The 56,713-nt window shown below is 62.1% G+C and carries 54 protein-coding genes and 2 tRNA genes (2 of these 56 cut by a window edge); 14 read left to right on the forward strand and 42 right to left on the reverse strand.

Annotated features, from left to right (window positions below; all coding sequences use genetic code 11):
- Positions 1-641, forward strand: the 3' portion of a protein-coding gene (locus ABRA89_RS09950) for a LutC/YkgG family protein (RefSeq protein ID WP_349941310.1). Its footprint begins 31 nt before the window's first position; only the last 641 of its 672 coding nucleotides appear in the window; its start codon lies beyond the left edge, outside the window; its stop codon occupies positions 639-641.
- Positions 642-682: 41 nt separating this feature from the next.
- Here ABRA89_RS09950 and ABRA89_RS09955 read toward each other — a convergent pair whose 3' ends face one another.
- From ABRA89_RS09955 to ABRA89_RS09975, 5 genes are all read right to left on the reverse strand, one after another.
- Positions 683-1,816, reverse strand: a complete 1,134-nt coding sequence (locus ABRA89_RS09955; RefSeq protein ID WP_349941311.1) for a carboxylate-amine ligase — start codon at positions 1,814-1,816, stop codon at positions 683-685.
- A gap of 157 nt (positions 1,817-1,973) precedes the next feature.
- Entirely contained in the window at positions 1,974-2,846 is an 873-nt protein-coding gene (locus ABRA89_RS09960) for a metal ABC transporter permease (protein ID WP_349941450.1), read from the reverse strand.
- Positions 2,847-2,851: 5 nt separating this feature from the next.
- Positions 2,852-3,736, reverse strand: coding sequence for a metal ABC transporter permease (locus tag ABRA89_RS09965; RefSeq protein WP_349941312.1), 885 nt, complete (start codon positions 3,734-3,736; stop codon positions 2,852-2,854).
- Positions 3,733-4,629 carry a manganese/iron ABC transporter ATP-binding protein gene (locus ABRA89_RS09970; protein ID WP_349941313.1) on the reverse strand — a complete coding sequence of 299 codons (897 nt, stop codon included), beginning with the start codon at positions 4,627-4,629 and terminating at the stop codon, positions 3,733-3,735. The genes ABRA89_RS09965 and ABRA89_RS09970 overlap by 4 nt, the downstream gene beginning before the upstream one ends.
- The gene (locus ABRA89_RS09975; RefSeq protein ID WP_349941314.1) at positions 4,614-5,516 is read right to left on the reverse strand and encodes a metal ABC transporter substrate-binding protein; all 903 of its coding nucleotides are present in this window, start codon (positions 5,514-5,516) and stop codon (positions 4,614-4,616) included. Before ABRA89_RS09975 ends, ABRA89_RS09970 begins: the two co-directional genes overlap by 16 nt.
- A gap of 215 nt (positions 5,517-5,731) precedes the next feature.
- Here ABRA89_RS09975 and ABRA89_RS09980 point away from each other — a divergent pair, with 215 nt between their 5' ends.
- Complete coding sequence (locus ABRA89_RS09980) at positions 5,732-6,172, forward strand: Fur family transcriptional regulator (protein WP_349941315.1); 441 nt, start codon at positions 5,732-5,734, stop codon at positions 6,170-6,172.
- Positions 6,173-6,201: 29 nt separating this feature from the next.
- Here the strand turns inward: ABRA89_RS09980 and ABRA89_RS09985 are convergent, their stop codons facing one another.
- Positions 6,202-6,843 (reverse strand): hypothetical protein, encoded by a 642-nt coding sequence (locus ABRA89_RS09985; protein WP_349941316.1) that lies wholly within the window; start codon positions 6,841-6,843, stop codon positions 6,202-6,204.
- 236 nt (positions 6,844-7,079) lie between these two features.
- Between ABRA89_RS09985 and mutL the strand changes: the two genes are divergently transcribed.
- Positions 7,080-9,005 (forward strand): DNA mismatch repair endonuclease MutL, encoded by a 1,926-nt coding sequence (gene mutL / locus ABRA89_RS09990; protein WP_349941451.1) that lies wholly within the window; start codon positions 7,080-7,082, stop codon positions 9,003-9,005.
- Between the two features lie 9 nt (positions 9,006-9,014).
- Here the strand turns inward: mutL and ABRA89_RS09995 are convergent, their stop codons facing one another.
- On the reverse strand, positions 9,015-9,965 hold the full coding sequence (locus ABRA89_RS09995) for a calcium/sodium antiporter (protein WP_349941317.1): 951 nt from the start codon (positions 9,963-9,965) through the stop codon (positions 9,015-9,017).
- 212 nt (positions 9,966-10,177) lie between these two features.
- Between ABRA89_RS09995 and ABRA89_RS10000 the strand changes: the two genes are divergently transcribed.
- A complete protein-coding gene (locus ABRA89_RS10000) occupies positions 10,178-10,390 on the forward strand; it encodes a DUF2093 domain-containing protein (protein WP_349941318.1) in 213 nt (70 codons plus the stop codon).
- Between the two features lie 19 nt (positions 10,391-10,409).
- Here ABRA89_RS10000 and lpxK read toward each other — a convergent pair whose 3' ends face one another.
- The 6 genes from lpxK to ABRA89_RS10030 all read right to left on the reverse strand — a co-directional run bounded on the left by lpxK (position 10,410) and on the right by ABRA89_RS10030 (position 16,062).
- Entirely contained in the window at positions 10,410-11,435 is a 1,026-nt protein-coding gene (gene lpxK / locus ABRA89_RS10005) for a tetraacyldisaccharide 4'-kinase (protein ID WP_349941320.1), read from the reverse strand.
- Positions 11,432-12,763, reverse strand: coding sequence for a lipid IV(A) 3-deoxy-D-manno-octulosonic acid transferase (waaA, locus tag ABRA89_RS10010; RefSeq protein ID WP_349941321.1), 1,332 nt, complete (start codon positions 12,761-12,763; stop codon positions 11,432-11,434). The genes lpxK and waaA overlap by 4 nt, the downstream gene beginning before the upstream one ends.
- Positions 12,760-13,548, reverse strand: coding sequence for a lysophospholipid acyltransferase family protein (locus ABRA89_RS10015; RefSeq protein WP_349941322.1), 789 nt, complete (start codon positions 13,546-13,548; stop codon positions 12,760-12,762). Before ABRA89_RS10015 ends, waaA begins: the two co-directional genes overlap by 4 nt.
- A 26-nt stretch (positions 13,549-13,574) precedes the next feature.
- Positions 13,575-13,808 carry a DUF4170 domain-containing protein gene (locus ABRA89_RS10020; RefSeq protein WP_349941323.1) on the reverse strand — a complete coding sequence of 78 codons (234 nt, stop codon included), beginning with the start codon at positions 13,806-13,808 and terminating at the stop codon, positions 13,575-13,577.
- Between the two features lie 92 nt (positions 13,809-13,900).
- Positions 13,901-14,710 carry a 3'(2'),5'-bisphosphate nucleotidase CysQ gene (locus ABRA89_RS10025; RefSeq protein WP_349941324.1) on the reverse strand — a complete coding sequence of 270 codons (810 nt, stop codon included), beginning with the start codon at positions 14,708-14,710 and terminating at the stop codon, positions 13,901-13,903.
- An 8-nt stretch (positions 14,711-14,718) separates the two neighbouring features.
- Positions 14,719-16,062, reverse strand: a complete 1,344-nt coding sequence (locus ABRA89_RS10030; RefSeq protein ID WP_349941452.1) for a TldD/PmbA family protein — start codon at positions 16,060-16,062, stop codon at positions 14,719-14,721.
- 121 nt (positions 16,063-16,183) lie between these two features.
- Between ABRA89_RS10030 and ABRA89_RS10035 the strand changes: the two genes are divergently transcribed.
- Both ABRA89_RS10035 and ABRA89_RS10040 read left to right on the forward strand, forming a co-directional pair.
- Positions 16,184-18,082, forward strand: a complete 1,899-nt coding sequence (locus ABRA89_RS10035) for a monovalent cation:proton antiporter-2 (CPA2) family protein (RefSeq protein WP_349941325.1) — start codon at positions 16,184-16,186, stop codon at positions 18,080-18,082.
- Between the two features lie 193 nt (positions 18,083-18,275).
- Positions 18,276-18,548 (forward strand): hypothetical protein, encoded by a 273-nt coding sequence (locus ABRA89_RS10040; RefSeq protein WP_349941326.1) that lies wholly within the window; start codon positions 18,276-18,278, stop codon positions 18,546-18,548.
- A gap of 72 nt (positions 18,549-18,620) precedes the next feature.
- Here ABRA89_RS10040 and ABRA89_RS10045 read toward each other — a convergent pair whose 3' ends face one another.
- A complete protein-coding gene (locus ABRA89_RS10045; RefSeq protein WP_349941327.1) occupies positions 18,621-18,842 on the reverse strand; it encodes a hypervirulence associated TUDOR domain-containing protein in 222 nt (73 codons plus the stop codon).
- A gap of 202 nt (positions 18,843-19,044) precedes the next feature.
- Here ABRA89_RS10045 and ABRA89_RS10050 point away from each other — a divergent pair, with 202 nt between their 5' ends.
- Positions 19,045-20,085 carry a DNA topoisomerase IB gene (locus tag ABRA89_RS10050; protein ID WP_349941328.1) on the forward strand — a complete coding sequence of 347 codons (1,041 nt, stop codon included), beginning with the start codon at positions 19,045-19,047 and terminating at the stop codon, positions 20,083-20,085.
- 31 nt (positions 20,086-20,116) lie between these two features.
- On the opposite strand, the gene ABRA89_RS10055 is transcribed toward ABRA89_RS10050, so the two are convergent.
- The 5 genes from ABRA89_RS10055 to ABRA89_RS10075 all read right to left on the reverse strand — a co-directional run bounded on the left by ABRA89_RS10055 (position 20,117) and on the right by ABRA89_RS10075 (position 26,605).
- A complete protein-coding gene (locus ABRA89_RS10055; RefSeq protein ID WP_349941329.1) occupies positions 20,117-21,031 on the reverse strand; it encodes a patatin-like phospholipase family protein in 915 nt (304 codons plus the stop codon).
- Positions 21,032-21,039: 8 nt separating this feature from the next.
- Positions 21,040-22,359, reverse strand: a complete 1,320-nt coding sequence (locus tag ABRA89_RS10060) for a M16 family metallopeptidase (RefSeq protein WP_349941453.1) — start codon at positions 22,357-22,359, stop codon at positions 21,040-21,042.
- A gap of 87 nt (positions 22,360-22,446) precedes the next feature.
- Positions 22,447-23,985: a M16 family metallopeptidase gene (locus ABRA89_RS10065; protein WP_349941330.1), complete on the reverse strand. Its 1,539-nt coding sequence runs from the start codon at positions 23,983-23,985 to the stop codon at positions 22,447-22,449.
- A 315-nt stretch (positions 23,986-24,300) separates the two neighbouring features.
- Complete coding sequence (locus tag ABRA89_RS10070; protein WP_349941331.1) at positions 24,301-25,398, reverse strand: LacI family DNA-binding transcriptional regulator; 1,098 nt, start codon at positions 25,396-25,398, stop codon at positions 24,301-24,303.
- A 184-nt stretch (positions 25,399-25,582) separates the two neighbouring features.
- Entirely contained in the window at positions 25,583-26,605 is a 1,023-nt protein-coding gene (locus ABRA89_RS10075) for an oxidoreductase (protein WP_349941332.1), read from the reverse strand.
- A 172-nt stretch (positions 26,606-26,777) separates the two neighbouring features.
- Between ABRA89_RS10075 and ABRA89_RS10080 the strand changes: the two genes are divergently transcribed.
- Positions 26,778-27,593 carry a DeoR/GlpR family DNA-binding transcription regulator gene (locus ABRA89_RS10080; RefSeq protein WP_349941333.1) on the forward strand — a complete coding sequence of 272 codons (816 nt, stop codon included), beginning with the start codon at positions 26,778-26,780 and terminating at the stop codon, positions 27,591-27,593.
- 78 nt (positions 27,594-27,671) lie between these two features.
- Entirely contained in the window at positions 27,672-28,151 is a 480-nt protein-coding gene (locus ABRA89_RS10085) for a heme-degrading domain-containing protein (RefSeq protein WP_349941334.1), read from the forward strand.
- Positions 28,152-28,217: 66 nt separating this feature from the next.
- On the opposite strand, the gene ABRA89_RS10090 is transcribed toward ABRA89_RS10085, so the two are convergent.
- From ABRA89_RS10090 to xrtT, 4 genes are read right to left on the reverse strand one after another with little or no spacing between them, the layout of a single operon-like run.
- Positions 28,218-29,756 carry an ATP-binding protein gene (locus ABRA89_RS10090; protein ID WP_349941335.1) on the reverse strand — a complete coding sequence of 513 codons (1,539 nt, stop codon included), beginning with the start codon at positions 29,754-29,756 and terminating at the stop codon, positions 28,218-28,220.
- Positions 29,757-30,440, reverse strand: a complete 684-nt coding sequence (locus ABRA89_RS10095; RefSeq protein WP_349941454.1) for a response regulator — start codon at positions 30,438-30,440, stop codon at positions 29,757-29,759. It lies immediately after the preceding gene.
- A gap of 8 nt (positions 30,441-30,448) precedes the next feature.
- Positions 30,449-32,695: a VIT domain-containing protein gene (locus ABRA89_RS10100; protein ID WP_349941336.1), complete on the reverse strand. Its 2,247-nt coding sequence runs from the start codon at positions 32,693-32,695 to the stop codon at positions 30,449-30,451.
- 18 nt (positions 32,696-32,713) lie between these two features.
- Complete coding sequence (gene xrtT, locus ABRA89_RS10105; protein WP_349941337.1) at positions 32,714-34,246, reverse strand: exosortase T; 1,533 nt, start codon at positions 34,244-34,246, stop codon at positions 32,714-32,716.
- Positions 34,247-34,627: 381 nt separating this feature from the next.
- Between xrtT and recQ the strand changes: the two genes are divergently transcribed.
- A complete protein-coding gene (gene recQ, locus ABRA89_RS10110) occupies positions 34,628-36,427 on the forward strand; it encodes a DNA helicase RecQ (RefSeq protein WP_349941338.1) in 1,800 nt (599 codons plus the stop codon).
- 43 nt (positions 36,428-36,470) lie between these two features.
- On the opposite strand, the gene ABRA89_RS10115 is transcribed toward recQ, so the two are convergent.
- From ABRA89_RS10115 to ABRA89_RS10140, 6 genes are all read right to left on the reverse strand, one after another.
- Positions 36,471-37,406, reverse strand: coding sequence for an alpha/beta hydrolase (locus ABRA89_RS10115; RefSeq protein ID WP_349941339.1), 936 nt, complete (start codon positions 37,404-37,406; stop codon positions 36,471-36,473).
- A 1-nt stretch (position 37,407) separates the two neighbouring features.
- Positions 37,408-38,499: a magnesium/cobalt transporter CorA gene (gene corA, locus ABRA89_RS10120; protein WP_349941340.1), complete on the reverse strand. Its 1,092-nt coding sequence runs from the start codon at positions 38,497-38,499 to the stop codon at positions 37,408-37,410.
- A gap of 107 nt (positions 38,500-38,606) precedes the next feature.
- Complete coding sequence (gene truB / locus ABRA89_RS10125) at positions 38,607-39,593, reverse strand: tRNA pseudouridine(55) synthase TruB (RefSeq protein WP_349941341.1); 987 nt, start codon at positions 39,591-39,593, stop codon at positions 38,607-38,609.
- Complete coding sequence (gene rbfA, locus ABRA89_RS10130) at positions 39,593-40,015, reverse strand: 30S ribosome-binding factor RbfA (RefSeq protein ID WP_349941342.1); 423 nt, start codon at positions 40,013-40,015, stop codon at positions 39,593-39,595. Before rbfA ends, truB begins: the two co-directional genes overlap by 1 nt.
- Positions 40,016-40,233: 218 nt before the next feature.
- The gene (locus ABRA89_RS10135; RefSeq protein WP_349941343.1) at positions 40,234-41,055 is read right to left on the reverse strand and encodes an MBL fold metallo-hydrolase; all 822 of its coding nucleotides are present in this window, start codon (positions 41,053-41,055) and stop codon (positions 40,234-40,236) included.
- A gap of 40 nt (positions 41,056-41,095) precedes the next feature.
- On the reverse strand, positions 41,096-41,875 hold the full coding sequence (locus ABRA89_RS10140; protein WP_349941344.1) for a 3-hydroxybutyrate dehydrogenase: 780 nt from the start codon (positions 41,873-41,875) through the stop codon (positions 41,096-41,098).
- Positions 41,876-42,152: 277 nt separating this feature from the next.
- Between ABRA89_RS10140 and ABRA89_RS10145 the strand changes: the two genes are divergently transcribed.
- The 4 genes from ABRA89_RS10145 to ABRA89_RS10160 all read left to right on the forward strand — a co-directional run bounded on the left by ABRA89_RS10145 (position 42,153) and on the right by ABRA89_RS10160 (position 43,570).
- Positions 42,153-42,228 (forward strand) — tRNA-Thr (locus ABRA89_RS10145).
- 195 nt (positions 42,229-42,423) lie between these two features.
- Positions 42,424-42,768: a hypothetical protein gene (locus ABRA89_RS10150; protein WP_349941345.1), complete on the forward strand. Its 345-nt coding sequence runs from the start codon at positions 42,424-42,426 to the stop codon at positions 42,766-42,768.
- Positions 42,755-43,306: a hypothetical protein gene (locus ABRA89_RS10155; RefSeq protein WP_349941346.1), complete on the forward strand. Its 552-nt coding sequence runs from the start codon at positions 42,755-42,757 to the stop codon at positions 43,304-43,306. Before ABRA89_RS10150 ends, ABRA89_RS10155 begins: the two co-directional genes overlap by 14 nt.
- Positions 43,307-43,493: 187 nt before the next feature.
- Positions 43,494-43,570 (forward strand) — tRNA-Ile (locus tag ABRA89_RS10160).
- Positions 43,571-43,841: 271 nt separating this feature from the next.
- On the opposite strand, the gene ABRA89_RS10165 is transcribed toward ABRA89_RS10160, so the two are convergent.
- The 13 genes from ABRA89_RS10165 to leuC all read right to left on the reverse strand — a co-directional run.
- Positions 43,842-44,186, reverse strand: a complete 345-nt coding sequence (locus tag ABRA89_RS10165) for a hypothetical protein (RefSeq protein ID WP_349941347.1) — start codon at positions 44,184-44,186, stop codon at positions 43,842-43,844.
- A gap of 67 nt (positions 44,187-44,253) precedes the next feature.
- Complete coding sequence (locus ABRA89_RS10170) at positions 44,254-44,799, reverse strand: chemotaxis protein CheD (protein WP_349941348.1); 546 nt, start codon at positions 44,797-44,799, stop codon at positions 44,254-44,256.
- Positions 44,796-45,185: a response regulator transcription factor gene (locus tag ABRA89_RS10175; RefSeq protein WP_349941349.1), complete on the reverse strand. Its 390-nt coding sequence runs from the start codon at positions 45,183-45,185 to the stop codon at positions 44,796-44,798. Before ABRA89_RS10175 ends, ABRA89_RS10170 begins: the two co-directional genes overlap by 4 nt.
- Before the next feature lie 120 nt (positions 45,186-45,305).
- On the reverse strand, positions 45,306-46,331 hold the full coding sequence (locus ABRA89_RS10180; protein ID WP_463671274.1) for a protein-glutamate methylesterase/protein-glutamine glutaminase: 1,026 nt from the start codon (positions 46,329-46,331) through the stop codon (positions 45,306-45,308).
- Positions 46,328-47,242: a CheR family methyltransferase gene (locus ABRA89_RS10185; protein WP_349941351.1), complete on the reverse strand. Its 915-nt coding sequence runs from the start codon at positions 47,240-47,242 to the stop codon at positions 46,328-46,330. The genes ABRA89_RS10180 and ABRA89_RS10185 overlap by 4 nt, the downstream gene beginning before the upstream one ends.
- Positions 47,239-47,706 (reverse strand): chemotaxis protein CheW, encoded by a 468-nt coding sequence (locus tag ABRA89_RS10190; protein ID WP_349941352.1) that lies wholly within the window; start codon positions 47,704-47,706, stop codon positions 47,239-47,241. The genes ABRA89_RS10185 and ABRA89_RS10190 overlap by 4 nt, the downstream gene beginning before the upstream one ends.
- Before the next feature lie 5 nt (positions 47,707-47,711).
- Positions 47,712-50,009 carry a chemotaxis protein CheA gene (locus ABRA89_RS10195; protein WP_349941353.1) on the reverse strand — a complete coding sequence of 766 codons (2,298 nt, stop codon included), beginning with the start codon at positions 50,007-50,009 and terminating at the stop codon, positions 47,712-47,714.
- Between the two features lie 62 nt (positions 50,010-50,071).
- Positions 50,072-50,434 (reverse strand): response regulator, encoded by a 363-nt coding sequence (locus ABRA89_RS10200; protein WP_349941354.1) that lies wholly within the window; start codon positions 50,432-50,434, stop codon positions 50,072-50,074.
- Positions 50,431-50,763, reverse strand: coding sequence for an STAS domain-containing protein (locus tag ABRA89_RS10205; protein WP_349941355.1), 333 nt, complete (start codon positions 50,761-50,763; stop codon positions 50,431-50,433). Before ABRA89_RS10205 ends, ABRA89_RS10200 begins: the two co-directional genes overlap by 4 nt.
- A complete protein-coding gene (locus tag ABRA89_RS10210; RefSeq protein ID WP_349941356.1) occupies positions 50,763-52,568 on the reverse strand; it encodes a methyl-accepting chemotaxis protein in 1,806 nt (601 codons plus the stop codon). The genes ABRA89_RS10205 and ABRA89_RS10210 overlap by 1 nt, the downstream gene beginning before the upstream one ends.
- Before the next feature lie 402 nt (positions 52,569-52,970).
- The gene (locus ABRA89_RS10215; RefSeq protein ID WP_349941357.1) at positions 52,971-54,848 is read right to left on the reverse strand and encodes a methyl-accepting chemotaxis protein; all 1,878 of its coding nucleotides are present in this window, start codon (positions 54,846-54,848) and stop codon (positions 52,971-52,973) included.
- Between the two features lie 574 nt (positions 54,849-55,422).
- Complete coding sequence (gene leuD, locus ABRA89_RS10220) at positions 55,423-56,043, reverse strand: 3-isopropylmalate dehydratase small subunit (protein WP_349941358.1); 621 nt, start codon at positions 56,041-56,043, stop codon at positions 55,423-55,425.
- Position 56,044: 1 nt separating this feature from the next.
- Positions 56,045-56,713, reverse strand: the 3' portion of a protein-coding gene (leuC, locus tag ABRA89_RS10225) for a 3-isopropylmalate dehydratase large subunit (protein WP_349941359.1). The gene runs 747 nt beyond the window's last position; only the last 669 of its 1,416 coding nucleotides appear in the window; the start codon falls outside the window, past its right edge — the gene reads right to left on this strand; it ends in the stop codon at positions 56,045-56,047.

Here is a 56,713-nt window from a genome sequence, read left to right on the forward strand (position 1 = left end):
AGCGCATCCGCCGCGCCAATGGCGCGAGCAGTGACGATGCGGCGCGGTGGAACGCCGTCGAGGAACGCCTCGCCGGTAGCCCGCGCGGCGTCATCCCCAATCGCGGCCAGCTTAAGCCCGCCGAGCGCGTCGATCTCTTTATCAAGATGGCGGAGACCGCCGACGCGACGGTGAAACGCCTCGCCACCATCGAAGACCTGCCGGAGGAAGTGGCCCGTTACCTGCGCGACCGCAACCTGCCGGCCACCATCCGCAGGGGTTCGGACACCCGCTTCGCGAACCTCGATTTTTCGGCCACCTCCGTCGAAGTCACCAATGGCCCGAGCGAAGGCGACGACCTCAACTCCCTCTCCCACGCCGAAGCCGGCATCGCGGAAACAGGAACGCTCGTCCTCACCTCCGGCCCCGCCAATCCGACGAGCCTCAATTTCCTACCCGAAAACCACATCGTCGTCCTCGACGCGTCGAGCATCGAAGGCGGAATGGAGGACGCCTTCGGCGCACTCCGGACAAAATGGGGCGACCCGATCCCGCGCACGATCAACACCATCACAGGCCCGTCTCGCTCCGCCGACATCGAGCAGACCCTCCTCCTCGGCGCCCATGGGCCAAAGGCGCTGCATATCGTGATCCTCGGATGATGCCACGGCGCCGATAGGGCCCATTACGATCATCCGTTGCCTCAAAGCCCTTCGCCGAACTCTTCGATGAGGGCGGAGACGACGCCGCGGATCGCCTCGTCTTCGCTCGCCCCCTCGCTTTTCAGCTTTTCGAAGAGCCGAGCCTGGCGGTCGGCGCTCGTTCCCTCGGCGGCGATCGTGCGGATGCGCTCGACCTCGCCTAAACAGCCGAGTTCCTCGGCATGAGGCCGCACCAGTTCGATCAGTTCTTCGGCGAGATCGGCGAAGGGCACCACCTCGCCGATGCCGAAATCGATCAATCCTTCCGCCATGCCGTAGCGCTGGGCGCGCCAGCGGTTTTCCTGGACGAGAAACCGGTCGTAGCAGCGCCAGGCCATATTCTTCGTGCGCAGCGAATAGAGCATTCGGAAGAGCGACTGGGTGAGCGCGGCGACTGCGAGCGTATCCTCCATCTTCGGCATCACGTCGCAGATACGCGATTCCAGCGTCGGAAAGTTCGCCGAGGGTCTCACGTCCCACCATATCTTGCTGCAGTCCTCGATCATCCCCGTATTGATGATGATCTGGGCCGAGCGCTGATAGTCCGCCCAGCTGTTGAAGCTCGGTGGCAGGCCGGTGCGGGGCAGGTTGTCGAAGACGGTGAGGCGATAGGATTTCAGCCCCGTTTCGTGTCCCTGCCAGAAAGGCGAGGAGGTCGATAGTGCCAGAAGATGCGGCAGGAAATAGGAGAACTGGCTGAGGAGATCGATCCTGAGATCGTCGTCCTCGATTCCAACGTGGAAATGCGTGCCGCAGATCAGCATACGGCGGGCGACGGCGGCGAGATCCTCCTCCAGCCCGCGATAGCGCTCCTTGTCGGTGAGGCGCTGATCGTCCCATTTTGCAAAGGGATGTGTCGAGACGGCAAGCGGAGCGAGGCCGTAGCGCCCGGCAACCGTCTTCACCGTGCGCCGCAGACGGCCGAGATCCTCTCGCGCTTCTGCGACAGTTTCGCAGACGCGCGTACCGATCTCCAGCTGGCATTTCAGGAATTCCTGGGTGACCTGCTCGCCGAGTTCATTTTCGCACTCGGAAAACACCGCATCCGGCACCGAGGCGAGATCGAGCGTGTCGCAGTCGACGAGAAGATACTCTTCCTCGATACCGAGCGAAAAGCTCGGCGGGTCCTCCCGCATGGTCTCGAACCCTCCCCGCCGTCACGGCCGTCGGCAATCCGATCACGCGGCAGGCAGCCTCTGCGGGCCGTTGGTTCTGCCGGATCGGATAATCTTTGCCAGTCTTGCGTGTTCACAGGATGAAAGGCAAGAGCGGTGCGTTTTCAGGCGCTTGAGCTCACCCGCCGGGAACGGACGCTCGCGAGGATTCGCGCACGGCGCTGCGGCGGCCCCGTTCCGGTCGGATGGTGCGAATTGTGAAAGCAACGACGAACACGGCCGTCATGGAAAGGACGATCGTCGGCGCCGGGGCGCTGTCGAGGAAGAAGCTCGCATAGACACCGAACAGCGAGCAGCCGACGGAGATCGCCACCGCCGTAACGAGCATCGCCGAAAAGCGCCGCACGAGGAGAAAGCCGATCGCGCCGGGCGCGATGAGTAGCGCGATCGTCAGGATGATACCGGTCGCCTTCAGCGCTGCGACGATGGTGAGGGAAAGCACGGTCAGCAGGCCGTAGTGGATAAGCCGCACCGGCAGGCCGATCGCGCGGGCGTGCATCGGGTCGAAGGTGTGGAGCAGGAGATCGCGCCATTTGACGAGGACGATCAGGCTGGTTCCCACCGCGATCACGGCGGCCTGCCATAGGTCGAAGGGCAGGATGCCCAGCATATCGCCGAAGAGAATGTGGTCGAGGTGAACCTCGGACTCGATCTTGGTGTAGAGCACCAAGCCGAAGCCAAACATGCCGGAGAAGACGATGCCCATCACCGTATCCTCCTTTACCCGGCTGTTCTCCGCGAGATAGCCGGTCGCCCCGGCGCAGACCATGCCGGCGGCAAAAGCCCCTAGGGCAAGCGGCAGGGAGAAGATGTAGGCGAGAACGATGCCCGGCAGCACGGCATGGGAGATCGCGTCCCCCATCAGAGACCAGCCTTTAAGCACGAGAAAGCAGGAGAGCAGCGCCGTCGGCACCGCGACGAGGACAGCGATCAGCATCGCCTCGCGCATGAAGGGAAAGCTGAAGGGCATCAACGGGTTTTCGAAGAGCATGCCGATCATGCCCGGCCCTCGCTCGCAAGAGCGCCCGCCTCATTGGCGAGCCCCGCACGCCGCTTGCGCCGGGCAGCAAGACGGCCATGCTTGGGCGCGAAGACGAAGGCAGTCAGGAAGATCAGCGTCTGAAGGCAGATGATGACGCCGCCGGTCGCGCCGTTGACGAAGAAGCTGACATAGGCACCGACGACGCTCGTCCCTGCCCCGATCGCGACGGCAATGAAGATCAACCGCTGAAACCGGTCCGTGAGGAGGTAGGCCGTCGCGCCGGGCGTCACGACCATGGCGATGACGAGGAACGCCCCGACCGTCTGCAATGCGGCCACTGTTGAGGCAGCCAGCAGCGCGAAGAAGACGACCTTCATCGCGGTCACTTGAATGCCCACCGTGCGGGCATGGTTCTCGTCGAAGAAGGTTGCAAGCATGTCCTTCCACTTCGCCGAGAGGACGGTGAGCGTGACGCCGGAAATGATGAGAAGCTGCCAGGTGTCGGCGGGCGTGATCGCCAGCACGTTGCCGAGAACGATGGTCTGGACGTCGACCGAGGTCGGCGAGAGCGAAACCATGAAGAGACCAAGGCCGAAGAAGGAGGTGAAGATCAGCCCGATAATCGCGTCCTCCTTCAGCTTGGTGCGCTGGTTGAGGAACAGCATCGCCGCAGCCGCGAGCCCGCCAGAAAGAAACGCCCCGAAGGCGAAGGGTAGCCCGATCATGTAGGCGCCGGCGACCCCTGGCACGATCGCGTGGGAAAGCGCATCGCCGATCAGCGACCAGCCCTTCAGCATGAGATAGGCCGAGAGAAACGCGCAGGTCGCGCCGACAAGGCCGCTCACGGCCATGGCGTTGACCATGTAGCCATAGGTGAAGGGATCAAGGAGCAGGCTCATCGGCCCTCCCCATCCGGCTCGGGCTCGCCGATCTCGGCGTCCGGATAGACGACGAAGGGCCGCTCGTCGTCGGTCAGGATGCCGGTCGCCCCGGCGCTTGAACGATCGGAAAGATCGAAATGGCGCAACACGCCGCCGAACGCTTTCTCCAGATTCGTTTTTGTAAAGACGTCGACTGTCGGACCGCTGGCCAGCACCGTGCGCTTCAGGAGCACCGTATAATCGCAGAACTCCGGCACCGAGCCGAGATTGTGGGTGGAGACCAGCATCACCCGCCCCTCGGCGGCGAGTTCCTTGAGGAGTTTCACGATCGCGTCCTCGGTGCCGACGTCGACGCCGGTGAAGGGCTCATCGAGCAGGATCACCCGCCCATCCTGCGCCAGCGCACGGGCGAGGAAGACCCGCTTCTTCTGGCCCCCGGAGAGTTCGCCGATCTGCCTCGAGCGATAGTCCGTCATCGCGACCCGTTCCAACGCGTCGCTCACCGCCTGCCGATCGGCCTTCGAGGGCCGGCGGAAGAAGCCCATCTTCCCGTAGCGGCCCATCATCACGACGTCCTCGACGAGGACCGGGAAGTTCCAGTCGACCTCCTCGCTCTGTGGCACGTAGGCGACCTGGTTGGCCTTGAGCGCATCCGAAACGCTGCCGCCCAGAATCTCGATCGTGCCTTCCGACAACGGCGCGAAGCCCATGATCGCCTTGAAGAGCGTCGACTTGCCGGAGCCGTTGACGCCGACCAGCGCGGCGATCGAGCCGTGCGGCACGGCAAAGCTCGCCGATTTCAGGGCCGTCAGCCCGTTGCGGTAGGTGACGGAGGCATTCGTGACGCGAAGGCCAGCCGGCTGTTCCACGGCGTGGATATCGGTTTCGCGGGCGCTCACTCGGTCAAGCATGCGGCAATCGTCTCGCTGGTGACACGGATGAGATCGATATACGTGGGCACGGGGCCATCTTCTTCGCTCAGGGAGTCGACGTAGAGGACGCCACCGTAACGCGCCCCGGTCTCCCGCGCGACCTGCTCGGCGGGCTTTGGCGAGACCGTCGATTCAGAGAAGATGCAGGGCACGTTCTCGGCGCCTATCGTGTCGATCACCTTGCGCACCTGCTGCGGCGTTCCCTGCTGATCGGCATTGATCGGCCAGAGATAAAGCTCCTTCAGGCCGTAATCGCGGGCGAGGTAGGTGAATGCGCCCTCGCTCGTCGCGAGCCAGCGCTTGTCCTCGGGGATCGCGGCGATCTCCTCGCGGATCGGGTTGATGGCGGCTTCGAGCTTGTCCTTGTAGGCCGAAGCATTCGACCGATAGGTCTCGGCATTCTTCGGGTCTTCGGCCGCAAAACCCTCGGCGATGTTGTCGACATAGGTCTTCGCCGCCTCGAGCGACATCCAGGCATGGGGATTCGGCTTGCCGTCATAGGGGCCTTCGGTGATCCCCAGGGGCTCGACGCCGTCGGAGACGGTCACCGTCGGGATGTCGCCGAGATTGGCGAGAAAGCGCTCGAACCAGCGCTCCAGTCCGAGCCCGTTGGCGAGGATCAAGTCGGCGTCCATCGTCCCGACGAGATCGCCTGGCGTCGGCTGATAGTTGTGGATCTCCGAGCCTGGCTTTGTGATCGAGGTGACGCTTGCGGCATCGCCGGCAACGTTCTTCGCCATGTCGGCGATCACCGTGAAGGTGGTGACGGCCTTCAGCTTTTCGCCATCCTGTGCGTTCGCCGGCGCCACAAGCGCGACGAACGCGCTGGTGGCGACGAGAAGCGGAATCCATCGCGGCATCACCATGGGCAGGCGAACTCCCTGTTCAATACGGAGCGCTTTTGGCGAGACGCACCAAGGCTGCCGTCTCGGCGCTCAATTCCTCAATATGCATTTGCAAATCATTCTCATTAAGTCAAGGATACAGCAGGCGATGGCCGGAGGTGCCCGCGTTCCGACGCCGTCCCGCACGCTTCGAACGCGTATTTGCGCTTGCCCCGAAATCCGGATTACATCGCCCCATGACGCGCGGCCCTGAGACTCACGAGACATCCGACACATTCGCGGAGCTCCTGCGCGATGCCGGCCTGCGCGTGACCAATCAGCGCGTCGCGATCATGCGCACGCTGTCGGGCGCCGAGGACCATCCGACCGCCGAGGAGATCACCGGCAAGGCGCGGGAACTCGATTCGACCATCTCTTTCGCGACGGTCTACCGCACCCTCAGCGTCCTCGAAGAGCTCGGCCTCATCCGCAAGCTTTCACTGGAAAACTCCCCGGCGCGCTACGAACTCTGCGACAGCGAGGATCACGGTCACATCGTCGACCTCGACGACGGCTCGATTGTCGAATTCGAGGACGGCGCCCTCACCGCCCGCTATGAGGCGATCGCAGCGGATCGCGGCTACGAGGTAATTCGCTGCGTGACGATCATTGAAGCGCGGAAGAAGAAGCCGGGATAAGACGGCGCTCTGACCGGCGCACACGGCGTCTACTTGCCGGAGGACGAAACCGATCCTTCCTTGATCCGAACCTTGTTTCGCCATCCCGTCAGCCGGTTGATCGCATAGGGAACGAACAGTGTTATACCGCTGAACATAAACCACACGACCTTGTCGATTTGATCAGGTACATTGTGGAAGGCGAACCAGTACATCGTTATCAGACCGAAACCGATGAACAGCATCAGAATGAAGAAAGAGCCCGTGAAGGCGATGAGCCGACTGGTGCTCAACTGGTATTCGTTCTTCAGGACCGGCTGATCGCCATTTTGGACGGGTCTGCCCTTGTCGTCGAATACCGGAACCAACGCGGTTTCCGACAGCGCCTTCGCCAGGGACCATTCCGGTGAATTGCGGAGCGCCTTTTCGATCAGCGTCCCGAGCCAAAGGGTCGCGACGATGATGATCGCGATAATCACATAGACGAAGATCACATTTGGACTGTCGCCTTCCGGCGGCGAACAGCACCATTCGCCCAATGATCTGCTTGCTCGCGGCTCACTCTCCGCTCCTTCACCGGCTGCTTGTGAAAGCGCCCGCAAAGGCGTGAAGAGATACGTTGCAAGGATGAGAACCGGCAAAACGGGCGACGCCGTCGTGCGCTTCACGCCCTTCGAACCTTTACCTGCCATCGTCGAGGCTCCATCGCCTTGGGCGCTGTCCGTCCCGCACCGCTGGCCGGTCAACAGCGCCCGTCACCCCGGCGCATGGTATTACGTAGCGTAATAACCGTAAATGGTTGATTTTATCGCTGCTCACACCTCGGCATGAGACGGCTGTGGACAACCGTCTTCGGCTTGCGGTCATGCCGCGCTCGTCTTACCAACAGGCTATTCATTGCGCCTCTGACCCGGCTTCGAGCGTCTTCATGCCCATCGTCCAACTCGACGAATTTCTGATCGATCAGATCGCCGCCGGTGAGGTGGTCGAGCGGCCGGCGAGCGTCGTGAAGGAGCTCCTCGAAAACGCTCTCGACGCCGGCGCGCGTCGCATCCAGATCGCGACGGCCGGTGGGGGCAAGACGCTGATCCGCGTCACCGACGACGGCAGGGGCGTGCCGAAGGACGAGCTCCGCCTCGCGGTGAAGCGCCACTGTACCTCGAAACTGTCCGGCGGGCTCGACAAGATCATGAGCCTCGGCTTTCGCGGGGAAGCCCTGCCCTCGATCGGCTCGGTCGCACGCCTCTCTCTCGCATCGCGCGCAGAAGGCGCCGAGGAAGCCTTCGAGGTGCGGGTCGCATCCGGCCATTGCGACGGGCCGATGCCGGCGGGACTCTCGAAGGGAACCGCGGTGGAGGTGCGGGATCTCTTCCAGTCCGTGCCAGCCCGGCTGAAATTCCTGAAGAGCGACCGCGCCGAGGCCTCGGCCATCACCGACATCGTGAAGCGCCTGGCAATCGCCTTTCCGGGCGTTCGCTTCGAACTCTCCGGCCCCGACCGCTCGCGTCTCGTACTGGAGGCCGCTGCGTCGGACGATCCCCTCGCCCGGATCGGCGATGTCGTCGGCAAGGAGTTCGCCGAGAACGCGGTCGCCATCGAGGCGGTGCGCGAGGAGGTCTATCTCTCGGGCTTTGCTGGCTTACCGAGCTTTGATCGCGGCAATTCGCTGGCTCAGTATTTCTATGTCAACGGTCGCCCGGTGCGCGACAAGATGCTGGTCTCGGCGCTCCAGGGCGCCTATTCCGACATGATGGCTAAAGGCCGTTACCCGGTTGCCGTCCTCTTCGTCGAACTCGATCCCGCCCTAGTCGACGTCAACGTCCACCCCGCCAAGGCCGATGTTCGCTTCCGCGATCCCCAGCTGGTGCGGGGCCTGATCGTCGGCGCGATTCGTGAGGCGATGGCGAACGAGGGCGTACGCGGCTCGACGGCGGCGGCGAGCGGCCTGATGGCGCGCTTTTCGGGTGGCTCGAAGGGCGAAACGCAGGAGCCTGCGCGCCGCTTCGACGGGTTCTCACCGGGTGCACCGGACATTGCCATGAAGCCGCGCAAGTCCTTCGGAGCATCTCACTTTGCCGGCTATTCCGCCCCGGAGCGGCCAAAGACGCCCTTCGATGCGGCGAGCGCCGCCTATCGGCCTTTCGAGGCCAACACCTTCACCGAAACGACGGAGCGGCCGGCTAGTTCGGGATTTGCCGAAAACGGCCAGACACCTTTCGATGCGAGCGCGTCGACCGACGTCTCACCCGGAGAAGCCGATGGTGCTGTCGAAAAAGCCCATCCACTCGGCGCGGCCAAGGCGCAGCTCTTCGAGAACTTCATCCTCGCCGAAACCGAGGACGGCCTCGTCCTCGTCGATGGCCACGCGGCCCATGAACGCCTCGTCTACGAACGCCTGAAAGCCGCGCTCCACGGAAAGCAGATCGCCTCGCAGATGCTGCTCATCCCAGAGATCGTCGACCTTTCGGAAGACGACGCCGACCGCCTCGCCGAAGCCTCGGACGGGCTTTCCGCGCTTGGCCTTCATCTCGAACGTTTCGGCCCCGGCGCGATCGCGGTGCGCGAGACCCCCGCGATCCTCGGCCAGTGCGACGTCAAGCGGCTGGTGAAGGACCTTGCCGAGGAACTCGCCGAATTCGGCACCGGCGACAGTGTCCGGTCGCGGATCGACTATGTCGCCGCGACCATCGCCTGCCACGGCTCGGTACGCACTGGCCGGCGCCTGAAGCCCGACGAGATGAACGCGCTCCTGCGGGAGATGGAGACGACGCCGGGTTCGGGCACCTGCAATCACGGCCGCCCGACCTTCATCGAGCTGAAGCGATCCGATCTCGAAGCCCTTTTCGGCCGGTAGCGAACGGCCTCAAACCGCGTTCTGCGCCCCGATATAGACGGCATAGAGCACGAGCATCGCAGCCCCCGCCCGCCGGCCGACCCGCCGATACCCAAAGAGGACCGCGACGCTCGCGAAAGACAACGCCAGCATCAGCGGTCCGTCGATCAGGGCGAAGCGCTCCGCGACGCCGATCGGCTCGATCATCGCCGTTATGCCGAGAATACAGAGAATGTTGAAGATGTTCGAGCCGACGACATTGCCGAGGATGACGTCGACCTCGCGCTTGCGCGCAGCGATGATCGCGGTGGCAAGCTCGGGCAGCGAGGTGCCGATCGCAACGATGGTCAGCCCGATCACGGCTTCGGAAATGCCGAGATGGCGTGCGAGCGACGTCGCTCCATCAACCATCAGACGCGCGCCGAGAACCAGCATCAGGATACCGGCGACGACCGCGACGATCGAGATCAGCGGCTTCATCTTGGGCGCGGCGACGGTGGCGTCTTCGCTCGCAGCACTTGCAAGCCGGCGTCTCTCGGCGAGATAGCTCATCGACAGGTACACGAGAAGCACGGCGAACATCGCGGCTCCGGCAACGCGCCCGATCATGCCGACCTGGAAAATCAGAACCAGCAGCGCCGAGGCTGCGAGCATTACGAGAAGATCGCGTCGGATCGCCGGATCGTCGTTGATAAGCGGCACCATTGCCGCCGAAATCCCGACGATGAGCAGGATATTGGCGATGTTCGACCCGACGACATTGCCGATCGCGATGTCCGGCGCGCCGCCGAGTGCTGCCTGCACCGACACGAGAAGCTCAGGCGAGCTCGTGCCGAAGCCGACGATCACCAGCCCGACGACGAGCCGCGAGAAGCCGGAGCGCTCGGCGATCGCGGTGCTGCCGCGGACGAGACCTTCACCGCCCAGAAAAAGAAGAACGAGACCGCCGGCCAGGAGCCCGATATCTCCGAACACTTCCACCTCGCTTCGTCCCTTTCAGCCCGCTCGTCGTTTTCATGGTTCGATAGGCAAGATGGGAACCGGAGCGCGGCAATGGTAGACGTCGGCATTTCGAAACCGATCGACCGCAATACGAATGCGCCCCTGCCTCCATGCGGCGCTACGCCATTTGCCTTCATCAGCAAAAGGCGTTAGCGCCTCTCGTGTCCGATGACAGGCAACGGAGTTCTTCGATGAACCGCATGGACGGCGGCGAAGCCAAGCTGAAATATGGAACGCCCGATTTTCAGGTCGTGCGGTCCGGCGCATATGTGCGCTGTGCTGTCACCCACGAGGCGATCCCGCTCGACCTCCTGAAATACTGGAGCGTCGAACGCCAGGAAGCCTATCGCGACGCCGACGCCGTCTTCGAGCGGGAAAAGCAGGTTCGCGCCGGCACGGCCTGAGCGCCTCGTTTCTCGACGCTCAAACGCCGTAGCGACGGCGGTGAAACTCAGCCAGCGCCTGCTTTACAATCGATCGCGCCGTGGTTTCGCCGTCAAAGGTGAGAGCCACCTCGAGCACCTCGCATTCCTTAAGGAACAGCCGGGCCGCCTCGTCGCCGGTGCGAAGACGTGCAGCATCCTTCGCGGTCGTCACCAGTTGCAGCCCGCTCTTCCAGGCCTCACCGGAAAGCGAGGAAATATCCTCGGCCGTATAGCGGTGATGATCCGGAAAGGCGCGGCTGCGCTCCACCTTAGCGCCGCAGGCCTTGAGGCTCTCGACGAATTTCTGCGGATCGCCGATCCCGGCAAAGGCGAGGACCCGCATGCCGGAAAGCCGTTCGCCATCCTCGGCCACCAGATGGGCGCGATGCACCGCATGGTTCGACCGTGCGGCTTCGCTGACGACCGCCGCACCCGCCTCGCCAGAGCCGATCAGCAGGACCGATGACGGATAGGCGAACTGTGTCTTCAGTGGCGCGCGCAAGGGGCCGGCGGGAAACACCTCCCAATTTCCGAGGCCACGCCGCGCATCGACCGCGAGAAGCGCATAGTCGCTCTGAAGCTGGGCGCTCTGAAAACCATCGTCCATGATGACGAAGTCGCAGCCCGCATCTTCGATCAGGAGGTTGGCTGCCTTCTGGCGGTTCGCGCAGACCGCTGTCGGCGCCGTCGCGGCAAGAAGCAGCGGCTCGTCTCCCGTCGTCTCGGCCTTGTGGTTATCTGGATCGACCAGCAATGGCTTGCGGCCTCGCCTCCCATAGCCGCGCGAGACGAAACCCGGTTTGCGGCCGAGCGCCTTGGCTGCCTCGGCAAGCGCGAGTGCCGTCGGCGTCTTGCCGGCGCCGCCCACGGTGAGATTGCCGACGCAGATGACGGGAATGGGCAACGACACGCGCTTGCCGTTCTTCAGATTGCGCGCGGCGATCCGCCCATAGAGATAGCCGAGCGGCGAAAGAAGGGTCGATGCCGTAGAGGGAGCCTGCCACCAGAACGCCGGTGCTTTCACGATGCACGCCCGTTCTGCGAACGTTTTTCCAGGCTGATCGCGAGCCGCAGGGGATTGAGATAGGGCGATAGCGCTTTCATTGTGCGCTCCTGCGCGCCGCGCATGGAGGCAACGCTCTCCTTGCCTGCCGCTCCCATGGCAGCCCGCCGATCGGGATCGCCGAGAAGCGCATCGACCTCGCGGGTCAGGCCCGCCTCGTCCTTGACAATGGCGCAAGCGCCATCCTCCAGAAGACGCTGGTAGACGTCCCGGAAATTCTGCACGTAGCGGCCGGAAAGGACTGCGCAGCCGAGAACGGCGGGCTCCATCGGGTTCTGCCCTCCCTCCCCCGTCAACGACTTGCCGATGAAAGCGATATCGGAAAGCCTCAGATAAAGCCCCATCTCGCCCATCGTATCGCCGAGGAAGATATCCGTCGCATCGGTCGGCACCTCGCCCATCGAGCGCTGGACGACACGAAGCCCGGTCGAGCGCAGGTTTTCGGCAATTTCGTTGCCGCGATCGGCATGGCGCGGCACGATGACCGTGAGGAGGCCTTTGTGCCTGCGCTTCAGCCCGATATGGCAGGCCGCCGCGGCCAGTTCCTCGCCGGCATGGGTCGACAACGCGGCCCAGACAGGGCGACTCCCGATCGCCCCCCAAAGCTCCGAAAGGGCATCCTGATCGGCGCTCGGAGCTTCGGAGTCGGCCTTGAGATTACCTGCAACACTCACCGAACCCGCCCCGAGCAGGCGATAACGCTCGGCATCGATCTCCGACTGCGCGACAATCAGCGCAAAATTCTCGATCAGCGCCTCGGCGAACCAGTGGGCCTTCTTCCAGCGCTCGAAAGAGCGGTCGGAAAGGCGCGCATTGACGAGGACCTGCGGCACGTTGCGCTCGGAGAGTTGGCGCAACGTCATCGGCCAGAGTTCGCTCTCGGCAAAGAGCGCGAGGTCGGGTTGCCAGTGGTCGAGAAAGCGCCGGACAGCCGACTTCACATCGAGCGGCACGTATTGGTGGATAACGCAATCAGAGAGGCGCTTTTCGACGATATCGGCCGAGGTGCGCGTTCCGGTCGTCATCAGCACCGAGAGCCCGTCCGCCGCGATATGCCGTGCGATCGGCGCGACGGCAAGGGTCTCTCCCACGCTCGCGGCATGAATCCAGACCAGCGGCACGCCTTCGGGCCGCTCGGCGCCGGCATAGCCGAAGCGCTCGCGCTTGCGGATGCCGTCTTCCTTTCCCTGCCGGGTGCGATAGGCGAGATAGGGGTGAAGCACCGGCGAAACGATTGAGCCGATGAGCTTGTATGCCGAAAGGGCCGCACGTGCCTTGCCTGCGTTCATGCCGCGCTCACGCTCCGGATCGCCTGTTCGTTGGCGGCTTCGATCGCCTTCGTCACCTCGATGCGCTTTTCCTCGAGCAGAGCCTCGTCGGCATCGGCCGGCACGTGGATCGGCTCGCCCACGACGACCGCCATGCGGCCGAACGGCAGCGGCAGCGTCGTCTTATCCCAGGAGGATGCGACGACCCGGCGCCGGCTCGTGACGGCAGCGCTCGGCAGGATCGGCCGGCCGGAAATGCGCGCCAGCGTCACGATACCGTAACCGGCATCGCGCGGTACGCCCTTGGGCACGTCAGCGATCATGCAGACACCGTAGCCGGATTTGAGAGCCTTGCGCAGAGCGATCACCGCCCGAGCACCGCCCTTGTCCGACTTCGTGCCGCCCTCGCGTCCGCCCGAGCCGCGCACGGTGTCGATTCCGAAACGGGTGACGACCTGCGCGTTGATCTCCGCATCGGCATTACGCGACAGAAGCGCGACATAGGGCAGTTCGACCGGCCGGAAGATCGGCGCCAGAAGATGCTGGCCATGCCACATGCCGACAATCGCCGGATGATGCTCGAAAATCCGCGCCCGGGCCGCCTCGAAATCGGTCGCCGGTTTCTGCGTGCGCTCGACGAAGCGCATGAGCCGGTAAATCAGGGTTCCCGCAAACCAGTTGACCAGTTTGGAGCGACCGATGGACTTGAAGGTCTTGCGGCGAAATCTGCGCACGCGCTTTGCGAGCCCGCTCCCTGGCGGATTCTTCACGCGCGGCTTTGCGATCTCGCCGACTCCCTCGTCCATGATCTTCGTCCCGGTTCCGGCCGCGGTCAGGTGCGTTCCGGGGTCAGCAGCCGGTGCATGTGAACGATGAAATAGCGCATGGCCGCATTGTCGACCGTCTGCTGGGCCTTGGAGCGCCACGCCGAAAGGGCGCTCGAATAATCGGGAAAGATACCGACGATATCGAGGTCGTTGAGGTCCTTGAAGTTCACCGACTGAAGATCGTCCAGCTCGCCGCCGAATACGAGGTGAAGCAATTGCTTTGGTTTCTGCTCGTCCATGAGATCTGCTCGCCATGTTTGCGTTTCGTCCGGCGGACACTATCGCGGTCGCCGCGTCTATCGCCAGCCGTTAAGGCGATTTAGCGACATTCTCACATCACCGCATCCGCGAGAGCGCGGGCATCAGCCATCGCCGCGTTCGAGGCTGCCACGAGAAGTCCATGCCGTTTCGGAAGACGTGTGTAAAGGATGGGAGCACCGTCCCCTTTGGCGAGCGCGGCATTCGCTTTTTCCAGAAGCAGATCGCCGGCCGCGACATCCCAGTCGTGCGCACGTGGGCGGATCAAAGTCGCGTCGAGCCGCCCGGCCGCGACCTGACAGAGCCGGTAGGCGAGCGAGGGCACACCGCGATGGGCATCGACCGGCCTCTGCCCGGAACGATCGAGACGCGAATAGGCCGCGCGGAATTTGTCCGGCATCGCGATCGCCAGCCGCTCGTTCAGCTGATTGTCCGTCAGAAGATGATCGCCATCGAGCCTGGCATGGCCGGAGCGCGTCACCGTGAACATCTCGTTCGGAACCGGCGCATAGATCGCGCCCGCAAGCGGCCGATTGCCGGAAATCAGCGCGATCGACACGCACCATGTCGCTTCGCCTCGCAGATAAGCGCGGGTACCGTCGATCGGATCGACCACGAAGAAACGGTCTTCATGGGTGGTCGACGCCGAACCGTCCAGAACGCTCTCCTCCGAGACCCAGCCATAATCGTTACGCGCTTCGAGCAGCGTCTTCTTCAGATAGCGATCTACGGCGTAGTCGCCTTCCGAAACCGGCGAGTTGTTTTCCTTCCACCAGATTTCCGGGTCCTTGCCGAAATAGGACATGGCGACACGACCCGCTTCGCGTGCCGCGTTTTCGAGAAGTTCCAGTTCGGTGTCTTCGGAAGGAAGGGACTGGTCCACGGTGTTCGTCAGCGCCCCGCGATCGTCATCTGCGCAACGCGCAGGGTGGGTGCGACGACGGAAAATCGCGTGTCGAGATCGTCGGCGGCGGTGAGCGAAAGGAGCATGTCCTTGAGATTGCCCGCGATCGTGATCTCGGAGACGGGCCGCGTCAGCTTGCCGTTCTCGATAAGGAAGCCGGAAGCGCCGCGACTGTAGTCGCCAGTCACAAGATTGGCGCCGTGGCCGATCATCTCGTCCACGTAGAGGCCGGTGCCGGTATCGGCGATCAGCTCTTCCGGCGACATCGCGCCGGGCGTCAGAATGACGTTGGTTGCGGACGGCGAGAGCCCTGCACCGGAACGAGATGCGCGACCATTGGTTTGAAGGCCGAGTTCTTTCGCGGTGGCCGTGTCGAGCAGCCAGGTCTTCAGGATGCCGTTCTCGACCAGCGTCAGCGGTTCGCCGGCGATACCCTCCCCGTCGAAGGGCTTCGAACCCGGTCGGCGTTTCAGGGTCGGCTCGTCAGTCAGCGTCATCGCCTCGGGCAGAACCTGTTCGCCCATTTTGCACTTCAGGAAGCTCGTACCGCGCGCGATCGCCGCGCCGTTGATAGCGGAGACGAGACTCGCGATCAGCCCGCGCGAAACGCGGGGATCGAAGACGATAGGCAGCCGACCGGTCGGCATGCCGCCGGGATCGAGCCGTTTGACCACACGCTCACCCGCCCGCAGGCCGATCGCCTCGGGGGCGTCGAGATCGCCATAATGGAGGCGGCTGTCGAAGTCGTAGTCGCGCTGCATGCGCGTCCCTTCGCCGCCAACGACGCTGACAGATCGCGAGAAGGAGGTGCGCGTACGATGTCCGCGAAAGCCGGTCGTGGTCGCCAGAACGAGGCTTACGCTGCCCGACCCGGCACTTGCGCCCCCCGAATTGGTGACGCCCGGCACGGCGCGCGCGGCATCTTCCATGGCAAGCGCTGCGTCGCGCAGCTGGTCAGAGGCGAGTTCGGTCGGATCGAACTGGTCGAGATCGATCATGTCCTTTGCGAGCCGCTCGGGATCGGCGAGGCTGGCGAACTCGTCGGGCGGCGAAACCTTCGCCATTGCGACCGCCCGCTCGGCGAGCATCGAGAGATCGGAGCGTGTATCACCCGAAACACTGGCGACGCGATTACCCACGAAGACCCGCAGCGAGACGCTCTCGGTCTCCGAACTCTCCGTCTCCTCGACTTTGCCAAGACGCACGTCTACGCCCTTGCTGGTCGCGGTGGCCACCGCGACGTCGGCAGCGTCCGCGCCCGCCTGTTTTACCCGTTCGAGCAGGCGTTCGGCGACGTTCAAGAGCCGCGTCGTGTTCTGGTCCATGAAAATGCGATCCGTCGTGAGGTCGTTCATCCGCATTTATTGTCCGGGCCCTCTGCCATCAAGGCTTCGCGTTTTTCGGCGAGCAATACTAGAATAAACGGTGACCCCTCGAATCGATGGACGAGTTTTGGAACACGCAAGCAGCTATTTCCTTGAGATCATCCTGCTTTTGGGCGGCGGCATCGTCGCCGGTACGCTGTTCAAGCGGATCGGGCTCGGGACCGTGCTCGGCTATCTCATGGCCGGCATCGCGATGGGCCCCCTTCTGGGACTGATCCGCGACGGGGAGGAAATTCTCCATATCGGCGAACTCGGCGTCGTCTTCCTGCTCTTCATCATCGGCCTCGAACTGAAGCTCTCCCGGCTCTGGTCGTTGCGCCGGCAGATTTTCGGCCTTGGCGCCGCGCAGGTTATGGTCACCGCGCTCGGCATCGGCGTCGTCGCCTATCTCCTCGGTTTCGAGATACCCGCCGCGATCGTCATCGGTTTCGGCTTCGCACTGTCCTCGACCGCTTTCGGCCTTCAGATTCTCGAGGAGCAGGGCGAAACCAATACGCGGCATGGTCAGTCTGCTTTCTCGGTCCTGCTGTTTCAGGACCTCGCTGTCGTACCCATCCTCGCAATCATCCCGTTCCTCGCACCCTATTCCTCCGATACCGAGATCAACATCACCCAGATCGCGATCTCGGTCGGAGCCGTCGTCGGCCTGATTGTCGGCGGCCGGTTCCTGCTCAATCCGCTCTTCCGCATCATGGCCTCGGCCGGTGCGCGCGAGGTGATGCTGGGCGCGGCGCTCTTCGTGGTCCTCGGATCGGCCATGCTGATGGCGGCGGCCGGCTTCTCCATGGCCATGGGAGCCTTCATCGCCGGCGTGCTTCTGGCCGAATCCTCCTATCGCCACGAGCTCGAAGCCAATATCGAGCCGTTTCGCGGCCTGCTTCTCGGCCTCTTCTTCATCGGTGTCGGCCTTTCGATCGACCTCGGGGTCCTGATCGACGACTGGATGATCATACTCCTCGCCGCGCCGGCCCTGATGATCAGCAAAGCTGGGCTGCTCTACGGCCTTTCGCGCCTTTTCGGCGAAGGCCATGACAGCGCCATTCGGGTCTCGGGGCTTCTATCGCAGGCCGGCGAATTCGGTTTCGTGATCTTCTCGGCCGCTGCGGCAGACAGTATTGTCTCTGCCGAAATCTCCTCGCTCCTGATCGCCGTCACGACCCTTTCGATGGCGCTGACCCCTCTCTCCACTTACCTTGCCAAACTCGCCCTCAGTCGGGGTGAGGACGAGGAGGAGGAGGAGATGGACGAGGACTTCGAGGGCGCCGGGTCCGACGTCCTCCTCATCGGCTTTTCCCGCTTCGGCCAGATGGTGGCGCAGGTTCTCCTGTCGAGCGGCCGGGACGTGACGATCCTCGATTCGTCGGCCGAGCGCATTCGAACAGCGACCAAGTTCGGCTTCCGCATTTTCTTCGGTTCGGGCATGCGCAAGGATGTGCTGGAAGCGGCCGGTATCCGCCGCGCCAAGATCGTCGCGATCTGCACGAACAAGCAGGAAACGACCAATCGCGTCGTCGATCTCATTCGCGAGGAGTTTCCGAACGTGAAGCTCTATGTGCGCGCCTATGACCGCAACCACGCTCTCGCCCTCAGGGCCCGCGGCGTCGACTACGAAATCCGCGAAACGGTGGAGTCCGCCCTTGCCTTCGGCGGCGCGACCCTCACCTCGCTCGGGGTCGAAGACCAGCTGGCGCGGCGGATCATCGCGGACGTCCGGAGCCGGGACGCCAAACGTCTCAAACTGCAGGAGTCCGAAGGCACCACCGCCGGGGCGGACATGGTGATGACTCAGGCTGTGAAACCCGAGCCACTCGTCGAGCCCCACGCCGCGCTCCAGGCCGTAGAGAACGCCGGCGACGGATCGGAGGATCAGGACGACGTCATCGACGATACCGCACCCCGGCGGCGGCGGCGGGGCCGCCCATTCCGTGGCCGCCGTCTCAGTTTCCGGAAACAGGCCCGACGTTAAAAAACGGCGCGTAAACAGCGGAGACTGGAGTTTCGGCAATCTGGCGCGTTTCGAAAAGAAACGACTGCATCAGGCTTTGCGCCTTTATCTCTTAAAGGCGTAGACCGCATTATGCGGTCAGCGAACAATGTTCCGCCGCGTTCTCCTGTCATCCGCTACCCGAACACGCATAACGCACGATGAGTCCCCGACTATGAACCGCATTTTCACGCTCGCGATCGCCGCGGTACTTTTGGCCAACTTCGCCTTTGCGCAGACGGCAATGGCGGAGGTTCGGTTCGGCGACAATGTCCGCATCGGAGGACATGACGTGTCGAACCAGACCTTCACGCGCGAACGCCGCGGCGAGTACTACATCTACGAAAACCAGCCGAAGAAGGCCGGATGCGTGATCCGGCAGAACCGCGACGGTTCAAAGACGAAAGTGTGCAGGCTCAAGCGCAAACCGGTCGACAAGAAACGATAAGCTTTCCCGAGCTCGGACAGCGGAGACGACCGCCTTCGAGGAGCGGAATTAGGCGCGCGCGGCGTGCGCGCATCAATCGTCGGGCTTGTGCAGTTCCGAAGCGAGCTTCAGCACCTTCGATCCATCGTCCTGCTCGATCAGATAGGCCTCGTTGCCCTCTTCGCCCTTGCGGGTGATCTCGCTGCCATCGATCGTCTTGGTGACCTCTTCGGCCCAGTGGTCCTGCACCTTGCCCTTGGCGGTGCCATTGCCCCAATTCCACGCAACGTATTGCCCCTTCTGAAATGCGACCATTGCTCGATGCCTCTCGTTGGTACTGAGGCATGAAAGCTTGGATCGTGGGCCATCGTTCCCAAACATGAGCGCTTTGTCGCAACTGCCACTTCAGTGACCTGCGGAAACCGACGCGGCATTTGGTAGCGTTCCGGAACCCGCGGCTCTGCGCAGGGTTTGGAGTCTCGTTTTCGACCTTTCAGAGATGGCCGCAACGCGCTCCATGAATCCTCGCCTCGCCCATCACGCCGAAATCGTCGGCCTTTCCATCGTCGATCCCGAAAGCTTCGAGATCGAGCGGCAGAAGCTCGACGACGGCCATCGCATATGCTTCCTTTCAGGTGAGGACGTCGCCGACGAACGGCTCAAGCAGAGGATCGACGAGCTCGTGCTGCCGCCGGCTTGGGAGGATGTTCGCATCTGCATCGACGGCAACGGCCATATCCAGGCGATCGGGCGGGACGAGAAAGGCCGGCTGCAATACCGCTATCACGACCGGTGGGTGGATGTGCGGAACGCCGTGAAGGCGGAACGTCTCATGCGCTTCGGACGCGCCCTTCCCAAGCTGAGAACCGTCGTTTCCCGGGACATGAAGCGGCGCAAGCGCGACAAGCGCTTTGCCGCAGCGACCGCGACCCGCCTAGTCGATCTCGCCGCCATGCGGCCCGGTCATGAGAAATACGCCGCCGACGGCGGGCGGGGCGTCGCCTCCCTCCGCCGCAAGAACCTGCGCATTTCGAAGAACCGCGTCGCCAAGCTCAAGTTCACGGGAAAATCCGGCAAGGAGCATGAGATCGAAATCCGGGAAAAGCCGCTGGTGAAGAATCTCGAAAACGTACGCAAGGGCCAAGGCTCGCGCCTTTTCAAGTTCCCCGGCAAGAATCGCAAGAGCCGCACGATGACCGCCGGTGTCCTCAACACCTACATGCGGGACGCCTCCGGCAAGCGCATCTCGGCCAAGGACTTTCGCACCTTTCACGGCTCGGTCGAGGCGCTGCGTTTTCTCTGTACGGACGACAAGGCGCTGGAGGCCGAGAGCGAGACCAAGCGCAAGAAGGCAGTTGCCGCCGCCATGCGGTCGGTCTCCGAGCGGCTCCGCAACACGCCGGCGGTCGCCCGCTCGTCCTACGTCCACCCCCGCATCGTCTCGGCTTACGAGGATGGCACGCTGTCGCCCGACCTGATGAAAGGTCGCCTGCGAAAAGGTCTCAATCAGGAAGAGACGGGCCTGATGCGCTTTCTCGAGGAGACGACGCCGCGATAAATCGGCCGGTCAGGAAGTTGTTTCTGCGAGCCTACCGCGCGATGGCGGAGTTCTCGTGCTGCACACCGGACCGGTCGGTGCCGATGACCTCTATGAAGGCGCCCGTTTCGATGCCGGTCTCTTCGGTCGCCACCGCATTCTCGATAGCTCGCTTCACATCGTCCTTGATCGGGCTGGTCGCATCCAGAATCTCCTGAGCTTTCAAGAAATCGAGTACCCTATAGGGCGAGACGCGGGGGCGGACGAGGATGCTCGGTGGGTCGGAACGAACCTTCAGATCGATCACCGACTGCATCATCAGCTGGGAGGAGCCGATCATCGCCTCCATCGTCGCCGGCACGATACTGGGATCGCCTTCCGGACCACCATTCACGTCGACCGCGACGGTGACCTCGCAGCGGCCCTTCAGCCGGTCGTAAGGCAGCGGATTGTAGATGCCGCCATCCACGAGGATGCGCCCCTCCCGGCGCACAGGCCGGAAGATTGCCGGCAGCGCGGACGACGCCGCGAGCGCCGAGACGATTTCGCCCGTATCGAGTTCGCATTCCAGGCGGCGGTAATAGTCCGTCGCCATGACGCCGAGCGGAAGTTCAAGCTTGTCGAAGGTCTTCGGCACCTGCGCCGGCAGGAAAGCCGCCACGATGCGTTCGACGTTCAACTGGCCGATACGAAAACCGCCATCGTCGAGGAAGTCGCGCAGGCTTGCCGGTCGCGTCTGCCAGAGCTTGGCGACGATATCCCGACGATGGGCGAAGGAGCCGACCATGAATTCGGCGATTTCCCGCGCATCGAGGCCCGAGCAATAGCCGGCACCTATGATCGCGCCGATCGACGACCCGACGACCCGGACAGGCTTCAGGCCCAGCTCGTCGAAGGCTGCGAGAACATGAATATGCGCAATACCGCGCGCACCGCCGCCGCCGAGGGCAAGACCGATGCGCGCCATGGTTTGCGTCAGGCTCCGGCGGGACCGACGGTGATCACCGTCGGCTCGACCGAGAGCAGTTTCTGCGCTGCTGCCTTCACCTGATCCATGGTCACCGCGTCGATCTGATCCTGCCGCGTATCGATATAATCCATACCGAGATCGTCAAGCTGGATACCGACCAGTGTGCTGGCAATGGAGCCGGAAGAGTCGAGATTGCGCACGGCGTAGGAGCCCTTCACGTAGGTCTTTGCCTTGGCGAGCTCCTCGTCCGTCGGTCCCTCTTCCGCCATGCGCTTGAGCTCTTCGCGGATGATGCGGATGCTCTCTTCGGCGGCATCGGCGCGCGTCGCCGTGGAGGCGCCGAGGACAGCCGCATGCTCGTAGCTTGCAAGCCAGGAACCCGCTCCATAGGCAAGCCCGCGTTTTTCGCGAATTTCCTCATAGAGCCGCGAGGTGAAAGAACCGCCGCCCAGCACGTGGTTCATGAGATAGGCTGCAAAGAATTCCGGATCGTCGCGTTTGACGCCCGGCAGCGCGAACTGGATGGTCGTCTGGGGCACGGCGAGGTCGATCGCGACCCGCTCTCCGAACTCCGGCTGGATATCGGCGACCTCCTCGAGCTGCGCCGTCTCCGGCAGGTCACCGAACACCTGATCGAGAACGCTCTTCAACCGCTCCGGCGTGATGTCGCCGACAACGCCGACGATGAGATTGTCCTTGGCGAACTTTTCGTCGACGAAGCGGTCGAGATCAATCGCCTCGATCCCTTCGAGGCTTTCGATCGTGCCCTTGCTTTCGCGGCCGTAAGGGTGGTCCGGAAAGAGGGTCTCGCTGAACGCCTTCGATGCAAGTTCGCCGGGATCGTTCTCGTCGGCGCGGATACCCGTCGCGATCTGTCCACGAATGCGCGAAACCGGTTCCTCGTCGAAGCGCGGCTGGGTGAGCGCCAGATTGGTAAGATCGAAGGCCTCGCCCGAGAACTCGGTGATCGCGTTGATCGAGCCCTTGAACTCGTCGCGGCTCGCTTCGAAGCTCAGCGACACGCCGAGATCGTCGAGCTTTTGCTGAAATTCGGCACTTTCGATATCACCCGCGCCCTCATCCAGAAGGCCGGAAAGGAGATTGGCGAGGCCGGCTTTGCCGTCCGGATCCTGCACGGAGCCCGCGCCTTTGAAGGCAAACTCCATCGCGATCAGGGGATTGGTGTGATCCTCGACGAGAAGCGCCTCGATGCCGCCCTCGCTCGTCACCTTCTGGATATCGACGGCTTCGGCGGTGGCGGGCAGAACGAGCGAGAAGGCGATAGCCGCCGCGCCCGCGATGGAAGAGGTCTTGAAGAATGTCATCATTCGGGTCCCATCCGGGAATGGTCGTATCTCAGGTGAACGAAACGCGCGCACTGCTCTCAAGGGCAGTCCGCAGGGCTAAGCGCGTCAGGAGGGGCTCTCTTCAACCGCGCCCTCTTCAGCCGGCGCCGCCGGCGTGGAAGATGGTTGCGCGGCAGAGGAATCCTCAGTGCCCGTCGTATTCTCCGGCGTCGCGGCTTCCGCGCTTTCCGTCTTCTCGGGCAGAAGATAGCCGGTCACCGAGCGCTGCGACTGGAGATATTTCTTGGCGACGGCCTGCACATCCTCGACGGTCACCGCCTCGATCCGCTCCGGCCAGGCCTCGACATCCTCGATCGTGCGACCCGTCGCGAGTGCCGTGGCGTAGCGCTGTGCCATTGCTGTCTGGCTGTCGCGCAGAAAAATGACGCCTTTGCGAACCCGGTTCTTCGCCCGTTCCAGCTCTTCCTCGGTGATGCCGTTCTCGATGAGTTCGTCGATTTCGGCCTTCACCGCATCTTCGACCGCATCGAGACTCGCACCGCCGCGCGGCGTGCCGTAGACAACGAAGACGCCCTCTTCGAGAGCCGAGTTCCGATAATAGGCTCCGGCCCCGGCTGCGATGCCCTTCTCGACGATGAGGTCGCGATAGAGCCGGCTGGTCGTTCCGCCGCCGAGCACGTCGGATAGAACGTCCAGGGCCGCCGCTTCCCCCTCGTCGGCCGTCGTCTCGGACGGCACGAGATAGGAGGTGTTGAAGGAAGGCTGGGTCACCCGGGCATCGCGGAGGGTCACGGTGCGTTCAGCCCGCGGCTCGGGCTCAATCGGGCGCTCGCGCTCGCCTACATCGGCGCGCTGCTCGATCTGGCCATAGGTCTTCTCGGCCAGCTCGCGCACCTCGTCGACCGTCACGTCGCCGGCGATCAGGAGGATCGCGTTCGAGGGCGTGTAATATTTGTCGTAGAAGGCGATCGCATCTTCGCGCGTCAGGGAGGAGATCTCGTTCTCCCAGCCGATCACCGGCGTGCCATAAGGCGAATTGGCGTAAAGCGTCGCCTGCACGATCTCGGCCAGCTGCGAGCCCGGCTCGTTGCCGACACGCATCCGGCGCTCTTCCAGGATCACGTCGCGCTCGGGCAGAACCACCTCGTCGGTCAGCACCAGATTGCTCATCCGGTCCGCCTCGTAGGTCATGATCATCTCGAGCTGATCGGAGGCGACCTGCTGATAATAGCCGGTGTAATCGTCCGTGGTGAAGGCGTTTTCCTGGCCACCCACTTCCGCGACCTTCTGTGAAAACTCGCCCTCGGGATATTTCTTGGTGCCCTTGAACATCAGATGTTCGAGGAAGTGGGCAACGCCGCTTTCACCCGGCGCCTCGTCCGCTGCGCCGACCTTATAGTAGATCATCTGCGTGACCACCGGCGCCCGCCGGTCCGGCAGGACGACCACCTGAAGCCCGTTGTCGAGGGTGAAACTCGTCACCCGCTTTTCCGGGATCGCGACGTCCTGAGCATCGGAGGTCGTTGTCTCGGTCTGGGCGGTTTCGGTCCCGGACTGCCCACTCTGCGCGAAAGCGCCCGGCGCAAAGGCGACGGAAAGGGCAAGAGCGGGAACGAGGGTTCGGCGCAGGGTCGCAGCGATCAACGGGCGGTCCTCATATACGTATCGAAATTTTCGTAGCGCAGATATGAGCGCCGGACCGACGCAATACCAGTTACGGTTTCGTTAGCCGGTCGGAATGCGTGGGCCGCCGCGCTATCTATCTTTGAGTACGACGGAGAGCTCTCCGATTGTCGGGTTTTGGTCAAGCTGCTCCTCGGCGACTGCTGCGAAATGATCTCTCGCGGGGTCGAGAGGCACTGGCTCCGCACGCACCAACTGGCACTATGGTTCGCATCGATACGACCGGCTGGTTTCGGGAAGATACCATCGGGAGATACACTTTCAGGGGAGGCGCTTTCAGCGTAAAGGACCCGATAGGGCGTGCAGGTTTCCCTTCTCCGCCGCGTCTGACAAACCCGCGCCGCCGAGCCTTGGCCCGCTCGATTCCCGCACCTTCAGCTCCACCGGTACGATTGTCTCGGCCGCAGTCTCCGCACCCTCGATCCGGGCGACCAAAGCCTCTGCCGCGATCCGGCCAAGACGGTCGATCCCGACATCGACGGTGGTGAGCGGCGGCGCGTTGTGGCTCGCTTCGGCGACGTCGTCGAAGCCCGTCAGCGCCATATCCCGCCCAGCCCGAAGCCCCGCATCGACGAGCACCCGGTTTGCCCCGAAGGCGACCACGTCGTTATAGGCGACCAGAGCCGTAGGCCGCTCGGCCGCATCCCTCGCAATCGCTCGAAGCGCCGCGTCCTGCCCGCCGGCGCGGGAGGGGAGGCTCTCATGAATCGGGGCTGCCTCCGGATCAAGCCCCACTTCCGCCAGCGCTTCCTGAAAACCTCTCAAGCGTTCGCCGAGCGTCGACATGTCCTGGTAGCCGCCGAGAAAGGCGAGTCTGCGATGGCCAAGTTCGATCAGATAGCGCGTCAGGGCGCGCGCGCCGGCCGTATTGTCCGGCCCGATATAGGGAAGCTCGTCGGAGAGACCGTCCGTCAGCCGCCGCATGACGCCGACAGCCGGAATGCCGAGCCCTGCGATCTCTGCATAGGCCGTTCCGTGCGCAGGGCTCATGATCACGCCGGCAACGCCGTATTCGCGCATCGTGCGCAGGACGTCGGTCTGCCGCTTGCGGTCGTCGCCCGTATTGGCCAGCAGCGGTACGTAATCCTTCTCCGAGAGCGCCGCCTCCACCGCAACGGCGAGCTGGGCGAAGAAAGGATTGGTGAGATCGGGAATGACCAGCGCAACGAACCGGCTCTGCGCCATCCTGAGCGAAGCCGCGCCGCGATTGTAGATATATCCGAGAGTTTGCGCGGCCGCCCGAACACACTCCTTGGTCTCCGCACTCACCGCCGGCGAGCCGCGCAGGACGAGCGAGACCGAAGACTTCGAAACCCCCGCCTCCCGCGCAACATCGAGGATCGTGACCCGTCTACGCTCGACCGGCGGCTTCATCGGATCTGGCGTCTCCCTTTCAGATTGCAGCCAGTCCATAGCCGATCCGAGCCTGCCGGGCGACCGGATTTCACTCGAAACCGCTTCGGTTCACCGCCAGTTTGACTGAAACGCCGTGACAAATGGGAGCGGCTCTCTTGCCGGAAACCTCTCCCCTCGTGATGTCGGAACCGGTATCGCCGCCTCAGAGGATCGCGATCTTGCGACCTTCTTCGGCGCTGCGGCGGGCGGCTTCGAGCATTGTCATCAGAGTGTACGCCTCGTCGTGGGTGACCGGCGTCGGGGCCCCGTCGCGGATCGCGGCGGCGACGGCTCGATAGAAGTTTTCGTAAGAGCCCGGCTTCGGCGCGACCTGGCGCTCGCTCTCGCCGTCGCTGATCGTCACGGAGACCTCCTCCGCCTCGCCCCAGCCGGGCTGGCCGGGCCTTAAGCCCTCGATGAGCTGAGGCTCCTGCTGGTCCATCCCGTACTGATAGAGACTACCTTTCATGCCGTGGGCAATGAGGCGCGGGCCCGTCTTGGCCGTCAGCGTCGAGGCGTGGACGACGACGCGTGTGCGGTCATAGTCGAGGATGATGTGGAAATAGTCGTCCACCTTGGCGCCATCGCGCTGGGTAGCGACGTCGGCAAAGAGCCATTTCGGCTTGCCGAACAGGCAGAGGGCCTGATCGAGAAGATGCGGTCCGAGATCATAGAGGACACCGGAGCCGGGCGCGACGGTTTCCCGCCAACCTTCCTTGGGCTTGGCTCGGAAGCGGTCGAAATGGATCTCGCAATAGCGCACTTCACCGACCGCGCTCTCATCGAGAAGCTCACGAACGGTGATGAAATTGCCGTCCCAGCGCCGGTTCTGGAAGACCGAGAGATGACGGCCCTGAAGATTGGCGAGATCGATTAGCCCTTGAGCCTCGCGGGTGTCGATGGCGAAGGGCTTGTCGATGACCACATGCTTGCCGGCCATGAGTGCGGCGCGGGCAAGCGGCGCGTGGCTGGGGTTCGGCGAGGCGATCGCGACGAGATCGATCTCGGGATCGGCGATCAGTTCCTTCGGGTCGGCATAGGTGCGGGCAGAAGCGAACTCCTCCGGAAGATCGCGCGAGGTACTGACGGCGGTGAGCTTCATACGTGGCTCGGCGGCGATCAGCGGCGCGTGAAACACCGATCCGGCGAGGCCAAAGCCGATGAGGCCGACATTGAGTTCCGTCATGCGTCGTTCCTTTGGTTCTCGTTCTATCCGCGAGCGTCAAGTCGGGCGACTCTCGTCCGCCCCTGCGCCCGTCAGCCCGTGCGTTTTTCAATGCAGGTTTTCGAACGATAACCGCATAAGTCAAGCCGATTCCCCGCAGATTAAAGGTCTTTTTGCCGAATACGATGGCGAATTGTGCGGGTTTCTTGCCGTAATCCCGCGTCTGGGCTATGAATTCGGCATGAAGCTGGAACAGCGCCGCAAGACTATCCTTTCCCTGCTCGTCGACGAGGGGCGGGTCAGGGTGCGTGATCTCGGCCAGCGTTTCGCGGTTTCGGACGACACGATCCGGCGCGATCTGGAGGCTCTTTCGAGCGAAGGCTTTCTGCAGAAGACCCATGGCGGCGCCGTTAGCCTCGACGTGCCCAGCATGCGGCGCGATGTGCGCGGGCAAATCACTCCGGATGCGAAAGCAAAGATCGGCGAGGAGGCTGTGCGTCATCTGTCGCCGGGCTCGACCTTGATGATCGATGCAGGCCAGACGACGCTGGAGGTGGCAAAACGGTTGCCGCCGGGCCCGTTCACCGTGATCACGCTTTCGCTCGACGTCGCGGTCGCCCTCTCCGCCCGTAAGGACGTGCGACTGATCATGCTCGGCGGTGAATGGGACGGCGAGCAGCGGCTGTTTCGCGGGGCTGCGACGGTGGAGGCGATCCGCTCCTATCGTGCGACGACAAGTGTGATGGGAGCTTGCGCCGTCGAGACGGCCTTCGGCGTTACCGCGAGCGAGGAATGGGACTGCGCTGCCAAGCGGGCCATGATGCAGGTGAGCGCGAAGCGAATGCTGGTCGCCGATCATACCAAATTCGGACGCCGTGAGCCCTTCTTCGTCGCCGGCCTCGAAGCCTTCGACACCATCGTCAGCGACGAAGAGAGTGCGCCGTCGAGCGCGGCCAGCGGCCCGGAACCGGATGGATCGGAACCCGGGCCCAACCTCGATGCGGCGTGAGTGTTTCCCGGATCGAAAGATCATCCCGCGGCCGCGTGAGAAGCGCCTGAATCATCATCACAAAAAGGAACCTTAGGCATGGCGAAGACGGATTTCCCTTCCGAGGACGAACTCAAAAAGCACGAGGCCGATCTCGTCTTCCCGTCCTTCGACGAAAACACCGCCATCGCAGTCGGGATGTCCCTTGTCGAAGCAGGCCTTTCAGCCAAGGCGCCGATCGTCATCGATATCCGCACCTCCGACCGCACGCTCTTTCATGTCGCGCTCCCGGGCGCTGCGCCCGACAACGATGTCTGGGCGCAGCGCAAGAGCAATTTCGTCCTGCGCATGCATTGCTCCTCGATGCTGGGCGGCGTGCAGTTCAAGCAAGCCGGCAAGACGGTGGGACCGGAGCTCGGAATGGAGACCGCTGCATATGCCAATCACGGCGGCAGCTTCCCGATCCGCGTCGCAGGCACCGGCGTCGTCGCGGCCGTGACTGTGTCGGGTCTTGCCCAGACCGAGGACCATCGCATGGTCGTCGAGGCGCTGGCATCCGTTCGGGCACGATCCCGCTAAAGCCTCTGGCCGGCGCGGCGGTCAGTGCGGCCCTGCCAGTGGGTCTCCCCACTGCTCTGAGGATCGTCAGTCGAAGCGAACACGGAACGCCGCTCCCTCGGCGCTCGAAACCAGCTCGATCGATCCGTCGTTTGAGCGCAGGAGCGCGGCGATGATTGCGAGGCCGAGGCCGGTTCCGCCGGTCTCACGGCGCGTGGTGAAGAACGGCTCGAAGATCTTTTCGACATTGCCGGCGCTGATGCCGTTGCCGTCATCGGCGACAGTGAAGCCCCGACCTTCTCCGGTGATCACCACCTTGCCTGCGCCGTTCTGGACGGCGTTATCGATCAGATTGTCGAGTACGATGCCGACGGCTTCCGGCGACAGTGGGAGAACAGCATCGCCGGTCAGACTCAGGCGAAGATCGGGATACCGGGCCGCCGAGCTTTCCGCCGCGCGGCGAAGATCGGTGCTGCCGGCGCTGGTCGCGTTCTCGGCGCGTGCCAGATCGCGCAATCGATCGAGCAGACGGTTCATGCGCACTGTGTCGGCGAGGATGTTCTCGTGGAATTTTCGGCGCCGCCCGGCATCCATCTCCTCCCCACTCTCGGCGAGGAGTTCGGCCGCGCCGCGGATCGCCGTCAGCGGGGTCTTCATCTCGTGCTGGACGTGCGCGGCGAAGGCCTCGATATAGTCCTTGCGGTCGAACAGCTTGCCCGCATTGTCGAAGAGGTCTTCGGCGAGGCTCGCGATCTCCCGGCTGCCATAGCGCTTGAGCGGCGCGATCGCACTGCGGTCGCCATGGCCGATCCGGTCCATCCGCGCGGTCAGAGCGTGGATCGGCAGACCGATGGCGCGCGCGAAAATGATGCCGATGACGAGTGAGAGAGCAAGGACGGTGAGGCCGGCATAGGCCACCCGCTCGCGCTGAAGATAAAGCTCCTTCAGGATATTACTCGGTGTGCGCGAGGCGTAGACGGCGCCGGCTACGGTGCCGTCCAAAAAGAACGGCAAAGCGGTGAAGACGCGCACATTGGTGCCCCGGCTGATCGAATAGATCGGCTGCGGATTGTCGACCGTGCGTGTGCGGAGCTCGCTGGCATAATGCCCTTCGAGAGCGGTCTGAACGGTCGCGATATGAGCAAGTGACTGGCCGATCTCGCCTCGTCCCGCGATGACCGTGCCGTTCGCATCGACGACACGAAAGCCGGCGAGCGTGACGCCTTGCGTCCCCCGAAGGATGGGATCGAGCGCTTGGCCGATCGCGCGCATCCGGGCTGTGGCGGGAGTTTGCGCGGGCCGTGCATCCGGGCGTTCGCCAAGGATTGCCGAACTGCCGAGGCTCAGCAATGGCGTGACATAGCGGGCCTCCAGCGTGCGCTCTGGCAAAGAGGATGTAGCCGGGGCTGGCTCCGCGCCCGCTTGCGTTTCAAGCATCGCGCTTGCCGCCGCCGCGATCGCCGCCGATTGGGCGATCAGTTCGCCTTCGGTCGTTGAGACGAGATGGTTCTCGTAGATGCGGAAGAGGCCGACGCCCGCGAGCGGCAGGAAGAGCACAGCCCCCATCATCAGGAGAAGGATCTGCGTCAGGCTCGGGCGCCACTTGGCTTTGACCTGCCGCGCCATCTATCCGCCGCAGGCCCCGAGCCGGAAGCCGACGCCGTGCACGGTGTCGATCGCGTCCGGACAGCCTGCGCGCGCGAGCTTGGCACGCAGGTTGCGGATATGGCTGTCGATCGTCCGGTCCGACACATGGACATTGTCCGGCCAGGCACCGTCGAGCAGCTGGTTGCGGCTGAACACCATGCGCGGCCGCTCGATGAGAAGGGTGAGAATCGAAAACTCTAATCCCGTCAGCCCGGCATCCTGCGTCTCGACCGTAACGGTCCGGGCTTCCCGATCGAGGGAAAGGACGCCATGTCTGACGGCGTTTGGCGCCTTGGCGGGGGCGCCGGAGCGCTTCAGGATCGTCTTGACCCGCGCAACGAGTTCGCGCGGGCTGAACGGCTTGGTGACGTAGTCGTCACCGCCGATTTCGAGCCCGAGAACCCGGTCGATCTCCTCGGACCGGGCGGAGAGGAAGAGGATCGGCGTCTCGTGATCACGCCGGATGGCGCGGCAGACTTCGAGCCCATCCTGTTCAGGCAGGCCGATATCGAGGACGACGAGATCGGGCCGGAAGCTCTCATGCCTTTCGAGCGCCTCGCGTCCGTCTTTGGCGATCTCGCTGGCGTAGCCTTCCCGTTCCAGTGCAAAGACGACGATCTCGCGAATATGGGGATCGTCGTCGATGACGAGAATGCGCTTCATCTCTCCCCCTACCCTTCCAGCCACCAGCCGTCCTTGCGAATACGGTAGGGGATCGTGTCTTTCAGAACAATCTCGTGGGCATCCTCGGGCCGAGCCTGCTTCGCCCGGCGCGTGAGCCATTGCGGCCACATCCCGGCGAGCGCGCCATGCCAGCGTGCGATAGCGATCGAAAGAAGGATGAGAAAGCCCAAAATACCTTCGGGTTCGGGTGCGGACGAACCTGCGAGATTGAGCGACGGATAGGCGTTCACCGTCACGTCCTTCACCTGCGGTACGGGCACGTCGGCGTCTTTCGTCGTTGAGCGATCCGGATTGACGACCTCGTCGTGGACGGCGACGAAGGAGGTGAATTGTGTCTGCAGGGAAAAGCCGAGGCCGAGCTGCGTGACGTGCTCTTCGAGGGCCGCATCGCCGGGGCGCAGCGTCAGATGGCGCGTGGCCTGCGCAATCCGCTCGCGCGCCCAGACGAGGGGGATGGGGTTGGCGTCATCGCTGGATGACGCATGCGCCGGCAGCTCGATCTCGACCGGCATCGAGGCGGGCCGACCCTGCAGCTTGCCCTCAATGCTGATCGTATGCGTACCGGCCTCGGCCCGATCAGCATCGTAGCGTGCGGCGACCCGGATCGAATCGCCGGCAAAGAGATCGCGCGGGCGCTCCGGTGTCGCTTCGCTGACCGGCAAGCCTTTCCAGTCGATCTCGATGTCGGTCAGAAGCGGCGTCTTCAGGTCCCGCGCCAGGGTTTCCGCGGTCTCCAGCGGATCGTCGCCAGGCTGGACATAGCGCACATAGCCTCTTCCTTCTTCGGCCATGCCTTCGAGCAGATAGCGGTTCACCGCATTGCCGATGCCGAAGGCATAGATCCGGGACTGGCCGATCCGGTGCGCGATCGAAAACAGCACGGCTGCCTCGTTGCCGATGTAGCCGTCCGTGAGAAAGACCACGAGCCGCACCGTGTCCGCCGGCTGCTCGGTGTCGAACGCATCGTTGATGGCGCGGTCCATCTCCGTGCCGCCGCCAGCGTCGAGATTGTTCACGTAGCGAACTGCGGCGGCGATGTTGCCCGGAGAGGCTGGAAGCGCTGCCGCCGCCATCTGGCTGGTGGTGTTGGAAAAGCTCAAGATCCGGAACCGATCGTCCGGCCGCAGCCCCTTGAGGGCGCTGGCCATGAACTGCTTGGAAGCGTCTATCGGCGCGCCGGTCATGGAGCCCGAGGTATCGAGCACGAAGACCAGTTCGCGCTTGGCGATCATCTCCGCATCCGGCACTTTCGGTGGCTCGATCATGACGGAAAGAAACCCGCCGCGCTCGTCACGGTGAACGAGGGCGGCGCCGGCGATTTCGGCCTCCTTCGCCAGCGTATACCGCAGGACGAAGTCGCTGTTGTCGATCACCTTCCCCCTCGCCAGCGTGATGTGCCGCATCTTGCGATCGGATGCGATGTCAAGCTCGTGGGTCGGGCTCGTGATTTCGGCCGTGCCGCTCGGAACGGCGAGGTCGATGGCGAGCGCAACGCGTTCGGGATCGATACCGGCCGGGGCATTCTGGCCGATCACGGGCGGATATGCGGGAAGCGGCCCGACCTTCCAGGCTCCGATCTGGACGGCTTGCCCATCGGGTGCCGTTTCGGTCGGGGACTGGTTGTCGGTTCCGGTCGCTTCCTGATTGCCCGAGGTCAGAAGCGAAGCGCCGCCGGATTTTCCCTCGTAGCGCGGTCCGACGACCATGGGCACGATCAGCTCGTAGGCATCGTCAACTTTCGGAACGGTCTGGACATAGGTGAGCGTCACAGAGACCGGCTTACCCGGCATCAGATTTGCGAGCTCCTGCGTGAACATGTTCGGCCGAAGCTGGGTGAGAAGCGCTGCCTGCTGGCCATTCTCCTTCGCGGTCTCGAAGGTCTCTTCCGCCTCATGCTTGCGCTTGATGACGGCGCGGACGATGTCGTCTCCGGTCCGCATCGTCACGGCATTGACGGCGGCTTTGCTGTTCAGGGGGAAGAGATAGGTCGCATCGACCGGCGTCTCGGCTTGATTGACGAAGGTCTGTTCGAGGGTGACGGTCGCGACATCGCCCTCGATGCGAACCCGATAATCGCTTTTCAGCACCGGGAAGGAAACGGTTCGCCCGCCGATCCGGGCCGTCAACTCGCCAGCGCGGTCCTGTTTGGCAGGGTCGACAGGCATGAGGGGTGAAGCCGTGGCGGCAAAGGGCATGACAAGACACAGAACAAGCGTGGCGTGGATCGGTCGCATGGGTCGGTTCTCCGTTGATTATTCGGTTTCGGTGATCGAATTCGCGGCGGTCGCGTCGCCACTCGGGCTGAGGTCGAGCGCGGCGACGAGGGCTGCTTCCCGGCGTTCGCGAAGGGCCGGCGGCAGCTGCCAGGGGGTGATGCGCTGGATGCTGGTCCAGCGGGTTTGCGGATGCCTGAGCCAGCTCCAGATGGCGGCAGCGACGCTGGAGGTGATCTCGCCCTCGCTGGAGGCATAGCTGACGGCGACCTGCCAGCTGCGGCCCTCCGCATCCTCAGCGCGATAGAGTGCGGTCGGAACCGGTTCGAACCGGCTGCCGAGAAAGGTCACGGTGAGGCCAAGACCGCGCAGGCAATCGTCCGGCGCATGGAGATGGCGAAGCGGAGATGCGGTGCGCACGAGGGTCAGCGTCGTCTCACCATAGGCGGCCTTGAGGGCCTGCCCGCCGAAGCGCTGGAAATAAGCTTCCTCGATGGGTTCGAGCGGCAGGGTCCGAGCGACCTCACCGTCGATGATCGCGGGCATTTGCAGCTGTGCCACCGAAGCGGAGACGTCGATCGGGGTCTTCGGCAGGGTAACGATGACCAGGGCGAAGATGCAGAAGGCCGCGGCGAGGATCGCTCCGGTTCGATAGGGGATGGCTGGCGCAGACGCGCGGAACCGGGGCAGGACGGCGGGCCGCCTGCCCTTCCTTTGTGTAGGTCCGGCGGGAACGAACAGCACCGGCAGGACCGAGACCGCGAGGGTGAGATAGCCGACCGCATCGTGCCAGGGCGCGGCCATGACATCGACGCCGATCAACTCGCGATGGTTGATACCTGCGGCGATGAGCGCAATGCGCATCCCGTTCGCGAGAATTGCCATCGCAAGCGTGGCGACGATCGCAGTGAAGGTGTGGAATGCGGCCGGGCGCCGTATCGCGATGACAGCGACTGCAAGCGCAAGCGCAAGCATCAGGCTTTCGGTGCCGGAACAGGGCAGGTCGACGAGAACGTCATTGCCTTCAAGGCGGATGCGCACGGTCTCGCAGAGAAGGTCGTCATAGGCGAGCCCGAGGATGTCGCAGGCGAGCGACGCCGAAGCCTCCTGCAACGGGTAGCCAGCGATACGTTGAAGAATGCGCTCGAACGGCATCGAGAGGGCGAAAAGGCCGGTCAGCCAGAAGGGCGAGACGGCGCGCTCACGTTCACTGAGCCGCAGAAGCAGGAGGATCGCGTAGACATCCAGCGCAAGGGCGAGCCCACCGATGATCGAGATCGCGAGGATCTGGCTCGCCAGTCTGAGAAGTGCCGATACGATCAGAATGAGAAGGGCGGGCGTCCGCGAGGCGCGGTCGTCTTCTTTCAGCGGGCTCGTGAGCGACCAGATCGCAATGCCGAGGGCGGACACGGCATAGGCAAGGCCATTGGAGGCATAGGACGGATCGAGCCAGGTCTCGACGAGCCACAGGACCGGCTCCGCTGCCAGAATCGCCGAGGCCAGGGCGAAGCCTGCGGCCACGAATAAACGGGCGGAGACATGTGAGGCGATGGGGAGCGACAGCTTCGACATGCCGCCAGACTGCCGCCCGGCTTTGCACGGTTTATCGAGCCCGTGTGCAGATTTTCAGCATTTGCGACGGCGCGTTGTAAGTTTCGCCAATTCCACGCCCGGCCTGTTCCGATCGAGGCAGCGCGCGAAAGCGACCCTGCCAATCTTCGCTTTGATCCACTCGTAAGAAATTGCCGATTGTGCGGATAAATACCCTCAGCGCTCCATTCCTGCGAACGAAGTCAGCTCGCCCTTCGGACGTATCGCTGTGCGCCAATGGATCGATGTGTCCGGTTGTCCGGTGGCGTGATGATGATAGTGAGGTGCGTGATCGCGCGGACCGTCAAACCGACCGGGTGCCGCGCTTATGAACGACCAGCGAATGTCGGGACCAACAGATTGATGAATTCGACGCCCGCCGACATCCTCAAGTCAGTCTATGGCTACGACGCGTTTCGCGGCGCACAGGCGGCGATCGTCGAGCATGTGCTTGCCGGCCAAAATGCGTTCGTCCTGATGCCGACCGGCGGTGGTAAGTCGCTTTGCTATCAGATCCCAGCCATCGCGAGAGCCGGAATGGGCCTCGTCGTATCGCCGCTTCTGGCGCTGATGGCCGATCAGGTAGCGGCTTTGAGGCAGGCCGGCGTGAAGGCCGCCGCGCTGAATTCAAACCTCTCGCCGGATGAACGGCGCGAGCTGTGGGACGCTGTGGAGGCCGGCTCACTTGACCTCCTTTATGTTGCGCCGGAAACCTTGCTGCGGGCGGATGTGCTGGAGCGGCTTGATCGCGCGCCCTTGTCGCTGATCGCCATAGACGAGGCCCATTGCCTATCCCAGTGGGGGCATGACTTCCGCCCCTCCTATCGAGAACTCGAAATCCTTACGCGGCGGTTCCCGGACACCCCACGCATGGCGCTGACGGCGACGGCCGACGAGCCGACCCGCGCCGAGATACTGGCCCATCTCGATATCGCAGAAAGCGATGCGTTCATCGCCGGCTTCGATCGCCCCAATATCCGCTACGCAATCGAGGAAAAGAACAATCCGCGCGCTCAGCTAAAGGACTTCCTCGGGCGTCATCAGGGCGAGAGCGGCATCGTCTATTGCCTGTCGAAACGCAAAACCGAGGAAACCGCCGCCTGGCTTTGCGCCGAGGGCTATGACGCTCTCGCCTACCATGCGGGCATGGACAGAGACACGCGAGAGGCGAACCAGACCCGGTTCCAGCACGGCGAGGCGGTGATCATGGTCGCAACCATTGCCTTCGGCATGGGTATCGACAAGCCAGACGTGCGCTTCGTCGCCCATCTCGACCTGCCGGGCAGCATCGAGGCCTATTATCAGGAAACGGGCCGGGCCGGGCGTGACGGTCTCCCCTCCGACACGCTGATGCTCTACGGGTCCGAAGATATCGCGCTACGCCGCCGTTTCATCGAGGAATCCGACGCCCCGGAACAGCGCAAGCGCATGGAGCGCCAGAAGCTCGACTCGCTTCTGGGTCTCGCCGAAACCGCCGGCTGCCGTCGACAGAGCCTCCTCACCTATTTCGGCGATCACTGCGAGCCTTGCGGCAACTGCGACACCTGCGCCGAACCGCCAAAGCTGTTCGACGGGACGATCGCGGCACAAAAGGCGCTCTCCTGCATCTATCGCACGGGCGAGCGCTTCGGGCAGGCCTATATCGTCGATGTATTGCTCGGCCGGGAGAATGAGCGCATCGTTCAGTTCGGCCATGACAAGGTCTCGACCTTCGGCATCGGAACCGAACATGACAACAACACCTGGCGGGCCATCCTGCGCCAGCTGATCGCCCTGCGCTTCGTTGACGTCGATCTCGCCGGCCATGGCGGTCTGTCGATCGCCTCAGCAGGGCGTGACTTCCTGCGCGACAAGCCGGACCTGATGCTGCGCGTACCCGCCGCCCCGCGAAAGGGCCGTCGCCAGGGTGTAAGGGGACAGGCGCAGCCTGCCGTGCCAGAAGCCGATCATTCCCTCTTTCAGGCCCTACGCCAGAAACGCATGGAAATTGCGCGCACCCAGAATGTGCCGCCTTATGTCATCTTCCACGACAAGACCCTTATCGAACTCGCCGCCGCGCGCCCGATCTCGCGCGCAAAGATGGCTGAAGTCCCGGGCATCGGCGAGACCAAACTCGATCGCTACGGTCCAGCCTTTCTCGCCGTAATCGCCGAGCACGACTGACCCCGGCGCTTTGGAATAACTCGCGGAAAGCCGAAGGCATAAGCTAAGCAGAGCGCAGAAACTCACCGACCTTCTTGTGCACTTCGCTCCCTTCGTCGATCCAACCCGCCATCTGAAAGACGCCGTGGATCATGCCGTCGAGCCGTTCGCTTTCGAGCGGGACACCCGCCTCGGACAGACGCTCACCGAAAGCCTTTCCCTCATCGCGCAGGGGATCGTGCTCGCAGGTGACGAGTAGTGTGCGCGGGAGGCCGGAGAGATCTTCGGCTATCAGCGGCGAGACCGTCGGAGATCCACGGTCCGCGGCATTCGGTACGAAGAGGGAATTTTCGTAGGCGAGGGATTCCTCGGTCATGACGTGACCGGACTCCGATTTCAGCGACGGAAAATCCCGGTCCTGGCGGAGATCGGTGTTCGGATAGAGCATGATCATCGCCTCGGGCATGGTCTCGCCCGCATCGCGCAAGGCGATTGCGACGAGGGCGGCGAACATGCCGCCGATGGAGTCGCCGCCGATGGCAATACCCTTGCCATCGCAGCCGAAATCGCCTGCGTTCTTCATCAGCGCCCGCGTCGCTGCGATGCAGTCCTCCTGCGGGGCGGGCGAAACATGCTCCGGCGCGAGGCGATAGTCGACGGAGGCGATCGTCCGCTTCGTGGCCGCGCAGAGCTGCCGAAGCGCGGTATCGTGGCTATCGAGGGAACCGGCCATCGCACCTCCCCCGTGATACCAGACCAGCAGCTTCGTGCGCTCCGCCATTGCGGGCTTATAGAGCCGAACCCGAATATCTCCCGCCGGTCCCGAAACCTGGGTATCCTCGGTCAGGATACCGTCCGGCGCGGAACCGGAATAGTCGGCCATCGCGCCGGTGAGGGCGCGGGCCTGTTCCAGCTTCTGCGCTTCGTCGCGCGCTGCGATCTGAACGCCTGCCTTGCGCGCCAGATCGGCAAGTACCTCTTTGGCTTTATCACTCAGCATCTCAGATCCAGCGCTTCTTCTTGAAATAGATGAGGAGACCGACGGCGATCGCGGTCATAAGCCCCAGCGCCAACGGATAGCCGATCGGCGACTGGGTGAGCGGCATGTTCCATTCGGAAATCTCCGGATTGAAGTTCATGCCCCAGAGCCCTGCCAGAAAGCCCAGCGGAATGAAGATCGTCGAGATGATCGTCAGAAGGTTGATCACCTCGTTGGTCTGAGCCGCGGACAGCGTCATGTGGAGGTCGACGAGCCCACCGGCCGTGTCGCGATAGGTGTCGTTGAGGTCGATCAGCTGGTCGCAGTGGTCCTGCACGTCGGCGAGATAGACCTTGGTCTCCTCCGACAGCCAGGGCCTTTCGAGCCGGATCAAGGCGTTCAGCGCATCGCGCGTCGGACGCACGAAGCGCTTGAGGTAGAGCATCTCGCGGCGCATTGCATGAAGTTCCGGCACCTGGACGGCATCCACATCCTCGAAAATTTCCTCTTCCAACTGGTCGATCTTCTCGGTCTGCCGGTCGAAGATCGGGAAATAGGCGTCCACGACCGCATCGATCAGCGCGTAGGCGAGATAATCGGCTCGGCCGGCATGGAGACGCGGAGCCCCCTTCTGGATCCGCTTGCGCACCGGGTCGAAATTATCGCCCGCACGCTCCTGGAAGGTCAGGACGAAACCATCGCCGAAAAAGACAGACAGCTGTTCGGATCGACCCTCTGCGTCCAGCATTCGCATCACCAGAAAAGCGTGGCCGGCAAAGGCGTCGCATTTCGGACGCTGGTCGGTGTTGACGACATCCTCGAGCGCCAGTTCGTGAAGGCCGAAGGCAGAGCCAATGCGCTTGATGAGTTCGATATCCGAAAGCCCTGTCAGATCGAGCCAGACGACCGGCCATTCATCCCGCTTGGAAAGCGCGGTATCTAGATCGATGTCCGCGATCTCCTCGTGGCGCCCACTGCCAAAGCCGCAAAAGCTCAAGCGGGATCGTTCGGCCTCCGGATCGGCGACGAGCTGCCCCGGCGGCGCGCCGATTTCCGACCGCTTGGTCTTCTCCGCCTTGCGCCTTCGATCCTTGCCGAATGGTATCTTCGCCATGCCGTCCCTTCGATCGCCACTGCCCCGCAACTGCGGGGGCTTTCGTCCGTAGACGTAAGGCGGAAGTGGACAGCGGGTTCCGACCTGTAGGCCTTCGTCGAATGCGCCTACCCCTTGCCGCCGAAGACACGCTTGGGATGGAAAGAGCCCTGATCGATGGCGCCGAGCGCGATCAGGCGGCCGTGGCCGGTGGCAAAGGCCTCGTCGCAGAAGGCAGGCGCATCGCGTCCGCGCAACAGAACCGAATTTCCGGCGAGTACCCGCCCGGCCTGATCGTCGTTCAGCATCACCTCGTAGAGTTCAGAAAGCGCCGCCTCCGGCTCGATGATGTATTCGTCGAGAGGGCCGAAATCGAGGATGCGCGCCTTGGCGCCGGACTCGATCGCTTCTTCGTCCAGCTCCTCGCGGTTCTCGTCGGCGACGTCGATCAGCTCGTCGAGGGGCACCATGTCCTCCTCGGTGAACGCGCCGACTGCCGTGCGGCGCAGTTCCGTGATATGGCCCTGGCAGCCGAGATCGCGGCCCAGATCGCGGGCGATGGCGCGCACATAGGTCCCCTTGCCGCATTCGGCCTCGAAGACAGCGGTGTCGGCATTGGGCATTTCGATCAGGTCGAGACTGTGGACGGTCACGACGCGGCTTTCGATCTCCGGCGCCTCTCCGCTGCGGGCAAGATCGTAGGCCCGCTCGCCTCCGATCTTGATCGCCGAGAACGAAGGCGGCACCTGCTCGATCTCGCCGGTGTAGTTCGGCAGGAGCTCGCGGACTTCGTCCTCGCTCGGGCGCAGATCGGAGGTCTCCATCGCCTCGCCCTCGGTGTCGTCGGTCGTCGTGCGAACACCCCAACGCACGGTGAAGCGATAGGTCTTCCGGCCGTCCATCACGTATGGCACGGTCTTCGTCGCATCGCCGAAAGCGATCGGCAGCATGCCGGAGGCCAGCGGATCGAGCGTGCCGGCATGGCCGCATTTCTGCGCGAAATAGAGCCATTTCAGCTTGCTGACGCAATCAGTCGAGCCCATGCCCTTCGGCTTGTCGAGGATCACCCAGCCGCTGATCGGCCGGCCCTTCGGCTTCTTGCCCCGGCGCGCCATCAGTTCGTGCCTCCCTGATCGTCGTCCTCGTCGCCATGAAGATCACGCTGGACCTCCGGCGATTTCAAAAGCGCGTCGATCTTGGCGAAGTTGTCGAAGGAGGTATCCTCGCGAAAGCGTATTTCCGGCATGTATTTCATCTGCTTGAGGGATGGCGTCACGCGCCCGCGAATGAATTTCGCGTTATCGTTCAGCGCCTTGATAAAGGGCTGGATGTCGTCCTGGCCGAGTACGGTGACATAGGCCGTCGCGATCTTGAGGTCTGGCGACATGCGCACCTCCGAGACCGAGATGACGGCGCGCTCGAGCAGAGGATCGCGAATCTCGCCACGTTGCATCACCTCGGTCAGCGCGTGGCGCACCTTTTCGCCAACGGACAGCTGGCGCTGGCTCGGGCCTGCGCCGGATTTGGATCGGGCCATAAAGGGCCTTTCAGTCGTTCTGTTCGATCGAATGTCTACCTTGGCTCGCTCTTCTCAGAGCTTTGCTTCAACGGCAAGCGGCGGTCCCTTTCGGGGCCGCGCGGGATATTCGATCGGTTCTGGTTTCGATGCGGCAGCCGCCAAGGGTGGGACTTGCCCGGCCGCTCGTGTTTCAGGCTGCGCTAACTGCTGATTTCAGCCCTAAATGTCAACCGCTCTCACGTGTCATCCTCGCAGTGCAGCCATTCGATATGGCGCTCGATCGAGGCTTCCATGATCGCCCGGCCGTTGTCCGTGATCGAGCGATCCCAAAACGCGCCATAGACGCCGTCGAACTCGACTCCTTCGAGAGCACGTCCAATCCGCCGGACGAGCTTCTCGCCCAGTGGAATGAAATTCGGATAGGATCGCATGAAGCCGAGCTTGTCGCAGCCGGGCGTTACTTGCAGCACGTCGCCGACCATCAATGCGCCTTTGCCGTCATGGGCCATCGCAACGTGAAGCACGGACGCGCCGGCGAAATGCCCGCCGCAGCGGATCATGGTCACGCCCGGCAAGAGCTCCCTGCGCTCGCCCTGCCAGGCATCGAGGTAGGAGCCGCGCCGCATCACCCACTTTTCTTCGTCTGCATGGATATGGACCGGAATGTCACCAAACGCGGCCGACCATTCGGCCATCGCGGAATAGTAATGTGGATGGGAGATCGCGATACCGGCAAGCCCGCCGAGACCTTCGATGATCTCGACGATCGCATCATCGACACAAGGTACGCAGTCCCACAGCAGATTGCCGTGAGGCGTTCGAACCAGAAAGGCCCGGTTGCCGATACCGAAGGCCGGCAGCGGCGACAGGCTGAGAAACTCGCCCTCCCTCGCAATCTGGAAGCGTCGCCCCGCCCGCATCGCCTCGAACGAGACCCAGGACTGCCCCGCCGGCGGCACGAATTGCCGGTGATCCTCACAGATCGGGCAGTGTTTTGGTGGCGCGTCCGAAGGCGGATACTGCGTGCCACAGGCGGTGCAGAGAAACGTGGTCGTCATCGCCCGGCTCTCGAAATGCGGTTCGCAGGACCCTGGCGCATCAGGCCATGTACCAGCCGTGGCTCGCCGTGATCGACTGTCCCGTCAGCGCGTTCGTCTTGAAGGCCGCGAGGAAGACCGCGACGTCGGCGACGTCCTGCAAGGTCGTGAATTCCGTATCCACGGTCTCGCCAAGCATGATCTTCGAGACGACCTCTTCCTCGGATATGCCGAGATTTTCGGCTTGTTCGGGAATTTGCTTTTCGACCAGTGGCGTCTTCACGAAACCGGGGCAGATGACGTTGGACCGCACGCCATGCTTGGCACCCTCCTTAGCCATAACCCGCGACAGGCCGAGAATGCCGTGCTTGGCCGAGACATAGGCCGTCTTCAGAGCGGACGGCTCGTGGCTGTGGACCGAGCCCATATAGATCAGCGAGCCGGACTTCTGTGGGTACATGTGCTTCACGCAGGCCTTGGTGAGCAGGAATGCGCCGCCGAGATGGATGTCGATCATCTTCTTGAACTGATCGTAGGGAAAATCCTCGATCGGATGGACGATCTGAATGCCGGCATTGGAGACCATCGTGTCGATCTTGCCGAACCGCTCAGCGACCGCATCGACGCCGGCATTCACCGCGTTCTCGTCGGTCACGTCCATTTTCACGGCCATCGCCTTGCCGCCCATCTCCTCGATCTCGGAGACGACCTTGTTCGCACCCTCCATATCGATATCGCCGATGGCGATACTCGCGCCTTCCTTGGCGTAGCTCAGCGCGATCTGCCGACCGATCCCGGAAGAAGCGCCGGTAACGACTGCGACATTGTCCTGAAGTTGCATGATGATGCCTCCTTGCCGTTCCATGTCCGCAAAGCGCGCGATCCGGAAGCGTCAGAGGAAAAACTTCGGATAGCTCTCGCCCTGCCGGACAGGAGATTTGTGCTCTGCAGCATGAACGGCCAGTCTTTGCCGCCGGTTGCATGAATTTGGCTTCATGCCGGCAAAGACAAGCTACGGGCTCGCATCTTCGCTTTCGAGAAATTTCGCCTCGGCGGCTGCTTGAATGCGGCGCCGTTTGGCGTTATCAGGGCGCAGTTCAGCCGGCAGTGCCGGCCGGGCCGCTTTAGCTCAGTTGGTAGAGCAACGCATTCGTAATGCGTAGGTCGCGTGTTCGAGTCACGCAAGCGGCACCACTCTTTTCAAGCCCTTAGCTATGATTTTGCCGCTTCGCTTGTCGCATCCGTGTTGCGCTCAGTTCCCTTGATTTTCGGGGTTTTCCCGGTACTGTCGGCGAATACGTGCGACATGAAACGCGACATGAGAAACAATGACTGAAGCGATCGGATGCCGCTCTACATCGTTTTGGTTGCGGGTTACGGTGACAACCGTTGAGCGATAAGCCTTCGTTTGGGGACGCGTTCAGTTCGGTCGACAAGCTCGACAAAGATGATCGCATCTACGCGTTCATAGTGGTGTGTGCATTCATCGCTCTCGCCTTTGGGGTCGCTTGGTACCATGTTTTAGCCTCAGCTTTCGGGCTAGCTGTGCTTTGGCCCTTTGTGCGATGGTTGCGTTCCATGCTTGAAGCGAATTCTACACACAGGCGTCAGAAAGTAGCCTGGCAGGCGAAAAGCAAAGAAATCGCCGGGCAGTTCGCAACGCAGGCAGAGAGCGAAGCGGTCAAACAGAGCATTCTCGATTTTGACCGAGGAGAACCAAATGATCACGATTGAACTCTCGACCGCTGCATTTGCCTTGTTCATCGTCGCTGTCGGTCTGCCCGCGGTGATTTTCCTGCGTGATCGCGCACGTCATGCGCGTATGACACTTCGGTTGCTTTGCGACTTTGAACGTGAGGTCGATCTTGGTTTTGAGGCGGCCAAAGTTGCGCTCGAGGATAACCGCCTACCTGCTGGAGCGCGCCGGACGTTAATCCTCATGTTAAATCTTATCAGCCACGAAAGCGCTGCCCGCAAGTTTGTCACGTACGACTTCGACAGGTCGAGTGTCGGCCGGAACGCGCGAGAAGAAATTCAGAAGGAAGTAGACTACCTTCGCGCATATGCGCCAGATCTTCATAAAACGGTTGCTGTTGCGATGTCAGGCGTGTTTCTTGCCATGGCCACTTCGCACGTCGATGGAACGCGTGTCGCTGCTATTCTCGCTCGAGAGATGCTTGAGCCCGACCGGGTGACAGCGTTCATGAAGCGTTTCTTCGGATCTGACCGCAATCCGATAGACGGCGATGGGCAAGGTCTCGTCCCAGCGTAGCGGCTGTCTCATTATGAATAATTGCTCGGAAAGTTGGCGCTCAGCCTATACAAAAACTCGTCCAGCAAGCGCTCGGCTTCTGAATCGTAGACCGCAACGGACAGAGTGATTGGCTTCGCGCCTCGTCTTTCTTTGAGATGGTTCTTAACCTCGCCGGACACGTAGGCTCTCACTGCATGGGGGCATTGCCGGATCCACATTTCGGCTTCGGGTGTCGCTGTCATAATGCGTAGGTCGCGTGTTCGAGTCACGCAAGCGGCACCACTCACCAGCCTCTTGTTTCCCGATAGTTTCAAAACTCCGCGTGTAAGGACCCAATTCCGACTGTCGGATTTTTTGAGCCCTGGCTGTCGATCTGATGTCAGGGCAGAGACCAAGCCGCCTCCGGACCAAAGAAATGCGGAAAACTCGAATGTCTCGGCCGTCACCCGAGATGCGCCGCGATGATTCTCGGGACGCCTACTGAAAACAAAACGTCTTGGCGAAGCACAGGCTTCGCCAAGACGTGTCGTAAAATGGCTCTTGGAGCAGAGCCTTAGAAATATTCAGACTCGCCTGCCTCAGGTGCGGCAACATTCGGGTCTGTCGTCATCAGGAGACGATGGCACAGGTCGCTCATGAGCAGTGTCTGTTGCACCATGTCTATCTCCACCTTCGTCTCGGTGGGGATCGACAGTGACACACATTCCAGCAGGCGCGAGAGATTCGTCAGAATTTGCGCGTTCCGGTCGATCGCCTGAAGCTTCACCATGGCGTTCGAATCGAGGTCGCTGGCTCCGCCGAAGACATCGCCGAGATCTTCGACCGCGCTGGCGGTCGAGCTCATCTCGTCGGCAATGGCGACGATCAGATTGGACAGGAAAACCTTGCTTTCCTCCATTGAAACCGCGTCAGAGTCGAGCTTTTCGGCTGTTGCGCAATTCATAGAACAGGCCATCCATTCAAAATCAGAAGAATTCGACCTCGCCGAGAGACGACGCGGGCGGAGTGGAAAAGGTCGGCGGCACTGCGACTGGCGCGCTCTTGTCGTTCAGAAGAAGACGACGCGAGCGGCCGCTCAGCGGCCAGTATTCGATACGTCTGCCACGCACGCCACCAACATCCACGCATGCGGTCGGAATGCCTTCGGTCGCCAGAAAGCGCACCGCGAACTCGGCGTTCCGCGAGCCGATATCGGTTTGAAGATCCATCGTCCTCGCCCCACCGAAGACCTTGGCTTCGAGCGCATGGCGTCGGGCCCCCTTCTTCAGGAGACCATTGACGAGAACCTCCATCAGGTAGGCGCCGTAACTTTCCGATCGGCTACCGACACCGTTGTTCGCATCGCCGGGAAGCAGGAAATGGTTCATGCCCCCGACGCCCGCATCGCGGTCGCAGATGCATGCAGCAACGCAGGATCCAAGAAGCGTCGTCAGGATGATGTCCTGATTGGTGACATAGGCCTCGCCCTGGATGACGTTGTGCTTTCTTTGGGCAGTTTGCAGCAAGCTCATTGTAAACGACCAACGACCGCTTCGATCGTCTTCTGGAGAACAGGAACCGTAATCGGCTTCAACAGATAGTTGTTGGCACCAAGCGTGATCGCCTTCTGAACCAGTTCGCGGTCGCCGCGACCGCTGAGAATGATGAAAGGCGTCTTCGCCGTCGGGCGGTAGCTCCTGAGCGCCTTCAGGAGTTGAAGCCCGTCGAGCTTGGGCATGTTGAAGTCGGAGATCACCATGTGCGCCGGGCTCGCCATCATCATCTTGAGGGCTTCCTCCCCGTCGCCGGCAAAGGCCACGTTCGGAATACCGAGCTGATGAAGGGCATCCACGACGATCATACGACTTGTCCGGTGGTCGTCCGCAATCAGAACTTTGAACTCTTTTTTAGAGGCCATTTTTCACCCACCATCCTTGTCTCGTGTCGGGTATCTTCGAGCCGCCCGATGATTCAGCGTATATTTCATCAACATTTCTATCTTCTTGAGACCACGTTCCCTTTTTCGGCGGAACGCGCTCTAGCCGAATATCTCGGCTGCTATCTTCTTGAGTGGCGTTCCCTTATTGACTGCACCGATATCATGGGCAGCACGCGGCATTCCGTAGACGAGAGAGGTTGCCTCGTCCTGTGCGACAGTCCGTCCGCCAGCCTCGCGGATCGTCAAAAGTCCCTCGGCGCCGTCCCGTCCCATACCCGTCAGCAGAATGCCACTCGCCGTATTGCCGTATTGCTCGGAAACGGACTTGAAGAGCACATCGACCGACGGGCGATGGCCCTGAACCGGATCGTTGTCGCGATAGACACAACGGGCGACACCGGTCTTTTTGACGACCAGATGTCTGCCGCCGCGCGCAAGATAGATATGGCCGCGAACCAGCGGATCACCTTCCTTGGCTTCCGAAACCTTGGCCTTGCAAGCACGGTCCAACCGGCTTGCGAAGGATGAGGTGAAGGTCTCCGGCATATGCTGGACGATCACCGTCGGCGGACAATCTTCCGGGTAGTCGGACAGAAGCGCGATCAGCGCTTCCACGCCGCCCGTCGAGGCGCCGATCGCGACGACGTCCGGCCAGGCCGCCTTGCGCTGGAGATCCGGCGAAGTCGGCGCGGGCCCTTGCGTGGTCGTCGGTGTGCGCTGGCTGATCTGCCGACCGGCGGATGAAGCCTGACGGATCAGATTAGGCAGCGACTCAAAGGTCGAGCCGTTCGTTCCGTTGGGCTTTCCAACACAGTCGAACGCGCCGTATTCAAGCGCGGTAATAGCCGCTGCGGCGCCAGGTGCCGTCAGGGACGAGACCATGATGACGGGCATCGGCCTGAGGCGCATGATCTTTTCGAGGAACTCAAGGCCATCCATTCCCGGCATCTCGACGTCGAGTGTGACGACATCGGGATTGAGTTCCTTGATTTTCTGACGGGCATCGGCCGCGCTTTTCGCCTCGCCGACGACGGAGATACCGTCGTCCTGCTTCAGGGCGTTGCGCAGAAGCATCCGCATCGTCGCCGAATCGTCGACGATGATGACCTTGACTGGAGTCATCACGATGCCCCCTTCAAGCGGTAGGTCGTCGAGGCTTCGACGGCCAGATGCTGCATCGCCGCGCCGCTTACGCGCTCGGAGTGACCGACATAGAGATAGCCGGCCGGGTCGAGCTGGTCGCAGAAGCGGTGCCAGATCGCCTCGCGGGTGGCTTCGTCGAAATAGATCAGAACATTGCGGCAGAAGATCGCGTCGAACCGTCCGCTCATCGGCCATGGACCGATGAGGTTCAGTTCGCGGAACGCGATCAGGCTGCGCATTTCGGCCACGGCCTCGTACTGCTTACCGCCGCTTCTCGGCGTGAACCAGCGCTTCTTCAGATTCGGAGCGACCGGCTCGACGGCAGCGTCGTCGTAGAGGCCGGCCTTGCCGAAGGCGATCACATAGGGATCGATGTCGGTAGCCAGAATCTTGATGTCGTATTTGGGGGCGTCCGGCATCATGGACAGGATCGTCATCGCGATCGAATAGGGCTCGTGTCCGTTCGAGCATCCGGCCGACCAGAATCGCACGCGGCCGCCGTTCTTCGCCGCTTCGATCAGAGGCGGGAGGGTGACTTCGCGCATATGCTCGAAATGGTGATTCTCGCGAAAGAAATGGGTGACGTTCGTTGTCAGGGCCGCGAGCATCTCGCGCCGCTCCGCCTTCCCGGCATCACTGGAGATCAGGTTGCAATAATCCTGAAAGCCGGCAAGCCCGAGCCTGCGCACCCGCTTGGCGAGCCGCGAATAGACGAGCGCCATCTTGAAGGGCTTCAGGACGATACCCGCATCCTCGTAGATGACTGCGGCAATCGTCTTGAAGTCCTTTTCCGAAAGCTCGAATTCGCTCGCGCGTTCGCCTCGGGCCGCAACCGCACCGGCCGTCTGCCCGCCTGCGGCGTTCGAACGAAGAGCCGGGGCAGCCGTTGTCATGCCGCGATATCCATACGCTGGGGATGAATGCTAGCCGCTTCGATGATCGCGATCATCCGATCTTCGATCGTCATCATGCCTGACACGAAGGACCGCGCACGCTCGTTGTTGAGATCGGGGTTCGGCTGGATCATGTCTTCGGTCACGTTGAGAATGTCGGAAACCGCATCCACGAGCAGGCCAAAAAGCTGCTGGCCGAGCTTTACGACGATGATGACCGAGCGTGCCGTCGGCTCGATAGGCTTCAGGCCCATCCGCAGGCCGAGGTCGATGACCGGCAGAACCGTGCCGCGCAGATTGATCACGCCCACGATGTATTCCGGTGTCTTCGGCAGTGGCGTCGCTTCCGTATAGCCGCGAATCTCCCGCACCGTGCGAATGTCTATGCAGAATTCCTGCTTGGCCATCCGGAAGGCGATGAGTTCGCGCTTTTCGCTGCTGTCCTTGCTCACTGTATTGCTCATCACACTTACTCCGCCGCTATCGACATGATTTCTTTAGGAGGACCACCTTCGGGGCGTCCCGAAGCTGTCAAAGCATCGACGTCTAGGATCAGGGCGACACGTCCGTCGCCCAGAATCGTCGCCGCCGATACCCCGTCGACCCGTCCGTAATTGGTTTCGAGGCTCTTGATCACGACCTGCCGCTGGCCCTGGATCGCATCGACCAGAAGCGCCTGGCGCGTGCCGTTCTCGCTCTCCACAAGCACGGTGACGCCGTCGCTTGGCTCTTTCTGTTCGCTACGGAAACCGAGGCAGCGCGCGACGTCGATGACAGGCAGGAACTGATCGCGCAGCCGGATCAGGTTCGTTTCGTTGCAGAAGTTTTTCACGTCCGTCGTGTTCGGCTTCAGCGTTTCCAGCACCGCTGTCAGAGGCAGCACGAGCGTATTGTCGCCAGCCGAGACGATCATGCCGTCAAGTACCGCAAGGGTCAGCGGCAGGCTCAGGGTGAACTTGGAACCGAGGCCCGGCTGAGAGGCGATCGACACCCGCCCGCCGAGAGACTGAATGGACTGTTTGACGACGTCCATACCAACGCCGCGTCCCGAAAGCTCCGACGCTTCTTCCTTCGTCGAAAAACCCGGCCGGAAGATCAGATTGTCGATCTCTTCGTCGTTAAGATTTGCGCCGGCGGGGACAAGGCCCTTCTTCACGGCAATGTCGAGAACCCGCTCGCGGTTGATGCCGGCGCCGTCGTCGCTGATCTCGATGGCGATGCGGCCTGAGCGATGGGCCGCGGACACCCAGATCGTACCCTCGGGCTTCTTGCCCTTTGCGATGCGCTCTTCCGGCGCCTCGATGCCGTGATCGATCGCGTTACGGATCATATGGGTGAGCGGATCGGACAGGCGCTCGATGACCGTCTTGTCGACTTCGGTATATTCACCGTCGGTCATGAGCTTCACGTTCTTGCCCGTGGCGCTGCAGACCTCTCGAACGAGCCGGGGAAGCTTCTGGAAAACCGATTTGACCGACTGCGCGCGGATCGCCATGACGCTGTCCTGCAGCTGGCGCGTCAGCTGTTCCAGATCCTCAAGCCCGAGCGTCAGCTCCGATGCCGGCGCAAGACCAGCCTGCTGGGCGCGCTGCGAGAGCATCACCTGGTGGATCACCAGTTCGCCCACGAGGTCGATCAGGCGATCTACGCGCTCCAGGTCGACGCGAATGCTCGTCGAAGCCGGCGCATTGCGGCTTTTCGTTTCCCCCGAAGCAGCGGCTGCAGGTTCATTTGCGGGCTCCGCCTGCGCGTTCGAAGTCTGCACTTCAGCGTTCGGCGTTTTTACCTCGGCCTCAGCTTCGGCGCTCGGTGACTCCGTCTCGTTCGCTTCGTCGTCGGTCGAAGGCGAGTCCGGACCACCGTCAGGATCGTCATCCTCGGGCGCCTCGTCCGTCGCCGGTTCGCCGAGATTGAGCATCGCCAGCAGGCTGGCCACGTTGTTGTCGAGGTCCTCACCGGCAAGCGGCGGTGCGTCTGCGCCTCCCTCGTCCGACGACACCTTCTCGATGGAAAGTTCACAATCGCCTTCGACGAATTCGAATATCTCCTCGATCGCGCTGCGGGGCGCGCTGGTCTCGAGCGTGATGTCCCAGGAGAGATAGGCAGCTTCCGGATCAATCGTGTCGAGATCGGGAATGGAGCTTCTGTCGCAACGCACCTCGGCAGTGCCGAGCGCAACTACTTCGCGAATAAGCCGCATGCTCTCATTGGCATTGGCGTAGAGTTCGGGAAGCGGCTTGAACGCGATGTGGAAGACGTTCGTGTCGCTATCGTCGTCGTCGCCGCCAATCAGATCGTCGAGCGAAACCTGGACGGGCGTGAAGTCGAGATCGCCCATGCCGTCATCGTCTTCGTCCTCGGGAAGAGCGACGGCACCCGGCACGGTGCCTTTCAGGCTGTTGAGAGCCTGGGCAACATCTGCATAGCTTGCCGGATCGACGGTCTCTTCATTGCGAGCCTGTTCGACGAGATCGATGAGGACATCCGCCGAGCGAAGAAGAATCGCAAGCACTTCAGGTGTCGGCGCGAGCTTGTCGGAGCGCACGGCGTCGAGAACATTCTCGAAGGTATGGGCGAACCCGACCAGTTCGGTCAGGTGGAACGCGCCGGCACCGCCCTTGATCGAATGCACGGCGCGGAACACCGCATGAACGGTTTCCGAATCAGACTCGCCGTTCTGCATGGCCAGCAAGCCCTGCTCGAGCTCCTCGAGCTGCTCGGCGCATTCTTCGAAGAAGGTCTGGCGGATTTCATCCATCCCACTCATCGTCGATCCTTCGGTTCAAAGGCAAAAAAGATTGGTACGGTGCGGCAAACGGTTTGCGCCGTTCAGGCGGCAACCCGATTGATCGCGCTGACGAGTTTGGGAGGGTCGAACGGCTTCACGATCCAACCGGTGGCACCGGCGTTCTTGGCCCGCGCTTTCTTCTCGGCGTCACTCTCGGTCGTCAGAACGAGAATGGGGATGCCGCGATAGGTGTCGTTGAGGCGGACATTCTCGATGAAGGTCAGACCATCCATGCGCGGCATATTGACGTCGGTAATGATGACATCCGGGCGCTCCTCGGCGAGCTTTTCCAGGCCGTCCACGCCGTCTTCGGCCTGTTTGACCTCGAAACCCGCCTCTTGCAGGGTTCGCCGCAGCATCTCACGCATCGTGCGCGAATCGTCGATCGTCAGAATCATCTTCATTTGTCATCGCTCTCCGAACCAGACGGCTCTTCGTGGAAATCATCAATCGTCAGACCAATCAGTTCGAGGCTGGTCACGAATGGCTTCGAGGCCTGCGCGATCTTGAATTCGAGGTTGTCGGCTTGCCAGGTCTTTGACGCGGCCAAAAGCACCTGGATCGCTTGGGTCCCAGCCCGCTCGACCAACGAGGCGTCGATCGCGAGGGCCGATCCTTTCTGGGCCTGCAGCTGGGCTGCGAGGGGGCCAGCCGAGGCGATATCGAGAGTCGGTGGAAGCTCGATCCAGCGCAAATCCAGGTCATCAGGCGCCGGTGTTTGCGTCATCGTCATCAAAACTCCTCCCAGCTCTCGGTTTCGGCTACCGCCCGCGGCTTAGGCTGGGCACCGCCGCGTCCCACGGTCTTCATTGCAACGACAGTCTTACTGTCTTTTGCTTTCGACAAGCTTACAGGCGCGTCCTTGCGGACGCTCTGCTGCCTGGCATTCTTGTCCATTCGGAACTGGCTCACAGCTTCGTTGAGGCTTACCGTTTCGTCGGCGAGACTTCGGCTGGCGGCAGCCGTTTCCTCGACCATCGCCGCATTCTGCTGTGTGACCTTATCCATCTGGCCGACTGCGACGTTGACCTCTCCGAGACCCGTCGACTGCTCCTGAACGGAGTTCGCCATATTGGACACAAGAGAGTTAATATTGTTTATCTGCTCGACGATTCGCTCGAGTGCGCTACCGGTTTCCTTCACCAGCTTGACGCCAAGACCGACCTGTTCGCCAGAGGTCGAGATCAGCGTCTTGATCTCCTTCGCAGCCTCCGCCGAGCGTTGCGCGAGCCCGCGAACTTCCGAGGCGACGACCGCAAAGCCGCGCCCCGCTTCTCCGGCTCGCGCTGCTTCCACCCCCGCGTTCAATGCGAGGAGATTGGTCTGGAAGGCGATTTCGTCGATCACGCCGATAATCCGCTCGATCTGACGCGACGACGATTCGATTGAATCCATCGCGGCGATTGCGTTTCCGACGATCTCGCCCGAACGAACGGCATCGGTCCTGGCGGTGGAGACAGCATTGTTTGCCTGGGATGCATCCACAGCCGTTTTCTTGACGGTCGAGGTGATCTCGTTGAGAGCCGCGGCGGTTTCCTCAAGGCTTGCTGCCTGGGTTTCGGTTCGCCGGGAGAGGTCGTCCGCCGCGACCGAGATTTCCTCGGTGCCCCTGCGGATGCCATCCGAGCTTTGCAGAATCTTGTTCATCGTCGAAGCAATCTGAGTGATCGAGGCGTTGAAATCCTGACGGAGGGGCTCGAAGGTCGATGAGAACGGCTGCTCCAGGCGGCAGGTCAGATCGTTCTGCGCCAACAGGGAAAGACCGGTGCTGATTGCTGTGACCGCACGAACACGCTCGGTCACGTCGCTTGCAAATTTCACAATCTTGACGATCTTGCCGCACGGGCCGAAGACCGGGTTGTATGACGCGTAGAGCCAGACCTCCCGTGCGCCCTTTCCAATACGCCGAAAATCGCCGGTGACCGGCTCGCCGCGATTCAGACGAAGCCAGAACTCGACATAGTCCGGCGACTGGGCCTCTTGCGGCTCCATGAACATCCGGTGATGCGAACCGACGATCTCGTTCAGCTTGTAGCCGGTTGCCGAAAGGAAGTTTTCGTTGGCCGTAATGATCTCGCCGGAGGGAAGGAACTCGATGACCGCCTGGATGCGCGAAAGGGCCGCCATCTTTGCTTCGGTCTCGACGCGCTGGCGCCGCTCGTCCGTGATGTCGGTCGCCTGCTTGACGACGCCGATCACCTCACCACGTTTGTTTTTGATGGGGTTGTAGGAGGCCTGCATCCAGATTTCCTTGCCCGACTTGCCGATGCGCTGGAATTCGCCCGCATCGGTCTGGCCACGTGCAAGATTGGGCCAGAAGTCCTTGTATTCGCGTGAGGACGCTTCCTCAGGCGTGATGAACGACTTGTGGTTCTTGCCCTTCAGTTCGTTCAGATTGTAGCCGAGGATGCGACAGAAGATCTCATTCGCCGTAACGAGTTCGCCATTCGTATTGAACTCGGCGATCGCAAGCGACTTGCTCAAGGCATCGAGAACGGCGGACGCATTACTTTTGGCGGCAGAACCGAAAAACTTCATTATGCGTCTCACTGAAGGGGTGGGAGAGAGATTAACGGCATCAAATTAAGTTAAACTTCTTAAAATATGGTTAAAATTCCACGCTTTCCGAGGCTTCTTGCCCTCGAGTCACCGTGTCGTTGCGAGAAAAATACTTTTTGGTCAGTCATTTTTTCTATTAATACTTCAATTTTTTCATAAGGACCACGCTGTTGACGGCGCGAGGGCGGTGAAGCGCGCTTCGTTCTGATCGCGCGAGCTGTCAAGCCTTTCACAACAAACGGTATTTATCAGACACACCTCTCCGCAGGCTGGAGTTGGATGCAATGCTCCTTCCAGGAAAAAGCCCGCCATCTCTGTAACGATGGCGGGCTTTTGCATTATATTCGCACTGAAGAACCTGCCGACAGCGGCCGTCCGGGATCAAAACTCTTCCCAGTCGTCCTCTTCCTTAACGGCAGCCCCGCCATGTCCGACCGTCTTCATCTGCGGGACCGCACGGCTGGATGGAGCAGCGGACTTCGAGGGCTTGTGGAATTCCTTCTCGACGCGCTCGGTCAGCTGCCTGATCGGAAGGTTGCGCATCGACGACCTGCTCTGGCCCGTCGTCTGGAAGCGCTCGACCGCCTGAACCAGACCGTCCGTCTCGCTGGACAGCGTCCGGGCAGCTGCGGAGGTCTCTTCGACCATCGCCGCATTCTGCTGGGTCACCTTGTCCATATGATCGGCGGCACCCGAGACTTCCTTGAGGCTCGTGGCCTGCTCGCGGGCGGAAGAAGCGATCTGAGCGACCAGATCTGTCATCGCGGTCACCTCGCCAACAATCTCGGTGAGGGAGGTTCCTGACTGGGTGACGAGGTCCACGCCCTGCGCCACCTGTTCGCGGGACGCGGCGATGAGTGTCTTGATCTCCTTGGCAGCTTCCGCCGAGCGCTGGGCGAGACCGCGAACTTCCTGAGCGACGACAGCGAAGCCCTTGCCCGCCTCTCCGGCTCGCGCCGCCTCGACGCCAGCATTGAGGGCGAGGAGGTTCGTCTGGAAGGCGATCTCGTCGATGACGCCGATGATCTGGTTGATCTGCTGGGACGACCCTTCGATGCGGTTCATGGCATCGACGGCCCGAGCGACGATCGCACCACCATGCTCTGCCTTGGTCCGCGCGCCATTGGCGGTCTGCTGAGCCTGACCGGCACTGTTGGCCGTTTCGTTGACCCCGCCGGAGACATCGCTTAGCGCCGCGACGGTTTCCTCGAGGCTCGCCGCCTGCTGCTCCGTGCGCTGCGACAGATCATTGGCCGCGGTGGTGATTTCGGACAGACCGGTGCGGATCGCCGTGATCGAGGTCACGACGGTGCCGATCGCCTCCTCAAGCTGAGCAACACTCGAATTGAACTTGGCTCGGATCGGCTCGAATTCCGGCGAGACGGAGGTTTCCATGCGGACGGTCAGGTCACCGTCCGAAAGGCGATCGAAGCCGACCTCGACCAGTCTGACGAAGGTCTTGAGATCTTCGGCCCGTGCATGCTCAATTTCAGCCTGGCGCTCCTTGGCCTTGTTTTCGTTGACTGCCGCAGCTTTCGCGGACTGCTCGAGTTCATCACGCTCGATCGCCTGCTGCTTGAAGGTGGCGACCGCAGAAGCCATCTGCCCGATCTCGTCCCGAGCTTCCATTCCAGCAACGTTGATGGACTTGTCGCCCTTGGCAAGCCTCAGAACGAGGGCTGACAAGTTGGAGAGCCGGCGTGCAATGATTTTGTTCAGGACAAAGCCCATCACAAGGGCGGCGCTGAGCATCACCGCCATGCCGATGCACACCACCCAGATCATCAGCGTCAGCGCCTCATTTTCCGCTGCAGTCACTTCTGCAACGGTAGCCCTGGCCGAGTCACGAAATCCGTCCAGTGTATTCTCAATCGGCTCGATAAAGGTGTCCGCCTTGCCTGAATTGAAAATTGCAAGGGCCTGCGGATAAGTCGTCTCACTGCGAGCCAGGCGAATAACGGGATCAGCGATCTCGCTGTGCCAGGCATCCATGTCCTGAAGGACTTTTTCAAGCTGCGCGAACGACCCGCTATCGACAAGTGTATCCAAAGTATTGATAGATTTAACGAACGCCTCGTAGTGCTCCTTCGCTCGTTGAGCGAAGTACGGATCTTTCGTGATCATGTAACCGCGGAGAGAATTCTCTTGACGGGCGAGCTTGAAACGCGAATCGACGGCAGCTTCGGTGACTGCGATGGCCTGATCCTTTTCGTGCGCCTTCTCAAGCGCAACCACGCTATCCCAGAGCAAGACACTCATCGTCGTTGCTGCGATCAATGCGACAGCCCCGACAGCAATTCCGATTTTTCGTCCGACTTTGAGATTTTTGAGATCGAACACCAACATGTCTCCGCGCTTTCGAGGGGCCATCCGAAAAGGAGGCCGAATTCGAGGCTATTCACATCGGAGGCGGTAAAAGAATGGTTAATGACGCTAAGAAAATTAGTTGTGATGCCTTGGTTTACATACCTATCAGATGATACGATCCCTACTTAAAATCAATTTATTAGACCTTCTAGAAGTATAATTTACATTCCCTTACGGAATAAAATGGGGGCCAGCTGGCGGCACTACGCCGCGCCTACATGAAGGCACCCTGCCGGCTTATCTTTGCTTATCCGGAGCATTTTCTACCTACGGGAAGAAGCAAAGACCTCTTAGCCGGCCTGATGCGCCGTGCAGGTGTACATCGCGCTGAAGATGTCTTCGTGCTTTACGAAATAAAGATCATCTTAGATCGAAAGTCCGCGAATACCACGCGGACTTTCGAACATCGCGCTACCCGACGTCCGACCGACCCGGCAATGCAGATAAGTGCCGGTCAGAGGCGTTATCAGCCGTTCGGTTCACGCTGATAAAGCCACGGCGTAACTTTGCGCTGCTTTTCCTCGAAAGCCGAGATCGCATCGGCCTGATCGAGCGTCTGGCCGATCTCGTCGAGACCGCGCAAAAGGGCGTCACGGCGATAGTCCTCGACTTCGAAGGCAAAAACAGTGCCGTCCGCGAGACGGACTTCCTCAGCTTCGAGATCCACGGTGATCTCCTCGCAGCGCTTGGCAGCGTCCATCACCACATCCACCTCGTCCGGCGACAGTGTAACCGGCAGAATGCCGTTCTTGAAGCAGTTGTTGTAGTGGATGTCGGCATAGGAGATCGCGATCACCGCGCGGATGCCGAAATCGTACATCGCCCACGGGCTGTGTTCGCGCGAGGAACCGCAGCCCCAGTTCTCGAGGCTGACGATGATCTTGGAATTCCGCCAAGGCTCCTGATTGAGCACGAAATCAGGGTTTTCCGATCCGTCCGGTTTGAAGCGATGCTCCTGAAACAGCGACCAGGCGAGGCCCTTCTTGGTGACGGCCTTCAGCACCGGCTTCGGCGTGATCATGTCGGTATCGACATTGTTGAGCGGGATCGGCGCGGCGATTCCGTTGACGGATACGAACCTTTCCATCTTATCGGCCTCCGTTCCAGCTGCGCACGTCGACAAACCGGCCCGCGATCGCAGCGGCCGCCGTCATCGACGGGCTGGCAAGATGGGTGCGTCCGCCCGGCCCCTGCCGGCCAATGAAGTTGCGGTTCGAAGTGGACGCGCAGCGCTCGCCGGGCGAGAGCTTGTCGGCGTTCATGCCGAGGCACATGGAGCAGCCCGGCTCGCGCCATTCGAAGCCGGCTTCGGTGAATATCTTGTCGAGCCCTTCCTGTTCGGCCTGCGCCTTCACGAGCCCGGAGCCCGGAACCACCATGGCCGAGGTGATGTTCTCGGCGATCTTGTGTCCGGAAACCACGGCGGCGGCGGCGCGCAGATCCTCGATCCGGCTGTTTGTACAGGAGCCTATGAAGATGCGGTCGAGCGGTACATCGCCAATCGCCTGACCTGGTTTGAGGCCCATATAGTCGAGCGCGGCCTGGATCGCCTGCCGCTTTTTCTCATTCGCGGCCTCGTCCGGGCTCGGCACAATGCCGGAGACAGGGATGACGTCCTCTGGGCTCGTGCCCCAGGTGACCATGGGCTGGATGTCCGCTCCGTCGAATTCGATCTCGCGGTCATAGGTCGAGCCTTCGTCACTCGGCAGCGTCGACCAGTAGTCGATCGCCTGTTGCCAGTGAGGCCTCTTCGGCGC

The sequence above is a fragment of the Fulvimarina thalattae genome (assembly GCF_040239565.1).
In the GTDB taxonomy this organism is placed as follows: domain Bacteria; phylum Pseudomonadota; class Alphaproteobacteria; order Rhizobiales; family Rhizobiaceae; genus Fulvimarina.

Coding starts and splice junctions, on each gene's coding strand:
- ABRA89_RS09955 (WP_349941311.1), bottom strand. CDS start 1,816: ATGCGGGAGGACCCGCCGAGCTTTTCGCTCGGTATCGAGGAAGAGTAT.
- ABRA89_RS09960 (WP_349941450.1), bottom strand. CDS start 2,846: ATGCTCTTCGAAAACCCGTTGATGCCCTTCAGCTTTCCCTTCATGCGC.
- ABRA89_RS09965 (WP_349941312.1), bottom strand. CDS start 3,736: ATGAGCCTGCTCCTTGATCCCTTCACCTATGGCTACATGGTCAACGCC.
- ABRA89_RS09970 (WP_349941313.1), bottom strand. CDS start 4,629: ATGCTTGACCGAGTGAGCGCCCGCGAAACCGATATCCACGCCGTGGAA.
- ABRA89_RS09975 (WP_349941314.1), bottom strand. CDS start 5,516: ATGGTGATGCCGCGATGGATTCCGCTTCTCGTCGCCACCAGCGCGTTC.
- ABRA89_RS09980 (WP_349941315.1), top strand. CDS start 5,732: ATGACGCGCGGCCCTGAGACTCACGAGACATCCGACACATTCGCGGAG.
- ABRA89_RS09985 (WP_349941316.1), bottom strand. CDS start 6,843: ATGGCAGGTAAAGGTTCGAAGGGCGTGAAGCGCACGACGGCGTCGCCC.
- mutL (WP_349941451.1), top strand. CDS start 7,080: ATGCCCATCGTCCAACTCGACGAATTTCTGATCGATCAGATCGCCGCC.
- ABRA89_RS10000 (WP_349941318.1), top strand. CDS start 10,178: ATGAACCGCATGGACGGCGGCGAAGCCAAGCTGAAATATGGAACGCCC.
- waaA (WP_349941321.1), bottom strand. CDS start 12,763: ATGAACGCAGGCAAGGCACGTGCGGCCCTTTCGGCATACAAGCTCATC.
- ABRA89_RS10015 (WP_349941322.1), bottom strand. CDS start 13,548: ATGGACGAGGGAGTCGGCGAGATCGCAAAGCCGCGCGTGAAGAATCCG.
- ABRA89_RS10020 (WP_349941323.1), bottom strand. CDS start 13,808: ATGGACGAGCAGAAACCAAAGCAATTGCTTCACCTCGTATTCGGCGGC.
- ABRA89_RS10040 (WP_349941326.1), top strand. CDS start 18,276: ATGAACCGCATTTTCACGCTCGCGATCGCCGCGGTACTTTTGGCCAAC.
- ABRA89_RS10045 (WP_349941327.1), bottom strand. CDS start 18,842: ATGGTCGCATTTCAGAAGGGGCAATACGTTGCGTGGAATTGGGGCAAT.
- ABRA89_RS10050 (WP_349941328.1), top strand. CDS start 19,045: ATGAATCCTCGCCTCGCCCATCACGCCGAAATCGTCGGCCTTTCCATC.
- ABRA89_RS10055 (WP_349941329.1), bottom strand. CDS start 21,031: ATGGCGCGCATCGGTCTTGCCCTCGGCGGCGGCGGTGCGCGCGGTATT.
- ABRA89_RS10060 (WP_349941453.1), bottom strand. CDS start 22,359: ATGACATTCTTCAAGACCTCTTCCATCGCGGGCGCGGCGGCTATCGCC.
- ABRA89_RS10070 (WP_349941331.1), bottom strand. CDS start 25,398: ATGAAGCCGCCGGTCGAGCGTAGACGGGTCACGATCCTCGATGTTGCG.
- ABRA89_RS10075 (WP_349941332.1), bottom strand. CDS start 26,605: ATGACGGAACTCAATGTCGGCCTCATCGGCTTTGGCCTCGCCGGATCG.
- ABRA89_RS10085 (WP_349941334.1), top strand. CDS start 27,672: ATGGCGAAGACGGATTTCCCTTCCGAGGACGAACTCAAAAAGCACGAG.
- ABRA89_RS10090 (WP_349941335.1), bottom strand. CDS start 29,756: ATGGCGCGGCAGGTCAAAGCCAAGTGGCGCCCGAGCCTGACGCAGATC.
- ABRA89_RS10095 (WP_349941454.1), bottom strand. CDS start 30,440: ATGAAGCGCATTCTCGTCATCGACGACGATCCCCATATTCGCGAGATC.
- ABRA89_RS10100 (WP_349941336.1), bottom strand. CDS start 32,695: ATGCGACCGATCCACGCCACGCTTGTTCTGTGTCTTGTCATGCCCTTT.
- xrtT (WP_349941337.1), bottom strand. CDS start 34,246: ATGTCGAAGCTGTCGCTCCCCATCGCCTCACATGTCTCCGCCCGTTTA.
- recQ (WP_349941338.1), top strand. CDS start 34,628: ATGAATTCGACGCCCGCCGACATCCTCAAGTCAGTCTATGGCTACGAC.
- ABRA89_RS10115 (WP_349941339.1), bottom strand. CDS start 37,406: ATGCTGAGTGATAAAGCCAAAGAGGTACTTGCCGATCTGGCGCGCAAG.
- corA (WP_349941340.1), bottom strand. CDS start 38,499: ATGGCGAAGATACCATTCGGCAAGGATCGAAGGCGCAAGGCGGAGAAG.
- truB (WP_349941341.1), bottom strand. CDS start 39,593: ATGGCGCGCCGGGGCAAGAAGCCGAAGGGCCGGCCGATCAGCGGCTGG.
- rbfA (WP_349941342.1), bottom strand. CDS start 40,015: ATGGCCCGATCCAAATCCGGCGCAGGCCCGAGCCAGCGCCAGCTGTCC.
- ABRA89_RS10135 (WP_349941343.1), bottom strand. CDS start 41,055: ATGACGACCACGTTTCTCTGCACCGCCTGTGGCACGCAGTATCCGCCT.
- ABRA89_RS10140 (WP_349941344.1), bottom strand. CDS start 41,875: ATGCAACTTCAGGACAATGTCGCAGTCGTTACCGGCGCTTCTTCCGGG.
- ABRA89_RS10155 (WP_349941346.1), top strand. CDS start 42,755: ATGATCACGATTGAACTCTCGACCGCTGCATTTGCCTTGTTCATCGTC.
- ABRA89_RS10165 (WP_349941347.1), bottom strand. CDS start 44,186: ATGGAGGAAAGCAAGGTTTTCCTGTCCAATCTGATCGTCGCCATTGCC.
- ABRA89_RS10170 (WP_349941348.1), bottom strand. CDS start 44,799: ATGAGCTTGCTGCAAACTGCCCAAAGAAAGCACAACGTCATCCAGGGC.
- ABRA89_RS10175 (WP_349941349.1), bottom strand. CDS start 45,185: ATGGCCTCTAAAAAAGAGTTCAAAGTTCTGATTGCGGACGACCACCGG.
- ABRA89_RS10185 (WP_349941351.1), bottom strand. CDS start 47,242: ATGACAACGGCTGCCCCGGCTCTTCGTTCGAACGCCGCAGGCGGGCAG.
- ABRA89_RS10190 (WP_349941352.1), bottom strand. CDS start 47,706: ATGAGCAATACAGTGAGCAAGGACAGCAGCGAAAAGCGCGAACTCATC.
- ABRA89_RS10195 (WP_349941353.1), bottom strand. CDS start 50,009: ATGAGTGGGATGGATGAAATCCGCCAGACCTTCTTCGAAGAATGCGCC.
- ABRA89_RS10200 (WP_349941354.1), bottom strand. CDS start 50,434: ATGAAGATGATTCTGACGATCGACGATTCGCGCACGATGCGTGAGATG.
- ABRA89_RS10205 (WP_349941355.1), bottom strand. CDS start 50,763: ATGACGATGACGCAAACACCGGCGCCTGATGACCTGGATTTGCGCTGG.
- ABRA89_RS10210 (WP_349941356.1), bottom strand. CDS start 52,568: ATGAAGTTTTTCGGTTCTGCCGCCAAAAGTAATGCGTCCGCCGTTCTC.
- ABRA89_RS10215 (WP_349941357.1), bottom strand. CDS start 54,848: ATGAGTGTCTTGCTCTGGGATAGCGTGGTTGCGCTTGAGAAGGCGCAC.
- leuD (WP_349941358.1), bottom strand. CDS start 56,043: ATGGAAAGGTTCGTATCCGTCAACGGAATCGCCGCGCCGATCCCGCTC.